The organism is Butyricimonas sp. BSD2780061689_150309_C8, from assembly GCF_015560935.1.
Classification (GTDB): Bacteria; Bacteroidota; Bacteroidia; order Bacteroidales; family Marinifilaceae; genus Butyricimonas; species Butyricimonas paravirosa.
In genome coordinates this window covers 1-55,253 of sequence record NZ_JADMSV010000031.1, presented here as the reverse complement: position 1 = coordinate 55,253, position 55,253 = coordinate 1, and the positions used below count along the sequence as shown (strand labels likewise).

Below are 55,253 nucleotides of genomic sequence, written 5' to 3'. Positions count from 1 at the left end.
AACCGGGTCAATTTCGAGTGGATTTCAAGGACCAAGTTCTATTGGAAAAGAAGGGCCAAATTAGTGCGGATTTTCCAATTAAGAATCAGCTAGAAATTTTATTTACGCTTCTATCAAGCAAGATTTAATATACTCCTCGATTTCTTGGGGAGAAATGGTATATAATGGTTGTAATTGTTCAAAATGGCTATCCCTGTTGAAACGTTTACTATTTGTTAGTATGGCTAAAAGATTTTTGGATTTCAGTTTATGTCCGGAGTATGTTAAAGCTAATGTGATTAAATCATGGATTGATGTTCCGCTTTTAAGGATGGAATAAATGTCATAGTAATCTCTGAAATTACTTCTACGTAACATGACCTCCATTTTCATGGCACCGATAGATTTTATATCAGCTATTTTCAAATTATTCAAAAATTCTAAAGGTTCACTAACAGGGGAGTATTTGTCACAAGCATAAAAAGAAAACTTTACTCCAGATACTAGAAATTCGACATGATCTATATCCAGTAAATCCCGGTGCTGTATTTCCCCGATAGTGGCAAGTTCTTTTTCTATTTGAAACCAGGCGACTTCCATCTTCTCACTCTTGCTTGTACGCCATTTCATAAAATCCAAATCCTCGCTCTGGCGAGTTCCTAATTGCAAGGACAAGGCTGTGCCACCCACGAGAGTATAGGACTTTATATGTTCTAGTTTTGAAACAGATTCAAAAATTTCTCTTGTATGAGGTGCTAGGCCTTTCATCGTAATAACTTGTTTGAATGACGAGTTTCCATGGCTTTTATGTATGCATCGGGCTTTTTTATTTTAAAAAAGTACCATGCAAGAAAACGGTTCAGGGTGTATAGATAATCTCCTTGTGGTATCAAATAATCCAACCAAACCTGTTTTATTTTTTTGAGTGGGTAAATTGAAAATAGTTGTTTAATCTCGTCCATGTCTAGATATAACAAGGTTTTTTCAATTAATATGTCATCTGAAACTTCTTTAATTGAGTCATCCTTGAAAGACCAAAAGCGATGTTCTTGTTTTAGTTTTTCTAACAAGTTAAGTTTTAGTGCATCTACTGACATGGTATTATTCGTTATTCTTTTGACAAAGATAACGATTGTTGGAGATAAAACAAAACAGTCAGAAGTGACAGGTTGTTAAATATTAAAAGGCAGAATTGCCGGAAAGTTCGAGTACTTTTCTTTGGATAGGAAGGGACAAATCTTTTTGTATATTTGAAAAGTAAAACAGGGAAAGTGTGGAAGGAGATAATGAATTGTAAACTAAGATTATATATGTATAGATGTTCGTTGATTATTCTATCCTTTCTAATGATGGCGGAACTTTCTGCTCAAAAGATAGAAAAAGTATTTCTTGATAAGAATGATACGACAAGGAATTGCTACACGATTATTTATCCGGACTCGCTACCATGGGTGGGATATTTGTTTTTGGTGCCGGGATTTGGTGAAACGGCAGAGGATGTTTTGCTACAAACAAAACTGCCTGTTGAAACGGCGAAAAAGGGGATTTTGACCATTATACCTACTTTTCAAGATGGCGTTTCTTCGTTTGGCTTTGATCGTTTGAGCCAGCAGGCATTTCATCGAATCGTTGATGATGTGACGAATAGGTATAAATTGCAGGATTCGGAATATTATCTTGGTGGCTTTTCGATGGGAGGAAGTACGGTGGTAAAATTTGCGGAAACGGTAGATAAAAAGCCCAAAGCTGTTTTTGCTATCGACTCCCCGCTGGATTTTGAACGGTTTTATAACTCTACAAAACGGGATGTCGTGTTGTTTGGAAAGGGTGGTTCTGACCAAGAGAACATATATCTTTATTTGCTTTCAAGGATCGAGCAAATCATGGGTGGAACGCCTCAGACGGCATTGAAGAATTATCACGAAATATCTCCTTATTCGCTTTCCGACACGACGCAAGCTGCTATAAAAAGGCTGTTGAATGTGCCGATCAGGATATATATAGAACCTGATATTCAATGGTGGCTTGATGAACGGGAAACGGATGTCTTTGGTTTGAATATCATTGATTGTTCCGCAATGGTTAATGAATTGAAAAGGTTGGGTAACGACAGGGCTGCTCTTATTGTAACTCAGAATAAAGGGTATCGGAAGCCGGATAATAACCGACATCCACATTCTTGGAGTATTGTTGACAATAGAGAATTGATAGAGTGGTTGTTGCAACAAAAATAGTATTTACGTTTTTCAGAGAGGGACGTGGCGTTTAACGGTATAAAAAAGGATCGGGGTCTAACGACCGGAAATATAACTCTTGGGTTGTTGTGGTTCGCTGTACCCATGATTTTAGGGAATCTGTTGCAACAATTCTATAATATTGCCGACACGCTGATCGTGGGGCAGTTTTTAGGGGCGAACGCGTTGGCGGCGGTCGGATCGGCTTACTCGTTGATGATATTTCTGACTTCGGTACTTTTGGGGTTGTGCATGGGGAGTGGGGCCATTTTTTCTCTGCAATATGGGGCAGGAGACCGGGAGGCATTGAAACGTAGTATTTTTGTTTCTTTGGTGTTAATAGGCTTGGTTACTTTGGTTTTGAATGTTGCTGTTTTCGTATGGATTGATCCCATACTGAGATTATTGCAAGTCCCGGAAGATGTTTACCCGTTGATGCGTGATTATCTTTGGGTGATCTTTTGGGGTATCGGGTTCACCTTTATCTATAATTATTATGCCTCGTTACTGCGTGCGATAGGTAATTCCGTCGTGCCATTGTGGTTTTTAGGAGTGGCGGTTGTTTTGAATATTGCGCTTGATTTGATTTTTATTTTGTGGTGTGATTGGGGAGTGAAAGGAGCGGCATGGGCAACTGTTATCGCGCAGGTCGTTTCGGGGGTAGGACTTTGTGTTTACACGATCCGGAAATTTCCGGAGTTCCGAATTCGGCGGGAGGATATGTGCATGAAGTGGCAAACGGTAAAGGAAATTGCGGTTTATTCATCCTTGACTTGCGCCCAGCAGTCCGTGATGAATTTCGGTATATTGATGGTACAGGGATTGATCAATAGTTTCGGGGTTGCCGTGATGGCAGCGTTTGCGGCCGCAGTTAAAATAGATTCGTTTGCTTATATGCCCGTGCAGGATTTCGGGAACGCCTTCTCGACGTTTATAGCCCAGAATTTTGGTGCCGGACAAATGAAGCGTATTCGAGATGGAATCCGGGTGGCGGTTGTTTCTGCAACTATTTTCTGCGTGTTTATTTCTCTTCTTGTATTCGCGTTTGCCCGTCCCTTGATGTTGATTTTTGTTCCGGTACGTGAAACGGAAATTATTTCTATCGGGGTTCAGTACCTACGAATCGAAGGGGCTTTTTATTGTGGAATCGGTTGCTTGTTCCTGTTGTATGGTTTCTATCGGGGGATTCGGAAACCGGGGATGTCGGTCGTGCTGACTGTTATTTCTTTGGGAACTCGTGTCGCTTTGGCTTATGCTTTATCCGCGATTCCGGCTATCGGGGTTGTGGGAATCTGGTGGTCAATCCCTATTGGTTGGTTCTTGGCTGATATTGTCGGGTTGTGGTATTATCGTAGATTGTTCTCGAGTGTTACGAGATCGGGTATTTTAAAGTCTGTTTAAATTTTGTTGAACAAAATCTTGTCGTTGCTTGATTACCCCTAGGGCGTGCCAATGTCCCTTCGATGTTCCTTTAATGTTCCAATATGATCCCGTCTTGATTTGTGCTGCGTTCAAATGTATTTCCTCCGGCGATCACTCGCAAGTGACACGGAGAAAGCACGGAGAAAGCACGGAGAAGACCTAGCCAAACAATAGTGTAACAGCATACCATGGAAGTGGTAAAAACTTGTTCGTGGATAACTATTTTGTATTGGATAGCCTGTCTTTTGAACAACTGACTCTCGATATTTTTATCTTATCCATGCGAAATTTAAACAGGTTCTTAATTTTTCCAGATTCTTTTCAGATTCGGGGGATATTTTTGTCATGTAAATAATAAAATAGTAACCCATTAAAAATAGAAGAATATGAAAAAGATTGTTTTTTTACTCGTATGTTTATTCTCGATGACGATAGTAAAGGCTGATAATGACAAGCCGATTGAGATGAATCAGTTACCGGCGAAGGCGCAGACGTTTATCACGACTTATTTTAAAGATCAGAAAGTGGCATTGATAACACAGGAGACGGGTTTGTTTTACAAGAGTTATGATGTGGTGTTTGCAAGCGGGGAAAAGTTGGAATTCGATAAATCGGGAGATTGGACAGAGGTGAAATGCAAGACGGGTGAGGTTCCTGCTGCCATTATCCCGGAGGCGATACTTAAATATGTGAAGGCCAATTATCCGGAGGCAAAAATTTTAGAGATCGAGCATGATTCGGAAGGATATGAGATCAAATTGTCAAATCGCTTGGAGATTAAATTCAATAATAAGTTTCAGGTAGTGGATATTGACGATTAAAGATAAAGTGAGCGTATGTGTAGAGGGGCTGCTTGAGTGGCCCCTCTATTTTATTATCCGATCCGGATCGGGATTATCGGTTGCTGGTTTACTTTGTCGAGAGGCTCTGTTTGATATTTTACCCGGGCAAAATTGATCTTACGGAGATCGATGCAACGGATGGCGCTATCGTACATGGTACGATAGTAGATCATGCGGTTCATCATGTCGGTTGCCGAGGTCCATTGCGTGGCACTTGGAATATCAACAGGAGTTTGATCGGGAGCGAACTCTATTCCGATGGGTATGTCAAAATTATTCAGTATTTGGAAACATTGAATAACGGATTGTTGCCCTGTCTCTTGCCGTGGTGCGGTTGCTTGATAGAAAGCAGCACGGACAAATCGGGAGGGAGGGGTGATATCGCCCGGTATACTAAGAAAACCACTTCCGTTTCCGAAAGAAGTAAGAGTCACTCCGTCTAGTTGTTGGGAGGGGGCCATACCGGGAATCAAGTTGACATAGTTATTCAGGTTTGTCATCTGCCAGTCTAAACTTGGGGAGTTGGTCAGTACACCTAGTTTGTTCTCGTAAAAGATCGGTTTTTCATTGATGATTTCGAGAACGATCTGGCGTCCGGTGGTGTCGGCAAAACGCCAGTGGGCGGTAGATGCCCTCGGATCGATACCGATGACATGAACTTTTTTGATGGATTCTTTTACTTCGTCCACGGTCTTGCAACTGCCCAATATCCATGAAACGAGTTGTAGGTCGGCAATGCTGGATGCTTTTTCTTTGGGATTATAAGTTTCATATTTTCCGTATTGCGGGAAGTAAAACAGTCCGGCAGAGAGTCCTGCCTCATTCAGTCCTTCTGCCACGAATTGTTCTTGCTCCACGGCTAGCCCGATATACCCGTAGCGAGCCGTGAAAATCATCCCTTCTGTTGTGCCGCCGGGAATGTAGGATTGTTGTTTATATTCTCTTGGTACGACAACATATTGGCTATTGAGATTGCTACCTCCCCATTCTATGGTGCGGGCCACGATGCAGGAACCATCCTTGGCTTTCAACGTGATTCCGGTGCAGGCTTTGAGTTCTCTGGGGAAGAAGGCGATAAGGGGCAATATCACCCATAGGGTTATTGATAATTTCTGTTTCATAAGAGCATTGTTTTTATTTTAAGATAACGGGGAAAACGGCTTTTTGTTTCATTCTTCGGAAGTTTCATGAACTTGCTTGTTGTTTCTGAATTGTAGGGGAGTCATGCCCGTGTGTTTTTTGAAAAAGCGGGCGAAAAAGGAAGAGTTCGGGTAGTTAAGTTCCTCGGAAATCTGGATGATACTCATGTCCGATGATCTCAATAATACTTTGGCTTCTTGCAGGCTGAAGTTCGTTATCCACTGGTAGAGGGAGCAATCGGTGGTTTGTTTCAGTATGCTCGATAGGTATTTCGATGTCATGCAAAGTTTGTCAGCATAGAATGACGGGGAGCGTTCTTGTTTGTGGTGCTGGTGCAATAGCCGGAAGAAATCGTCTACAATTTGTTTTTGGCGATTGGTTCCCACGAGTACGGTTTGGTGAGAGTAAATGAAACTGAGTTCTGCGATGAAGGAGAAAAGTAAGGCTTTGGTGATCTCCTTCCGGGAGGGATGATCGAGTCTGGCTGCCTGGTGGGAAATAAAAACGAAGAATTCGTCTAGGTGGTTGAATTCTTCGTTTGTTAAGGATAGGTAGGGTTTGTTACCTATTCTTTCTGAGATCCCCGATTTGAGAACGAACGGGAAATCAACCATGAAGTCAAAGCTGTAAGACAGGTATTTACAAGCGAAATCATCTGACAGGTAATGATTCTCGATCAGGTGGAAAGGTAAAAGAGAGATTAACGTGCCGGGGTGAACGAGGTGGTCTTTACTATTGATTTTCAAATGACCTTCTCCGGCGGTAATCATGATGACGGTCAGGCCGTTGATGTCGTTACGTCGTGGCTTGTGGAGAGGAAATAATTGGATGAAGGATTCCTTGCTTAACATGGAAATAAAGAAATTTCCAAGAGAGGGGATTGTCGTGCTGTTTGGTATGTCATTTCCTTTTTGCATGTACGCTGGTTTCATGTTCCGGAAACAAAGATAAGATATTTGCACGAAAAAGCATTATAGGGCAAATCTGTGGATGATTAGGACGAAAATGTTTGTAGAATGTTGGGGATATTCGCGATGTAAAAATGATAAAAACTAGAGATTATGGAACAGAGAAATTCGAAAATTTACATACTTATTGTCGTCGGAATGGTTTCGGCCCTAGGGCCTTTCGTGACGGACTTTTACTTGCCGGCATTTCCCAATTTGGTGACTTATTTTGATACGGCAGCCTCGCAGGTGCAGTTGAGTTTGACGTTTAGTATGATCGGGTTGGCTGTGGGACAGATATTTTTGGGTCCGGTGAGTGATAAATTTGGAAGAAAGCGACCGTTAGTGATCTCGATGTTCTTCTTTGTTTTGTCATCGATTGGCTGTGTCTTCTCGCCTAGTATAGAGATTTTTATTCTGGCTCGTTTTATCCAAGGATTTTCGGGTGCGGGGGGAATCGTGATTTCCAAGTCGATAGCGACTGATTTGTACGGGGGAAAGGATTTGGCGAAATTCTTTTCCATGCTGGCTTGCGTGCAGGGATTAGCTCCGATTTGTGCGCCTGTGTTGGGAGGGCTGTTGCTATTGGTGACGAATTGGCGGGGAATATTCGGGTTGCTGGTGTTAATCGGGATATTGTTGTTGCTGGTTTTGTTAAGGTTTCATGATTCTTTGTCTAAAGAAAACCGGTTACAAGGGGAGTTGAAAGAGCGGTTTGTTTATTATAAAGAGGTGTTGCGGCATCGGAAATTCATGTATTTCGTGTTGATTCAAGTCTTGGGAATGGGAGTGATGTTTTCATATATCGCATCTTCGCCGTTTGTTTTTCAGGAACATTACCATCTTTCTCCTGTTATGTATAGCGTTTGTTTTGCCTGCAATGCCGTGGCAATCATGTTGGGTAGTCTGAGTGTAGTTCGTTTTCGGTCGAATGAACATGCTTTGCGAGTGGGTGTATGGGGATTTATGTTCCTGTGCTGTTGCACCGGGGCGGCTCTCTGCATGGAATTATCCGTTATCATTATTGAGATTGTCTTTTTCCTGTTTCTTTTCTTCTTGGGAATTATACTGCCGACTTCCACGACGCTGGCTTTGAATCTGGAAAGGCAGAATTCGGGGACGGCCTCTGCAATACTCGGTTTCTTGACCTTCTTGGGAGGAGGGATTGTTTCTCCTTTAACGGGTATGGGAAATATTCTTTACTCGACGAGTGCTATTATGTTCGTGTGTTGCGTGTTGATTCTGGTTTGTACTTGGAAGGTGTTGAAAATGGCGAAGAGGTAGATTTAATATAGATGAGATTCCGGGGAAAATGTGTAATATTGCAGGGAATGAAAATCTTGAACCGGCAATATGAGTTATGAGTAATATATTTGATATAGTGACCGCACGTGCGGATTATGAGCAGGGAGCGTTGGTGATTATTGACCAGACGCAACTTCCGGAACGGGAAGTTTATTTGGCGTTGAAAACTCCGGAGGAAATTTGGGAGGCCATTTATTTGTTAAAGGTAAGGGGTGCGCCTGCCATCGGGGTGGCTGCCGCTTACGGGATTTCCGTGTGTATGCAAAAGGTGGACGAGGTTGATGATTTCTACCGGGAGTTTGCAAGGGTGAAGAATTATCTGGCATCTTCCCGGCCTACGGCGGTAAATTTATTTACGGCATTGGAGCGAATGGAAGTTGCGTTGTTGAAATGTCAAGGTGCGGGGGTGGAAGTTTTGAAACAAGTCTTGCGGGAAGAGGCCGAGGCGATTCGGAAAGAAGACGCGGCGGCGTGCCGGAAAATTGGAGAACATGGATTGTCGCTGTTGAAACCGGGAATGGGCTTGCTCACGCATTGTAACGCGGGGCATCTGGCGGTTTCTGAATACGGTACGGCTTTGGCCCCGATTTATTTGGGGCAGGAACAAGGATTCGGTTTTTCGGTTTTTGCCGATGAAACCCGCCCGTTATTGCAAGGGGCGAGGTTGACGGCCTTCGAATTGCAGAAAGCGGGAGTGGATGTAACCTTGATATGTGATAATATGGCCTCTTCGGTGATGAAACAGAGATGGGTGCAGGCCGTGCTGGTTGGGTGTGACCGGGTGGCTGCCAATGGAGACACGGCAAATAAAATCGGTACTTCGGGGGTAGCCGTGTTGGCTAAATATTATGGGATTCCGTTTTACGTGCTGGGGCCGACGTCTACCATTGATATGGATTGTCCCACGGGCAAAGAGATTAAAATTGAGGAACGTGATCCGGCAGAGGTGACCGAGAAATGGTATGCTCGAAGAATGGCTCCCGAGGGGATTCACGTGTATAATCCAGCCTTTGATGTGACTCCTGCCGAGTTGATCACGGCCATTATCACGGAGAAAGGGATCGCCTATCCCCCGTTTCGTGACACATTCCGGGGATGGAAAGAATGTAAATAATTAAGTCATTTTGTCATACATTCTATAAAACATAAAGACAAAATGACATATTTATAATACCTTTTGTTTTAGAAAACAAAAATCAATAGTTCGTTTTTTTATTGATTGTTAATGTTATAGGTTGAAATGTTTTTTCATTTTGTCCAGATGAAACTTTTGGATAAGAGTTTCGGTATATACTTTGTAAAATTGAAGGCAGAAAGGAGAAAATGAGACTATGAACATGAACAATTATACAATTAAGTCGCAAGAGGCCGTGCAGTCAGCCGTGCAACTTGCGCAGGAAAAAGGTCAGCAAGCCATCGAAACAGGTCATCTGTTGAGAGGCGTGATCGAGAAAGGTGAAAATATCACGAACTTTATTTTTAACAAGTTGGGTGTAAATAGCCGGAATGTCTTGGCTGCTTTGGATCGAATCGTGGACGGATACCCGAAAGTGTCGGGAGGTTCTCCCTATTTGTCCGACGAGGCTAATAAGGTGTTGGAGAAAGCCACGAAGTTGGCGGGAGAGATGGGTGACCAGTATGTTTCTTTGGAACATATTTTATTGGGATTATTATCAGTGAAGGATCCGGTTTCCGGTATGTTGAAGGATGCGGGAATGACCGAGAAGGAAACCCGTGCGGCGATTGACGAGTTGCGGAAGGGGTCGAAAGTAAATTCCCAGTCGGCAGAAGATAATTATGATGCGCTGGGGAGGTATGCCATCAATTTGAATGAAAGAGCCCGGAACGGTAAGCTGGATCCTGTAATCGGACGAGATGATGAAATCCGTCGGGTATTACAGATATTGTCCCGGAGAACAAAAAATAACCCGATTTTAATCGGAGAGCCGGGTGTTGGTAAAACGGCTATTGCCGAGGGATTGGCGCAGCGTATCGTGAACGGGGATGTGCCTTCAAATCTGGCATCCAAGAGTATTTACTCGCTGGATATGGGAGCCTTGATCGCGGGGGCAAAGTATAAAGGAGAATTCGAGGAACGTTTGAAATCGGTTGTGAACGAGGTGTTGTCTTCGGAAGGAGAAATTATCCTGTTTATCGATGAGATTCATACCTTGGTGGGGGCTGGAAAGTCTGACGGGGCAATGGATGCGGCGAATATATTGAAACCCGCTTTGGCTCGTGGTGATTTGAGGGCTATCGGTGCAACCACGTTGAACGAGTACCAGAAATATTTTGAACAGGATAAAGCCTTGGAGCGTCGTTTCCAGAAAGTGATGATTGACGAACCGGACGTGATGAGCGCGATCAGTATCATGCGGGGATTGAAGGAGCGTTACGAGAATCACCATAAGGTACGGATCACGGATGATGCCATCATTGCATCCGTGGAGTTATCTCACAGGTATATTTCGGATCGATTCTTGCCGGATAAAGCTATCGACTTGGTAGATGAGGCGGCTGCCCGTCTGCGTTTGGAGATGAATTCCGTGCCGGAGGAGATTGATGAACTGGACCGTAAGATCAAACAGTTGGAAATCGAGAAAGAGGCGATCAAGCGGGAAGGGAAAAGTAAGAAACTGGACGAGATCCAGAAAGATTTGGCCGATTTGAATCAAGAGCGTACGAAATTACGAGCCCAATGGGAGTCTGAGCGTTCTTTGATCGACGAGATCCAGAAGAATAAGGATGCGATTGAACAGTACCGTTTCGAGGCAGACCGGGCCGAGCGGGAAGGCGATTACGGAAAGGTTGCCGAGATTCGTTACGGTAAGATTAAGGAGGCTGAGCGTCGTATTGAAGAGGTGAAGGCCAAGCTGGCGGATATGAAACATGGAGAGTCGTTGATTCGGGAAGAGGTGACGGAAGATGATATAGCGGCTGTCGTGTCCAAGTGGACGGGTATTCCGGTGAGCCGGATGATGCAGAGCGAGCGTCAGAAATTATTACACTTGGAAGACGAGTTGCACAAACGGGTAGTCGGTCAGGAAATGGCCATTACGGCACTGGCAGATGCCGTTCGTCGTAACCGTGCGGGATTGCAGGATGCGAAACGTCCTATCGGTTCGTTTATCTTCCTCGGAACCACGGGAGTCGGTAAAACCGAGTTGGCGAAGGCATTGGCAGAGTTCTTGTTTGACGATGAATCCTTGATGACCCGTATTGATATGTCCGAGTACCAGGAGCGTCATTCTGTTTCCCGGTTGATCGGGGCGCCTCCGGGGTACGTGGGATATGATGAAGGTGGTCAGTTGACGGAAGCCGTTCGTCGGAAACCCTATTCCGTGGTATTGCTGGACGAGATTGAGAAGGCTCACCCCGACGTGTTCAACATCTTGTTGCAAGTGCTGGATGACGGGCGCTTAACTGATAATAAAGGTCGGGTAGTCGATTTCAAAAATACGATTATCATCATGACTTCGAATATCGGTGCGCATATCATTCAGGAACGTTTGAAAGGCATCGATGAGAATAACCGGGATGAGGTACTTGACAAGACGAATCACGAGGTGTACGAGATGTTGAAACAGACGATTCGCCCGGAGTTCTTGAACCGTATCGACGAGATCATCATGTTTGCCCCGTTGAAGAAGTCGGAAATCGTGGATATTGTACGTTTGCAATTCAATGGCGTAAAGAAGATGTTGGAAAACAATGGTATTGCCATCGAGATTACCGACAAGGCTGTTCAATGGCTGGCGGATGCCGGGTATGATCCGCAGTTTGGCGCTCGTCCCGTAAAACGGGTTATTCAACGTACATTGTTAAATGATTTGTCAAAACAGATTCTTGCAGAGGAAGTCTCCAAAGATAGCCGTATCGTGGTAGACGTGAAGGATGACAAGATCATTTTCGAAAATAAATAAGGATTCTTAAAATTATATGAGGTAGGTCGTTTTTCTTTTGAAACGGCCTACTTTTTTGTGGGTTAGTAATATGTCGATAATTTTGATTCTTGGCGAGAATGTCTATCTTTGCATGAATCATAATTGTCGATTTAGATTTTTGTATGGTATATAGCGAATCGGAAATTGTACACGAACTGGAGGCAGGAAATGAGGTCTGTCTGAATATGCTTTTTGATAATTATTATCGGGCATTGTGCGTGTATGCGTTGCGGTTTGTTTCGAATGCGGATGATGTAGAGGATATTGTGCAGGAGGTGTTTGTTTCTTTCTGGATGAACAAGAAACGAACTGTTTTTTCCGGTTCCGTTCGTTCTTATCTTTTCGGGGCAGTAGCCAAGGCTGCCTCAAAGTTTGCGACACGTCGGGGAAGGATCATGTTTGACGACGTGGAGAAGTATGTGGATCAGTTTTTGGAAGAGTTGGCAGAGTATGATGAGAGCGAGTTCTCTCGATTACGCGACAAAGTATATGCCCGGGTGGAGGCTTTACCGGGAAAGACAAAAGAAATATTTAAAGCCGTGGTGTTGGATAACCTGACCTACCAACAAGTGGGTGACCGTTTTGGGATAACCGTGAATACCGTGAAAACGATGTATTACAGGGCATTGAAACAGTTAAAAGAAGAGCTGGGTGGAAACGCTTTGGTGTTGTTTTTTATTATTTTGCGATAAGTTTTTACTCCTTCATTTTGTTAAAATTATTTTTCCTGCAATTTTTCCTAAAAAAGTTGTCATCTCTTTTTCAATCTTCCGGTATATAAGAGAAAATAGATTGAGATGAACGGTAAAATTTGGCAGTGGATTGGTGATTATTGTTCCGGACTTTTGGATAAGAGTGAGGAACGGGAGTTGCGAGCGTGGATGGACGAGGCGGAGAAAAACAAACAACTTTTTATGGAGGGGGTGAAAATGGTGCGGGAGTATCAAATGGTTGCTCGTTCGAGTAAAGATGTCTCGGATTCATTGGAACATATACGGGAAAAGATCAAGGCTCGTAAGAGAAGACAGTTATGGATTCAGATTACTGCCGTGGCTTCTGTTGTGATCTTGTTCGCGTTATCATTTGTATTCTTTTATACTCCGAAATCAGAAGAGATGTCTCCCGTGCTGGCGAAGGTGCATGCCGGAGGAACGAAAGCAACTCTGATTGTGGCAGATGGAATACAAGTCGATTTGACACAAGATAATTTACAAGAGGTAATAGGGCAGTACGGGGCTACTGTTTTGAAAGATAAAAAGAATGAATTGCGATATGATAACGTGGAGGTAAATGACGAGATAGAAGAGAAACCGATATATCATACCATTTCGGCTCCGGTTGGCGGGGAATACCATTTCACGTTGGCGGATGGAACGATGGTATGGTTGAATTCATCTTCACGATTAACATTCCCCACTCGTTTTACGGGAGATGCGCGAGAGGTCCTTGTTGAGGGTGAAGTGTATTTTGACGTGAAACATGACGAGAATAAACCTTTTATCGTGCGGATAAATGATGTGAGCGTGCGAGTGTTGGGAACGAAATTCTGTGTTTCGGCTTATCCAGAAAATGAAGGGATTATGACAACTTTGGTACAAGGGACTGTGCAAGTAATATCTGGAGGTAATCAGGTCGTATTAAAACCGGGATATCAGGCTGTGGTCGACCAACGTTCCGGAACTATCAGCCAACGTGCAGTGGAACTTTCTTTGTACACCTCGTGGGTGCGGGGTGTATTTGAATACGAGAATATGGAATTGGATGATATTGTGGTGCAATTGGCCCGATGGTATGATGTACAATTTACTTTTTCGGCATCAGAATATAAAAAGCGTCGTTTTACCGGAGTGGTGCGGAAATATGAAGATCTAAATGGCGTGCTAGATATGATAGAAAAAACAACTAACGTAAAATTTATTATTAATGGAAGAAATGTTACAATAACTTCAGTGATGAAATAGAAGAAACATAAAAACGGGAAATGTTCCCAGCACTCCCCGTTCTATGTTGAAAATTTAATGGCAGCCTTCGGCAAAAGGCTACGTTTATTAATCAAAGTATCCAAATGTATGAAAAAAAGACGAAATTCTACACAATCCTCGCCTGAAAATGCGAGGGGAAAAATTTATTTAGCAATGAGATTGACTTTGCTTTTGACCATGTTCTTCTCTTTCACGGCAATAGCCAGTGTATCGTCACAATCTGTGACGTTGAAATTAGAGAATGCAAGTCTCAGGGAGACTATTAAAGAGTTGAAGAATCAGACAGGAGTTTATTTCGTGTTCAATGAAGAGGAGATTGCAAGTTTGAACGTGAAACTTAACATGGTTCTGACAAATGAACCTTTCGAGAAAGCTTTGGAGCGTATTTTCGAGGGATTGCCTTTTAGTTACGAGTATTCAGAAGGTGTGGTAATTGTTAAACCGACACCACAGAAAAAGGATGAAGTTAAGTTAAAATTGATCAAGGGGAAAGTGGTTGATACAGATGGGGTGCCTCTTCCCGGGGTTTCTGTTGTTGTGGAAGGAACGACTCGTGGAGTGGCATCGGACGTGGACGGATTGTTCCAGATGATGATTGAGAATAAAATAGGTCAAAAATTACTTTTCTCTTTTGTGGGGATGGAGCAGAAAGTAATTACTTGGCAAGGACAGGATTCTTTACACGTGGTGATGAAGTACTCTACGGTAGACATGGACGAAGTTGTTGTGACGGGTTATCAGACAGTGAATCGTCGAGAGTCTGCAAGTGCGGTTTCCGTGGTGAAAACGGACGAGATTTATGTGGCGGGAGCTACAAGTATTGACCAGATGTTACAGGGACAAATACCGGGATTGATGGTGATAAATACTTCAGGAGAACCGAGTGCAACCCCGAAAATTCGAATTCGTGGAACTTCGACCATTAATGGGAATAAGGCTCCGGTTTGGGTGGTTGACGGTGTGATCTTGGAACAGGATGTACCTATTACTGCTTCAGATTTGAATAGCGAGGATGCCGAGTACTTGGTTGGTAATGCCATTGCCGGTATTAGTCCGCAGGATATTGAATCCATTACCGTATTGAAAGATGCATCTGCCACAGCAATTTATGGTGTGAAAGCTGCGAATGGTGTGATCGTCTTGACTACGAAAAAGGGGAAAATAGGAAAGCCTTCTGTGTCTTACCATGGTGAAGTGGTCGTAAATCAGCGTCCGTCTTATCGGAATTTTGATTTGATGAACTCGTCAGAGCGTATGACCTTGTCGAAGGAAGTTATCGAGGATGGATTGAAATACGGGAGTAATATTTCACTTGATCCCAATGATTCTTATGAGGGATTGGTGAATGAGCTGGTAAATAGAAGAATTACCCATGCAGAATTCTCAGAGTTAGCGATGGAAATGGCTAAACGTAATACCGATTGGTTTGATATCCTGTTCCGGAATGCGGTAACTCACAATCATACGTTAAGTGTACAAGGAGGAAATGAACAAACAAGATATTATTTTTCTGCTGGGTATAATAATAACCAAGGAGCAGCACAAAAATCTTTGAGTGAACGTTTCACGACTTTAGCCAAAGTGGACGTGAATTTGGGTGAGTATGTCAATTTTATGACTAAAATTGATTATAGTACAACTAAGAATGACGGGTATGCAGTAGGAGTAAATCCTTTTTCTTATGCTTACAAGACTTCCCGCACTTTAAGTCCTTATGAGGCTGACGGTAGCTATCATATGTACAAGCAAGGGTCTGCTTATGAATATAATATTTTGAAAGAGTTGGATGAGACTGGCCAGAGTGCTAAGACGAATGATTTTAATGCCTTGTTAAATTTGAATGTAAAATTAATCAAGAATATATCTTATCAGGGAACGTTCTCTTTCCACAATTCAACGACTGAACAAAGAGACTGGCAAACGGAAGAATCAAATGCAGTAGCAAAGATTCGAGGGTATAATTATAAGGAATATGACGAGACTGAAGATAAATACTGGGAGTCTTCGTTGCCTTATGGTGGTATCCTAACCAGCAAGAATACGACGAAAACCGGTTATACAGTGAGAAATGCTTTGAACTACGTGGCGATGTTTGGAGGTGTGCATGATATTAATATTTATGTAGGTTCGGAATTAAGAGGGAACAAGTATAGTGGTACTAGTGTAACGGGATATGGTTGGACGCCTGAATTTGGAGAACGTTTTATGCCGATTTATACGGATAGATTTACACAAAATTATGCAGCGAAAGGGAAATTACTTCCCACGAATACGAATACTATATCCCGAGTGGCCTCTTTCTTTGGAACAGCTAGCTATACTTATGACAACCGCTATGTTTTGAATTTTAATATCCGTTCCGATGGAGCGAATAAATTTGGTAGTAATCCCAAATATAGATGGTTACCTACATGGTCTGTTGCCGGTAAATGGACGTTGACCAATGAAAGCTTTTTATCTGCTTTTGCTGATAAAGGACATTTCGTTTCGATTCGCGGTAGTTATGGGGTCCAAGGAAACATTCACGATGATTCAACGCCTAATTTGATATTGGAAATCGGTGATCGTAACGAAACGAGTACTTTGGATCAATCGACTATTTATCGTTTGCCTAATCCTGATTTACGTTGGGAAAAGACCTCTTCTTGGAACGTTGCGGTAGATTTTTCTTTCTGGTCAGGAAGATTATCCGGAAGTGTGGATGTATACAAAAAACATACGGATGATTTGATTATTGATAAGACTGTAGCAGCATCCAATGGTAAACAGCACTTGTATATCAATGCTGGTCAGATGAACAACACTGGTGTGGAGGGTAATTTGAGCGTTGGTCTATTGAAAAGTAAATTATTTGACTGGAACTTTAATGTGAACTTTGGAAGAAATACGAACGAAGTGATATTGGCAAATGATAATTTGTACAATGATTTGGAGAAGATCACTGAAATGTTGAATGGAAATCTGGCCGTGGAAGGAGAGAAATTAGGCATGATGTATTCATTTGCTTATGCTGGGTTGTCTGCCGATAATGGTTATCCTCTATTTTATGGGAAAGATGGTAAAAAATATCATGGTGGAGATCCGACAATGATGAAATTAGTTAAGAGTGGTTCCATTAATCCGGATTTATCAGGTGGTTTTGATACTCAATTGACATTTAAAAAACGTTTGTCTCTGACGATCGGTTTCGCTTACAGTATTGGAGGGGTGAAACGTTTACCGGACGTGTATGATGATAATTCCAAAGTATTCGATCCGTTATCAAATGTTTCTACAGATTGGAAGAAACGTTGGAGAAAATCTGGGGATGAATTAAAGACTGACATTCCCGCTCTTTATAATTCTGAGTTCGCAAATAATTTCAGATATGAGGGATTAATGAATTATGTTGATGATGAGGATGGTCGAAAAGCAGTAGAACAGTGTACCTATTATTATGACAAATCTGATCATCGGGTTGCTAAAGCAGATTATTTACGTTTGCGTTTAATTGGTTTAAGCTATGCAATGCCGGAAGAATTGGTTAAAAAAATAGGTGTTTCTTCCATGATGCTACGTTTTCAGGCGACCAATTTGCATGTATGGGCCAGTAAGAAATGGCAAGGCTTAGATCCTGAAACTCCGGATGCTAATATTCCGGTATTACCTGCTTATAGTTTTGGAATAAATGTTTCATTCTAAGAAATTTGAATATATGAAGAATAATATTTTTAGATATAGCGGAAAGATATTGTTGGGAGCGTTAATTGCTACAGGATGTAGTGATTATTTGAAAGAAGATTCCGGAGATTTGCTGATTCCCAAGAAAGTTGAAGAATATTCTCCGATGTTGTATGCGGAAGGTTATCCGTCGGACTTTAATGATGATGCCTCATGGTTTAAATTAATGACGGATGATGTTGAGTTAGGACGTTTGGAAATAGATTCTCTTGGAGAAGCTTATTTAGACAAAGACGGAAATGCTTTTGATGTTCTTGAGGGGGGAGAAGGAAAACAGGCTTATACTTGGAATGTGGATATAGAAGAGAAATTGACAGATAATTTCTGGAATGCTCGTTATGAGAATATTTTGGCTTGTAACATCGTGATAGATGCTCTGCCGACGATGGAGGTGCAGGATTCCGGTAAATTTAATCATTTAGCCGGGCAGGCTTATGCTTTAAGAGCTTATAATTACTGGTGTTTGGTAAACACCTATGCTGCTCCTTATGCAGAGGAGAATTTGGAGAAAGCTGGTGTTATTCTTCGTACGACGCCGCAAGTGGATATACAGGCTCGTAAACGGTCAACTCTTCGTGAAACTTATAAATTGATAAACGAGGATATTGAAAAAGCGGAGAAATATATGGAAATAAGTACGGCTGCGGACAACATTCATTTATTAACACAGCCTGCCGTGTGGTTATTAGGGTCCAGAATTGCGCTTTTCCAAGAGAATTGGGATGAAGTGATTCGTTTAGGAGAATTGTTCATGGAGAATAATTCAGAGGTTTATGATTTGAATTCGGTTGATCCTGAGTTACTTACTAATACAAATGACAGTAAAGGCTTTTGCATGATGGATGGGTTGGTTAATCCGGAAATTGTATTTACATTCGGTAATTCATCATATTCTTATGATTTCTTGGCTATTACGATGTCTGGATATATGTATGGATTGGGATTCCGGCCATCACAGGAGGCTGAGAATTCATTGCTGAAATCATATGACGAGGGGGATTTACGTTTGCAGGCTTATTTTAAATCGGATAAACCGGGAGAGACAGATAAATGGGGTTTTTATACGGAAATTACCTATAACTATCAATATCCGATTAAATATCGAAGAAGATATAGTACCGGGGCCGAGAAACCGAATGAAAAGTTGTTTCATGAAAATTGGCGGAGCGTTGAAGTATTGTTAAATCTAGCGGAGGCTTATGTTCGGAAGAGTAATGCGATAGACCAGCAGGCTATTGATTTGCTAAATTCATTACGCCGTGGACGTATCAGTACGGATAAGTATGTTGACAAACAAATGGCTGATTTTAAAAATAGTGATGATTTGCTTAAATTCATATGGGCAGAACGCCGTCGGGAACTATGTTTTGAAGAGGCTATGCGTTTCTGGGATTTGCGTCGTCAGGGAATGCCGGAAATCGAACACCGATGGTATACTTCTTGGAATAATTACGAAACTTATACCTTGAGGCAAGGTAGTCCGAATTATGTGCTTGGTATTCCTTCTTCAGAATTGACATACAATACAGATTGTGTTGATAATGCCCGTGAAGTGATTAATGCGGAGTAACGATTTATCTTTTAAAATGATTGATTATGAAAAAAAGTTTAAATATATATCTGATATCTGTCATATTACTTATTTCAGCCTGTTCTGAAAAATTGACCCCGAATCCGGATTTAGGAGGACCATTATATGGATTAACTAAAGGCGAACCTGGTTCATTGGAAGAATTGATTTATAACACATGGGAATTTTGTGGAGTGTATTATCTATATGATTATAGTGAATATGCTTTTCAAACCGCTAACTGGACCGGGGGTGTTAATAGATGGTATACTCCTGTAAAGGAGGAAAACCGGGAACTGGTGAGAACGGTTGTAAATAAATTGCAAGATGAGGTGTTTGCCGGGATGGATGGGGATTACATTCGGAGAAATTGGTTTATACGGGTATTCTTATGTGATTCTTTGTGTGATAATTCTTCGTATGATCCGGATGACTTGGTTGAAACTTATTTGGAGCGTGAGGATATGTTGATTATCCCTAATTTGGGAGAAGTAATGAAAGCTTACACGGATGAGGATTGGACGTCATGGAAAAAGGAGTTTTCTGATCTGTTGATTTCACGCTTGTATTTAGGAGCAACAGAGGAACCGACGGATTTCTTCAACTCAAGATTGAAGAAAGCAAACGGGAAAGATGATGCGACAGCAATATATGCGACAGCTTGGTTAGAGGATCCTGATGGTAAATATACGGATTGTGTTTATACTTTCCGTACGAACGGGTATTGGAATAGTTCTCCTGCAGAAACAGTCTTAATTCCTAAGCGACAAGTTGATGTTGCTGACTATATCAGTAATTTGACTACAACACCTAAAGCAGAATTAGACTACACCTTTGAACATTTTCCTAAAATGCTGGAGCGTACAATTGACATCGTTCCATATTTGACGGATGTACTTGGATTGGATATCGTTGCCATGCAAAATGCTGCTTGCCCCGATGATCCGGTGGAGGCTGATTATTTTAAGAATCTACAAGAATGATTCGTCTGTATAATATAAGAGATATGTTGAGAAAGACAATCATGATATTGGTTTGTGTCGGATGCTGCTTAGCAGCATCTGCACAAACTGACCTAGAAAGTTTGAAAGAGAAATACACGGTAAACAAGCGTGACATTAAGGTCGTGAAGGAATACGTGGAGGCCTTGGAGGATGCGAGAAAGGGAAAAGAGACAGAACAGGTGATAAAGGAATATATGTCTCGGTGTCCGGTGTTGCAGGTGGAAGATAAGGATACTTACTTGCTATTAAATAAATATGTATTTGCAGACCCTTATTCCAATGTTTTTGAGTATGGCATTTATGCTGTGAAAAAAATGAAATGGGATCGGGAAGAAAGTTCCGCTCCGGAGGATAAGGCTGCACGTTTGAAGAGACTTTTCAAAGGATTGGGAAGTGGGGTTAGTGGGGATAATGAGATTGATAAGAGATATGAGGTATTGATGGTGTTGAGTCGAAATTTGAACAAAGAGATCGAGAAACAATGCGAGCCTCATTTCCAGGATGAACGGTATGTTTGGCCATTGTATGATTCATTAAAACTGGAACGATTGACGTATCTGGTAAATAAAGGGCAATTATTGGGACAGGATGGAATGCGTTTAAAACTCGCTATTATTAAAGCTTTGCATACAGGAGATAACGAACAGGTGTTTCGAGACTTGGAAGTAGCTGCGAACTTGCACATGACAGATGTTCGGGGTGAATATATTGTAGCAGTTTTGACCCTCCTTTCTGAAAGAAATTTGAATAAGAATTTAATTGACAGCGTCTTGTCATTCGTGTTGAGGATAAGTGAACAGGAGAAGGCGGAGGGTGGTTCGACCAATTATTATAACTTGTTAGGTCGTTTGTATGCTCTTGTGGGCGATAGGAGTAACGCTGATAAATATAAAAAGATGGGGGATGCCATAGAAGCGGAGCGGATGGAACGGTATAAGGATTTGTTTAAAGCAACTCAGTCTAATTAATCTGGAAATATGATGAAAAAACGGATAGTTGTAATGTTTGCCGTTTGGCTGTTTACGACTTGTAATTTATTGGAGGTAAAAGCTCAACAGGTTCGTGACTATGTGGTTGTTACCTCGAAAAAGGTTCAGGCTGACGGGGAATGGATGAAAGTGGTAAAGACTTTAGCTAAAAGACATAAAGCAACCGTGTTATATTACGACAAACAGCCGCGAGAACTGTTGGCGGAGTTACGGCGTTTAACTCCCCGTTACGTGGCAGTGGTGGAAAAACCGGAAAACCTCAATCGGGAGTTTGTCATGGAAGGGCATCGTTTGAGTCGGGAAATAGATGATGATATTTATGCGGATTACTTGTGGGGAATTATCACGGGGTATTCAGCTACAGATGCTATGCGAATGGTCGAGGGGAGCGCTAAACCTTTTGTGATTCATACAGCATTGAACACGACGGCAGAATTGAGCGATGGAAAATATTTTGATCGTTTTGCATTTATGAATGACGGGGGAACACCCGGCGGTTGGGGCGAGAAGACAACCCGCAACGGGGAAGTGAAGAATGAGCAGATCAATAAATGGGAAATACTGAATAAATGGGTGGAGAAATATAAAGAAATTGATCCCGATTTGCTGGTAACCTCTTCACACGCAACCGAGAAAAATCTTGAAATGCCATTTACGGTTGGTAATCTGAAACCACGGGGAGGGCGGTTGTATGCCGACTTCATGACTCCTGAGTTTTTGGAAGGGACGGCTCACCCGAGAGTTTATTTTGCGGCGGGTAACTGTCTGATCGGGAATATTGACAATGACCCGGAGAGTATGGCTGTGGCTTGGTTGAGCGGAATGGATGCAACTTCCATGGTGGGATATGTCGTTACAACTTGGTATGGCCGGAACGGTTGGGGAGGTTTGAAATACTGGGTTGCCAATGCCGGGCGGTTGACCTTGGCGCAGGCCGTTTATCTGAACCAGCAGGATATGTTGAGGACGGAAAACGAGTGGCATCCGAAAATGTTGACCGTAAATTATCCTTTTTCGGAAATAGATTTTGGGGAGAGGGAGATGTTTGAAAAACAATTCAAGGCGGTGACGGGTCAGCAGCCGACGAAAGACCAGATGGGATTTGTACATGACCGGGATGTAGTTGTTTTGTATGGCGATCCGGCTTGGGATGTAAAGATGCAAAATCCGAAACCATTAGGATACAGTGTAGATTTCAAGATAAAAGGGAAACAATGTTTCGTGACGATCACGACCAATGAATATTTTGACGGGGGATTGATGAGAGGAGGAAAATTGAAACAGGAACACGTGACGGATATTCCGTTTGCCTATTATTTCCCGAAACGTGTAAATAACCCGTGTTTGGCGGGGGGACAGAAATGGGAAGTTGCCGTGGCAGAGGATTTCTTGTTGCTTTATAATTGTGATTTTGAGAGAAATAAAAAATATACAATAGTATTGGACATAAACTAAAGGGATTGTAAGATGAAAAAATTAGTATTGTTAGTGACGATTTTAATCACTGGTTTAACCGTGTTTTCACAGGGGATCGACTTCCAAAAGGGGCGTTATGCAGAGGTGCTGGAAATGGCGAAAAAACAGAATAAACTGGTATTTATAGATATATATACCTCATGGTGTGGACCTTGTAAGCACATGGCGGATAATGTATTCCCGCAAGCTAAAGTCGGCGAATATTATAACGCTCATTTCTTGAATTTGCAATTAGATGCAGAAAAGAGTGAAGACGGGAAAATGGTTGCGAAAACATTTGGAGTATCTGCTTATCCCACGTTCCTTTTTGTTAATGGGGACGGGGAATTGGTTTATCGTTTCCTGGGCGGTAAAACCGTGGATATGTTTATCAAGGAAGGCGAGAAGGCCGTGGATGCGTTTGCCGCACAACCGGAATTGAAGAAATACATGAAAAAATACGAGGAAGGCAACCGGGATAAAGAATTTTTGAATCAGTATTTTATATTGAAAGACAAATCCGGATTGGATTGTAGCGATGTATTACTTGATTATTTTGCATTGGTGGACGATGCTCATTTATTGGATTCTGTCAATGTTCCTCGTATTGCCAAAATCACGGTTTTCGACAAGAAATTAGCAAACCGCTTGGTGGATGCGGCTTGTGCGGAGGCTGTCAATCCGGCGAAGGACAAAAAACATTCTACTGCCGTGAATAAAGCGATTTGTACTTTCTTGAGTGCTAGCGTTCAAAAGACGGCACAAGCCGATCAAGAGGAAAACTTTGAGGAAGTGCTGGCTTTGAAAGATCGTTTATTTAAGGCGACGGGAGGTAAGGATAGTGCCACGGCGGCTTCATTGGGGGGAGGAAATATCTATATCCCTTCTGAATTACTACGTTTAAATTATTATTCGGCTAAAAAGAAACTGGATAAGTTTAATCAGCTTTTTATCAGTTATATAGCGGAACTTCAGAAAAAATATGAGGAAACTCATAAGGAGAAAATTGCCATGCTAAAGGCCATGGAGGCTAAGTTGAAAGAGGCAAAAGAAAGTGGGAATGAAGAGGAATATCAGGCAGCAAGAAAATTGAACGCGATGATGTTCGCTTTTTCAAGTATCGATGATTACTATACTTCAACGAGTATGGTTGAGAACGTGGAACGTTACGAGGAGATATATACAGGAGAGAAAGATGCGGCATACAAGGATCGGGTTGCCGGTTGGTACGTGTTTTTACATCAGTTGAGCCCTTCCGCAAAGACGGCGGCATACGTGGCCGATAAGTTATTAGCCTTGGACAAAAAGGAACAAGCGAAAGAAGTTTTGACCTTGGGATTGAAAGATGGAAGTTCTGCGGCCGGGGTCGAAGAGAGTGACGTGAAAGCTTGTCAGGCAAAATTGGATGAATTAAAATAATAGCATATTTGTAAATAGGATTGATTATGAAAAAGATTGGATTTATAGTACAATTTTTATGTTTGGCCTTGTTTTCGTTCGGGCAGTCGGCCGGAGACGGGATTCGTTTTATCGAAGGCGAGAAATGGGAAAATGTCTTGAAAATGGCTCAAGAGCAGGACAAATATATCTTTATGGATTGCTATACCTCTTGGTGTGGCCCGTGCAAGGCTTTAGCCAAAGATATTTTTACTCGCAAAGACGTGGGCGACTTTTTTAACGCGAATTTCATCAACGTGAAATACGATATGGAAAAGGGTGTGGGGAAAGATCTGTATAAACAATATAAATCCAATATTATTGGTTTCCCGACACTCTTGTTAATTAATAAGGAAGGAAAAGTTATGCATCAAATGGCGGGATTCCAAGAGGCAGATGTATTGATTGCCGGGATGAAAGCGGGTAAGGAAGGTAAAAGTTTGTTTGCTTGTCGTGATAGGTACGAGGCAGGAGAACGGGACTTGGCGTTTCTGAAAGAATATGTTGCCGCGTTGGAAGGAGCCTTCTTGAAAGATGACATCGAGAAAATCGTACTTGATTACATGAATACGATACCTGTGGAAAAATTGCAGGAAAAAGAAATCTGGGATTTTGTGGGGGCTTTTATCAAAAACCCTTATTCTCCGCAATTTGACTACGTGATTTTCAATATAGACCGTTTGGCTCATAAAGTGAAATTTGATCGCTATAACGTGGAGAGACAATTAAGTTGGGCGCTGGAAAAAGCAGTAGATCGAGTGGTTGAAATTAAATTTGATGAGAATGGGGTTCCCTTGCGTTTGGTTGCCGAGCAAGGAAAAATAGATACTTTGTTACGTTTGATTGACCGCGGGAATTTGAAACGTGCAGAAACGTATCGTGCCAAAATAAAGATTTATGAATTGGAGTTGGCTCAAAAGTGGAATGAAGTATACGAAAGCCAGATGATGTATCGTGACATCAAGGCTTTGGGTTATTCTGATCGTGATTTGGATGAAACGGCTCGATACCTTGTGGCATATTGTCAAGATAAGGGCATAATAGAGAAGTACTTGGTTTTAATTGAAGGTTTGCAGAAAGAAGAAGATAAGGGAAGTGCTAAACTAAAATCTAATTATTACGGAACTCTTTCTGTTTTGCATGCTAAACTTGGCAATAATGCAAAGGCAAAAGAATTCAAAAAGATGGACGAGAAAATCAGAGCCGAGAAAGCGAAAGAGTTCGAGTCATTTTTGAAAAAATCAGAATAAATATAAACGATACTTGATTTAAAAATGTTAAAATAATTCCGGAAGTATGAGAAAAATTATCAGTGGATTATTGATAGGCTTGTTGTTCATGGGGTGTGCCAAACAAGAGACAACTTATACCATTCAAGGAGAGTGGGAAGGTGGAGATGGAAAAGTAGTCTATTTAAAAAAGGACTTGGGAGACAAAAAATATGAGATATTGGATTCCGCTATCGTGGCAAACGGTAGTTTTAAAATGCAAAAGCCGCTTGGAGACGTGGATGAGCGGATTTTGGAAATAAATGGTAGTACGAATATCGTTATTTTGGACTCTATTCCAATTCATGTAAAATGCATAACCGTGAAAAAAACGGTCAAGGGAAAAGAGATTGAGAATGTCAGAGCAGAAATATCGGGGAGCGTGGAGCAGGATATTTTTAAAACAATGCTGTTAGCACAGCGGGATGAGATGTTGATGATGCTGGGACTTTCCTTCATGGGTAGAGATGAGAATACGAGTGCTGCCATGCAGGACTCTTTAATACAGATGTATACGGCTATGAAGGAGAAAACCGTGCGGACGATTGACAGCTTGGTTACAAATTATCCCGATTGCCATGCAACTGCGTTGATTATTAATAATTTCGTGATCAAGGATAGAGATTTGGCGGAAGTTGAAAAAATGTATGAAGGTTTGACTCCCCGTATCAAAAATGCTTATTTAGGACGTAAATTGAAAACATCAATAGATAATATTAAAAAAACATCCATCGGTAGTGTTGCCCCGGATTTCACCTTACAAGCTCCGGACGGAAAGGATGTTTCTTTATCTGATTATCGTGGGAAGATCGTTTTGCTTGATTTCTGGGCATCCTGGTGCGGTCCTTGCTTGCGTGAAGTTCCCAATGTGAAGAAAGTATATGACAAGTTTCATGATAAAGGATTTGAAATACTGAGCGTGTCACTGGATGATAAAAAGGATAATTGGGTAAATGCGATTGAAAAGAACGATTTGAATTGGGGACATGTTTCTTCCTTGAAGGGATGGAGTTGTCCGGTGGCAAAATTGTATAACGTGAGCGGGGTTCCGGCTATGTTATTGATTGACAAGGAAGGGAAAATTGTCGCTACCAAATTGCGGGGAGATCTGTTGATGGAAAAAGTTGCAGAACAATTTGGAGAATAACGATTGATAGAAATAATGAGAAGAATATTTTTAACAATAGTCGTTTTGCTTTTCTCATGGAATGTTTTTTCACAGGGGATTCAGTTCGAAACCGGTAGCTGGAAAGAGGTTTTACAGAAAGCAAAACAGGAGAATAAACTGATCTTTGTAGACCTGTACACGACGTGGTGCGGTCCTTGTAAGAAAATGGCTGCGGAGACTTTTCCCCAGCAGGCTGTGGGGGATTACTTCAACAAAAATTTCGTCAATTACAAGATTGACGCAGAGAAAGGTGAAGGACCGGAACTAGCGGGTAAGTACGAGGTTTCGGCTTACCCGACGTTGGTTTTCGTGAATGCTGCAGGCGAGTTGGTGTATAAGTTTATGGGAGTCCGTACGGCCGATAAGCTTATCGCTGAAGGAGAGAAAGCTGTGCGTTTGTATGCGCTGGCTCCCCGTATCGCGGCAATGGAGAAAGGATACGAACAAGGAAAACGGGGAAAAGTTTTCCTTGGAGAGTATTATGCTTTATTGAAAGAGTCCGGGGCAGGCGGTGGCATTGTCCTGAACGAGTACTTGAAATGCCTCTCTGATGGGGAGTTGTTGTTGGAGGAGAACGTGAGTAATATAGGTAATATTTCTATTTTTGATCCGGTTCTTTTTGATCGTTTGGTGAAGGGCATCAAGAAGGTCGAGGGCGAAAACAAGAAGTTGGGTAATTGTTTGAATGCATCCGTGATGAAGAGCTTGAGCGCTTGTTTTGCCACTTGCGTGAAAGAGAAGGATGAAAAGGCGTTAGAAGGAATTCTTGGCGTGAAGGCCGGGTTGGGAAATCTGGAGAATGGAATGTCTGCCATGATGGGTGGCGGTAAATCTTATCTTCCGGCAGAGCAGTTGCGTTTGGATTTCTATTCGAACAACCGTCTGGACGATAAATTCAAGACGTTGATGAACGAGTATATGATTGCCCAGCAGCAAGAGAATAGCATTGATTCCCTGAGAAAAACGGAAGAGATAACAAACCAGCATTTTAAGATGCTGATTGATTCAGCTAAAATGAAGAATGATTCAACCGCGATTGTGAGTATAAAGAAGACGATGGGTATGGCGAGTTTGTTTGGCGGGGTGAAGTATAAACTATTGTCCTCTTTCGTGATCAGTGCTACCCGTCATTACTGGAAGATTACCGATCAGCAGAATGTAGGAGAGAAAAAGAAATGTATCGATTGGGTAAATTATGCTTATCAGTTGGATCGAACTCCGGCGACGGCTTGGGGATGTGCGGATCTCATGGAAGAGATCGGGGACAAACAGGGGGCGAAGAGGCTCTTGATTGATGTGTTGGAAGTTATTAAAAATAACTCGCTAAGTGATGCAGAACCGAAGGATATTCAATCTGTAAAGGAACGTGTGGAAAAAATGTAGCATGTGTTTTATTTGAAATAGGCTATTGTAGTATAGTACAGAACTGCCCCCAAAAAGTGAACAAAAAACTTTCAGGGGCAGTTTGTTTTTGAGCCAATTTTAGTGTCAGATGAGAATAACGAAATTGGCTTAATGCTGGCATAGATTTACTTGGGGTTACGGTAAACTTTTTCAGGACGAGACACGTTGCATATTCGATGTACTTAGGGGTTAAAGACGTATCAATTTCGAATCAAAGACGTATCAAAGACGTTCACGAACGTCTTTGATACGTCTTTGATAGATTTTTAATCTTTGATTATCTGGTAATTACCTTAAGTGTTCATCCTTTCTTTATTTGATAACGGGGGTAATACATATTGTCGTTATGATCGATTATTTTATTGGGTACGATTTATTTGTTGAGGGAAATATTTTTTTGGGTATTTTTGCCTGAAAATAGAAGAATGAGAGAAGTGTTATTAGAAACGGGACGGTTGGTTCTAAGAAAGTTAGAACAAGGTGATTTTGACGAGGTGTGTAAATTGTTGCAGGACCCCGTGGTGATGTATGCTTACGAGGGCGCTTTTAGCGATCAGGAAGTTCAGGCATGGTTGGATAAGATGTTTCGGCGGTACGAGGATGACGGTTTTGCCCTGTGGGCGGTCATCGAGAAAAGCAGTGGCGAGCTTATCGGGCAATGTGGTATCACGTACCAGGAATATAATGGGGGCAGGGTTCCGGAAGTCGGTTATTTATTCCGAAAAGAGTTTTGGCATAAAGGATTTGCCACAGAGGCGGCCATTGCTTGTAAGGAGTACGCTTTTCAAGAGTTGAATTTTGACGAGGTTTATTCCATTATTCGGGATTCGAACGTGGCATCCCAAAACGTGGCTCGGCGGAATGGAATGGTGGAGGTCGATACTCTTGTCAAACACTACCGGGGTGTCGAGATGCCACATATCGTTTTTAGGGTATCGAGAGGGAATAATTTTAAAAAGTGATTAGAGTTTTCTGGATAAAATAAAAGGAGTTAGTGATTACTAACTCCTTAATATTCCGTGTACTCGAGGCGGGACTTGAACCCGCACAGCCGCAATGGCCACGGGATTTTAAGTCCCGCGTGTCTACCGATTCCACCACTCGAGCAACTTGGAGCGAAAAACGGGACTCGAACCCGCGACCCTAACCTTGGCAAGGTTATGCTCTACCAACTGAGCTATTTTCGCATGATTGCTTGCAAAATTTTCAAGGAACGCTTTCCTTTTTTGCGATTGCAAATATAGAGCATTTTTTGTTTTCAGCAAAGGGTTTGATAAGAAAATGCAAAGGATTTTTTAAATTCATTTCTTGAAAACTGTTTTTCATGCAGTTACTAAAGGGGAAAAGAGGTGAATGTTGGAGAACGGGAGGGCGAATGGGGGCTAGTGGAGATGTGATTTTGCGATTTTTTTTTAGAAATGGGTTGTTCTCGGGTGTAGAATGATTATATTTGTCAAGTTTTTAAGACAGAAAAAATGTCGCGGACAGAAAGTAGAAAGGGAAAAAGTGCTTATTTTGTTCCCACAATCAGTATTTCTTTGGTATTGATTGTGGTCGGTATGCTTGTATTTATTTTATTAAATGCTCGGGCGGTTTCGGATCACGTGAAACGGAATATCGGTTTTGCCGTGATCGTGAAGGATAACACGAATGAGGTGGAGATCAAGCGGGTGCAAAAGATTTTGGATACCCAACCTTACGTTTACACTTCGAAGTATATTACCAAAGAACAGGCGGCGAAGTCTTTCAAGAAAGAGATGGGAGAGGATTTTGAACGGATATTGGGAGCTAATCCTTTGTTGCCTTCCATTGAGATCAAATTGAATCCGGCATATGCGAATAACGATTCGCTGGCGATGATAGAGAAAGGATTAGCAAGATTTGATATTATTCACGAGGTATATTACCAGAAATCCATGATCGAGAGTATTAACGAGAACATACGGCGGATCACAATTATATTTTTGATTGTCGGGGCGGTGTTGGTGTTGATTTCGTTCACGTTGATTCGTAACATGATTCATTTGGCGGTTTACTCGCAGCGACTGTTGATCAAGACGATGCAGTTGGTGGGGGCTACTCCGTTTTTTATATGCAAGCCTTTCGTGTACGGGAGTATGTGGAGAGGGTTCTTCGGGGCTCTGATCGCTAACTTGGTGTTGCTGGGTGCGATATTTTTCGTGCAGGAGAATGTGGGGAACGTGATTAATATCATGCGGCAGGACGTGATCCTGTTGATGGTGGGTTTCGTGATCCTTTCCGGGGTGGTGTTGTCATTTTTCTCGGCTTGGTTCTCGGTACGTCGTTATTTGCGGCGGGATTTGAATGATTTATACGTGTAAATAAAAATATATGGCAAGAATTTTAAACGAAAAAAAAGACGGTTTTCCTATACCGAAGGATAATTACAAGATGATCCTGATCGGTTTCGGGATCGTTATAGTGGGTTTCCTCTTGATGATGGGAGGGGGAGCGGATTCGCCCGATACATTTAATTATGACATTTTTAGTTTTCGCCGGATCACGTTAGCGCCCATCGTGGTGTTATTCGGTTTTGGTTTCGTTTTCTGGGGTATCATGCGGAAACCCAAAACGAAGGGAGAGGAGAAAAATTAAATATTAATGTAATTGAATATTGACGTGCGTGCATTCTCAATTTTCAATTCTCAATTTTCAATTCATAGATGGAGTGGTTTGAGGCATTGGTGCTTGGTATCATCCAAGGACTTACAGAATTTTTGCCGGTGAGTAGTTCCGGGCATTTACAGATTTTTAGTGCTCTTTTCGGGTTAGAAGGAGAGGAGAATCTAACGTTTGCCGTGGCAGTTCATGCTGCGACGGTTTGTAGTACGATCGTGATTTTGTGGAAGGAAGTGTCCGTGTTGTTCAAGGGCTTTTTCACATTCAAGTATAATGACGAGATGGCCTACGTGCTAAAGATATTTCTTTCCATGATACCGGTGGCTATCGTGGGATTTTGTTTCAAGGATTACGTGGAGGCGTTATTTGGTTCGGGATTGACGGTCGTGGGGTGTATGTTGCTGGTAACGGCGGTGTTGTTGTCGTTCGCTTATTACGCTAAACCTCGGCTGAAAGAGAAAATCTCGTATCGGGATGCGTTCGTGATCGGATTGGCGCAAGCATGTGCCGTGTTACCCGGTTTGTCTCGTTCCGGTTCGACTATTGCTACCGGGATTTTGTTGGGTAACAAGAAGGAGGCGGTGGCCAAGTTCTCTTTTTTGATGGTATTGATTCCTATTCTGGGGGAGGCTTTTCTGGATCTGATGAAAGGCGGGTTCTCGGCAGAGGCAAGCGGTATTTCGACTGTGTCGCTGTTGGTGGGATTCGCTGCAGCTTTTATCTCGGGATGTATTGCTTGTCGCTGGATGATTAATATCGTGAAAAAGGGTAAGTTGATTTGGTTCGCTCTTTATTGCGCTATTGCGGGTATATTGACGATTGTTTTAGGATAATGAGCAAGTGGGGTAATATTTTTTTTAGAGAAGGAGAGGATTTTCGGGCAGGGGCGGTGTTCGTGGTCGATAAGCCATTGCGCTGGACGTCGTTTGATGTGGTGAACAAAGTTCGTATTTGCTTGAGAAAAGGATACGGGAAGATAAAAGTGGGGCACGCAGGGACATTGGATCCTTTGGCATCAGGCGTGGTGATTATTTGTGTGGGGAAGGAGACAAAGAAGATCGAGGAGTATATGGGGCAGGAGAAAGAGTACGTGGCGGAAATTACTTTCGGACATACGACTCCTTCTTATGATTTGGAGACATCTTTTGACGAAGAGTTTTCGTATGAACAAGTGGATAGAGCCTGTTTGGAGCGGGCGGTCCAGCAGTTTATCGGGGAGATTGAACAGTTCCCGCCTTCTTATTCGGCCGTCCGTGTTGACGGGGTCCGGGCGTACGAGATGGCTCGCCGAGGGGACGAGGTGGAGATGAAGAGCCGGAAGGTGATGGTTCGGGAGATTGAAATATTGAAAGTGGAACTTCCAATAGTGGAACTCCGGATCGTGTGTAGCAAGGGGACGTACATCCGTTCGCTGGCTCATGATCTGGGAAAAGCCTGCGGGAGCGGTTCGCATCTGTCAGCTCTAAGAAGAACCCGTGTAGGAGACTTCCGGGTGGAAGATGGGTTTAAAATGGATGAAATTATTGGAGTTTTACAGGAAAATTTGTAATTTAGCAAGATTTGATTAATATATAAACATTATTCAACATGAAATTATCTAAGTTTAAATATAAGTTGCCGCCGGAGTTGATCGCGTTACATCCGACGCCTAACCGGGATGAAGCCCGGTTGATGGTTCTGGATCGGAAAACCGGGAAGATTGAACACAAGGTATTTAAAGATGTGATTGATTATTTTGATGAAAAGGATGTGTTCGTTTTTAACGATTCCAAGGTGTTCCCGGCGAGGTTATATGGAAACAAGGAAAAAACCGGGGCGGAGATCGAGGTGTTTTTGCTGAGAGAGTTGAACCCGGAATTGCGTATCTGGGATGTACTGGTTGATCCGGCTCGGAAAATACGTATCGGGAATAAGTTGTATTTCGGGGAAGATGATAGCATGGTGGCAGAGGTCATTGATAATACCACTTCTCGCGGGAGAACTTTACGTTTCTTGTTCGATGGTGAATATGACGAGTTCAAGAAGGAATTGTATGCGTTGGGCGAAACCCCACTTCCTCGTTTTATTAACCGGAAGGTGGAACCGGAGGATGCCGAGAATTACCAAACTATTTTTGCCCGGCATGAAGGTGCGGTGGCAGCCCCGACTGCGGGTATGCATTTTAGCCGCGAGTTGATGAAACGGATGGAGATTAAGGGGATTGATTTCGCTTATATCACGTTACACGTCGGTTTGGGGAACTTCCGGGAGGTGGATGTAGAGGATTTGACGAAACACAAGATGGATTCGGAACAAATCTTCGTGACACCGGAAACCGTGAAGATCGTGAATGACGCAAAAGATGAAAAGCATAAAATTTGTGCCGTGGGTACGACGGTGGTACGTACGTTGGAGAGCTGTGTGACCACGAAAGGACGGTTGACGGAGTTTGAAGGGTGGACGAACAAGTTTATCTTTCCCCCGTATGATTTCAGCGTGCCGGATGCTTTCATTTCCAATTTTCATTTGCCTTATTCAACGTTATTGATGATGGTGGCGGCCTTCGGTGGGTATGAACACGTCATGGAAGCGTATAATCAGGCGGTTAAGGAGAAATATCGTTTTGGTACTTATGGCGATGCCATGCTTATCATTTAAAATATAGAACCTGAGGGTTGAAGACGGTATGCTGAAAGGTATGCCGTTTTTTTGATAAAGGGACAAAGATTTGGAAGCAAAAGAGTTATTAGATTTATTTCAAGATCATCCTGTCGTTCAGAAAATTGCCAATCGGCTGCGTAAGCAGACGAGGACAAAGATAAAGTTGGAGAACGGGATCGGTTCGCTCGTGGCTTTTATTGCGGCCGCTGTGGGACGGGAAATGAAGGGATTACAGCTTTTCGTGTTGAACGACAAGGAGGAGGCTGCTTATTTCTACAATGATTTGTTGACGTTTTATGACGAGGAGAACGTGCGTTTTCTGCCTTCCTCGTTTCGGCGTTCCGGTAATTTTGAAGATAAAGATAACGATTCAATCCTGGTTCGAACAGAGGTGTTGAATGCCTTGACGGCAAAGGAGGTAGGGATGGTGGTCACTTACACGGAGGCGATGGCCGAGAAGGTGGTGAGCAAGAAGATGTTGGCCGATATGTCGATGCCCGTGATCAAGGGTAACAAGCTGTCGATAACGTTTTTGGAGTCGTTGTTGGGAGAGTACGGTTTCGAACGGAATGATTTCGTGTATGAACCCGGTCAGTTTTCTATCCGGGGGAGTATCGTGGATGTTTATTCTTTTGCGGAAGAGCGTCCGGTGCGAATAGATTTTTTCGGGGATGAGGTGGAAAGTATTCGTTATTTCGATGTAGAGACACAGCTTTCCGAACAATTGATTGACAAGGTGGTGATCGTGCCCGATTTGAGCGAGTCAACGGATAAGAATGATAACGTGGGGTTGACCGAGTTTCTAGGGAAAGAGGCCACGTGGTGGATGAAAAATTCCTTGTTGATTCATGACCGCATGAATTCGTTAAAAGAGCTGGATGCCGGGGAGTTCCTGATCACGTCGGATAGTTTGTTCCGGACGATCGAGGGGAACAGTGTGGTGGAGTGGGGACCGGAGTTGTTTTTCCGGGGTGAGGTGATTCGCTTGGAAGCGGAGGTGCAACCGGCCGTGAACAAGCAGTTCGATTTGCTGGCAGAGCATTTGCTGGACAAGCAGATGGATCGCTACACGGTTTATCTTTGTTCCACGAACGATATGCAGCTCCAGCGGTTGCGGGATATTTTCTCGGATAAGGGGCATGAGGTGAATTTTGTACCCGTGGAGGGAACGATCCATGAGGGGTTCAGTGATGCCCAGATCAAGGTGTGTATTTACACGGAGCATCAGATTTTCGATCGTTACCAGAAATACCGTTTGAAGACTTCGCAGATTCGGAAAGGGCGGGAGTCCATCACGATCAGCGAGTTGCAGAACCTGCATCCAGGTGATTACGTGGTGCATATAGATCACGGGATCGGGCGTTTCGGCGGGTTGACGAAGATTGATAATGACGGGAAGATTCAGGAGGCCATACGTTTGGTATATAAGAATAATTCCGAATTGTACGTGAGTCTCCATTCATTGCATAAAATTTCCAAGTACAAGGGGAAGGACGGTGAACCGCCAACCGTGAGTAAGTTGGGCGGGGAGGCTTGGAATAAATTAAAACAGCGAACCAAGTCGAGGGTAAAGGATATTGCCCGGGAGTTAATAGCCCTGTATGCCAAACGCAGGCGGGAGGAGGCTTATGCATTCTCGAAAGATAGTTTCTTGCAGGACGAGATGGAGGCATCCTTTATGTACGAGGAAACGCCGGATCAGATGAAGGCGATCGAGGCGGTGAAAGCGGACATGGAGAGTCCTCACGTGATGGATCGTCTGGTTTGCGGGGACGTGGGATTCGGAAAAACGGAAGTCGCTATTCGTGCGGCATTCAAGGCAGTGGCTGATAGTAAACAGGTGGCCGTGTTAGTGCCGACGACGGTTTTGGCTTATCAACATTATAATACTTTCAAGAAACGCCTGGAGGGGATGCCTTGCCGGATCGAATATATCAGTCGGATGAAAAAGAGTGCCGATATTAAGCGGATTTTGAAAGATTTGGAAGCGGGGAAGGTGGATATTATCATCGGGACGCATCGTTTGACAAGTAATGATATAAAATTTAAGGACCTCGGTTTGCTGGTGATTGATGAGGAGCAGAAGTTTGGGGTGGCGGTGAAGGAGAAGTTGAAACGTTTGAAATTGAACGTGGATACTATTACTATGACGGCGACACCGATCCCGCGGACTCTGCAATTTTCGTTGATGGGGGCGAGGGATATGTCGATTATCCGTACGGCCCCGCCTAATCGTTACCCGATCGTGACGGAGTTACATCGTTTTGACGAGAAAGTGATTAAGGATGCGATTTCTTACGAGGTGAGCCGTGGGGGACAGGTGTTTTTTATTCATAACCGGGTGGATAATATCCGGGATATTCAATATATGATTCATCGTCTGATTCCCGGCATCAAGAGTTGCGTGGGACACGGGCAGATGAGCGGGGAGGAGTTGGAGACGGTGATGCATGATTTCGTGCGGGGAGATTACGACGTGTTGATTGCCACGACGATCGTGGAGTCGGGGTTGGATATTCCTAATGCGAATACTATTATTATTAATCAGGCCCAGAATTACGGGTTGAGTGATTTACACCAGTTGCGGGGACGGGTGGGACGTTCCAACCGGAAGGCTTTTTGTTATTTGCTGGCCCCGCCTTTGGAATTAGTGAATGCGGATGCCCGGAGGCGGTTGAAGGCGATCGAGGATTTCAGCGGCTTGGGGAGTGGGTTCAATATTGCCATGCAGGATTTGGATATTCGTGGGGCCGGGAATATTTTAGGGGGAGAGCAATCCGGTTTTATTGCAGAAGTGGGGTACGAGACCTATCAAAGAATTCTGAACGAGGCGTTAGTGGAATTGAGGGACGAGGAATTCCCCGAATTACAGAAGGAGCATCCGGATGAGCCGATGGCGTTCGCCACGGATTGCGTGATCGACACGGATTTTGCTTTGTTGATTCCCGATACTTACGTGGAGAACGTGAGCGAACGAATCCGCTTGTACCGGGAGTTGGATAATATTGCGAACGAAGAGGCTTTGCAGCGTTTCGAGATAGAGATGAAAGACCGCTTTGGCGAGATTCCGGCTCCGGTTGTCGGGTTGATGGAAGTGGTCCGAATTCGTCAGAGATGTATAGACTTGGGAATCGAGCGGTTGATGGTGAAGAATAACAAGATGATTGTTTATTTTATCAGTGATCAGAATTCGCCATTCTATGCCTCTCCCGTGTTTAGCGAGTTATTGAAATTTATACAGAAACAGGTGATCCCTTGCAAGATCAGCGAAAAGAATGATAAGTTGAGTCTGGTTTTCACGAGTATTGTCGATATTAATCGGGTATCGGAAATTACGCGGGAGATGCGGGACTTTGCTTATGGTAATAATTAAGTTATGAATCTAATTGTTGATATTGGAAATACACGAACCAAGTACGCCGTTTTTGACGAGGGCGATTGGGTGGAGTGTGGATTGGGATTACCGGAAGTATATGATCTGGCGACGACTTACCGAAAAAGCGGGAAGGAAGTAAACTTGATTTTGTCAAGCACGGGAGCTATCTCGGCGGAAGTTCGGGAAAGATTGCGTGAGGTTTCCACTTTCTTTTGTGAAGTGTCGTCGGAAATCCCCTTGCCGATACGCTTGGGATATGATACCCCGAAGACCTTGGGCGTTGACCGGATTGCCGGTTGTGTGGGCGGGGCATTCCTTTTTCCGGGTCGGGAGTTGCTGGTGATTGATTCCGGTACGGCGATCACGTATGATTTTGTCAGTGCGGACGGGGAGTTCCGGGGAGGGAATATTTCTCCGGGGCTGGGTATTCGTTTCCGAGCGCTAAACGAGTTTACTGCGAGTCTTCCGTTGGTGAAGTGTTCTATGGAACACGGGTATATCGGGAAGAACACGCATGATGCAATTTTGAACGGGGTGATGAATGGTATACTTTTTGAAGTAAGAGGGTATATAGATGAGTTGCTCCGAAATAATCCCCATGCTGCGGTAATTATAACGGGTGGCGGAAGTGAATATCTGAGAAAAACGTTGAAACGGACGGTTTTTTTTGAAGACAAGTTAGTGATCACTGGTTTAAACAGAATTTTAGAATACCAAAAAACGGTTAATTATACATGAAAAATATGTGAAACATTTCCGTTTTAAAGAAATAGTGGTAATTTTGCGATAGTCCTCACGTGGGTGGACTGGCTATGATGAAAAAAAACTTATTCGAACTAACTTAAATAAAAGGGATGACCATGAAAAAGATTGCTGTTATAGCATTTGGGATGTTTCTATTCATTCTACCGACAAAAGCGCAAACGTTGGAGTCTCAGTACGGATTGGATAGTGCGAATACCATTCTGAATGCTTCTCTGTACACGGAATACTGGAAACAGAAAAATTACGAAGAAGCGTTACCCTCTTGGAGATACGTTTTCTTGAACGCACCTGCATTTCAATTAAATACCTATATCCGGGGGGAAGATATTATTGAGTTCATGATCCAGAAGACGAAAAAGAAGGAGTATGTGGATACTTTAATGATGGTTTTCGATCGTCGTCTTCAATATATGGGAAAAAGGAGCCGTGAAGGATATGTTCTTGGGAAAAAAGGTATGGCTCAAGTGAAATATTCCAATGGGGATATTAATATGTTGAAAGCCGGGTTTGATAATTTGATGAGATCGTATGAATTGGAAGGAGAAGGTACTCCGGCACAGTTGATCCATGCCACTTTTGAAGTGGGTTGTGGGTTGGTACAACAAAATCAGTTATCTCAGGAGGAATTTATTAATTTGTACATGAAATTCTCTGATTTTGCGGACAAACGTTTGGCATCGGGTGAAAAAGGATGTGATAATTTTGCCGTATGTAAATCTGCATTGGATGCCATTTTCTTCGAGTCCGGGTATGCTGATTGTAATACATTGGCCGGTTTGTTGAATCAGAAATACGAGGCGAATAAAGATAGCTTGCCTGTTTTGAAAGAAATTTCTTCTATCTTAAGAAGACGTGAATGTACGGATTTACCGTTGTACGCCACGGTTGCCGAGAAGATTTATCAGCAGGAACCGAGTGCCGATGCTGCTTACAGTTTGGCTATGATGTTCTTTTCAAAACAAGATATTGCGAAATTCGAGCAATATTTGAAGGAGGCTATTGATAAATCAGATGATCCGAAAGCTAAAGCAGATTATAATTACAAGCTGGCACAGGTGTATTTGTCAAAGAAGAATTATCCGTCTGCCAAAAAATATGCTTTGGATGCTTTGAAGACAAACCCGAATATGGGTGATGCTTACATCACGATAGGTTTGGCTTACGCGGTAAGTAGCAATGACTATGAAGGAGACGAGTTCGACAAACGTACCGTATTCTGGGCTGCCGTGGATAAGTTTGTGAAAGCGAAACAAGTTGATCCATCAGTAGCAGGAAAGGCTAACGAATATATTGAGCGGTATTCTCCTCACTTCCCGACGAAGGACGAGGCTTTCTTCCGTGATATTACGGCAGGGAAAAGCGTGAAAGTCGGTGGATGGATTAACGAGACAACGACTGCCAGATTTAGAGATTAGATACATGACATTTCTATATCGTGCATTAAAAATAAAAAGCATTACCGTCCTTGCTTTAGGGACGGTAATGCTCTTTTCGTGTAAAACGAATATGAAGGATGTGGATGCGATTGGGAACCGGAACGGTATGCCTGAAATGTCCGGGGAGAACATGGAGTTATTTTATTCCGATTCCGCATTGCTGAAGTATAAAGTAATAACGCCCCTTTATAATAAGTATAACCAGGACGATAAGAAATATGATGAATTTCCGAAAGGGATTCATGCGGAGTTGTACGAGAAGGACGGTAGCATGGTCGGTTCCATTACCTCGAAATATGCGAAAAAATTGGAAGACGAAATGCTGTGGGAGTTGCGTAACGAGGTCGTCGTGATCAATGCCGAGGGGAAGAAGTTGGAAACCGATCTGATGTTCTGGGATATGAAAAAAGAGATCGTTTATTCCGATCGTTATTCCCGGCTTACTTCCGGGGACCAGATTATAGAAGGGAATAAAGGTTTCAAGTCGGATCAATCCTTGAAAAACCCTGTCTTTAACAAGATTACGGGGGTGGTAGAAATTGAAAATAAACCTTAAATGTCAGGATTTGTTGCCATATTGATCTGTTTGGTCTTGTCTGCATTCTTTTCGGGGATGGAAATTGCTTTTATGGCTTCCAATAAACTCCGGATAGAGATAGATAAATCGAACAAGGGTATCACGCAGAAGTTAATCGATCTTTTTGTTTCCAATTCGGGAATGTATATCACCACGATTCTGGTAGGGAATAACGTGGTGATGGTTATTTATGGTATTTTTATGTCCGATTATCTCGATCCTAGGTTGGAGGGTGTCGGGATTTCGCTGGGATTGCGAATGATTCTCGTGACGTTGATCTCGACGTTGATCATGCTGGTGACGGGAGAGTTTTTCCCGAAAGCCGTGTTCCGTCTGCGGCCGAATGTGTTTTTACGGGTATTTGCTATTCCGGTATTTTTGTTTTATATCCTGTTTTTCCCGATCTCGTATTTCTCCGTGTGGTTCGGGGGATTGTTGCTGAGGATATTTACCGGACGCAAACTGACGCATAAAGAGGAAAACCGGGCTTTTGGCAAGATAGATTTAAATAATCTGATAGAAGAGGGTGAGACCGGGGGAGAAGAAAATGAAGACGAACACGATATTAAATTGTTCCGGAATGCGTTGGATTTTTCGGAAGTGAAATTGAGGGAATGTATTGTTCCCCGTCCGGATATTGTGGCCTTGTCGATAGATGGCAGTCTGGATGAGTTGAGGGAGCTATTTGTGAAAACGGGGTTGTCCCGGATATTGATTTACCGGGATTCGATTGATAACGTGATCGGTTATGTACATTCATCCGCCTTGTTTCATCATCCCGAAACCGTGAAGAAAGCGGTGAGCAAAATATTGATTGTTCCCGAAACCATGTCGGCCTTGAGGTTGTTGAATCTTTTCACGAAGGAACAGAAAAGCGTGGCGGTCGTGGTTGATGAATTTGGGATAACGGCCGGGATGGTTACGATTGAAGATATTATGGAGGAGATATTCGGGGAGATCGAGGATGAGCATGACCGTTTGAATCTGAAAGAAGAACAGGTCGCTCCCGATGAATATATTTTCTCCGGCCGTCTTGAAGTGGATTATCTGAATGAAAAATATGATTTGAATCTTCCGGAGAACGAGGAGTACGAGACTTTGGCCGGGTTGATTCTTTATTACAATGAGGATATCCCGGAAGAAGGGGAACGGATCTCTATTGAGGATATATCTTTTGAAATCGTAAGTGTCAAGAGTGCCCGGATAGAGGAGGTTCGGGTAAAGATATAAAAAGAAAAGGAGCTTTAATTAAGCTCCTTTGTTGTATGTTTTAGCATATCGTCGAAATGTCGGATATTATCCTCGTGATCCCGGTGGCAGATCATTAAAATATCATTGTTTTCCGCGATAATGCAATTCTCGATCCCTTCAATAATGACTTTCTTGTCTTGGGGAACGTTAATAATACATTCTTTTGTTTCGATTAAGCGGACTTGTTCGCTGTTGGATACATTGTTATTTTCGTCTTTCGGGCTGATTTCATGGAACGAGTGCCACGTGCCGACATCGGACCAACCGAACTCACCTTTCATGACATAGACTTTTGCGGACTTCTCCATGATACCGAAGTCGATGGAAATATTACGGCATTGTCCGTAGATATGAGCGATATTTTCGGGAGCATCCGGGTTCTCCACATTTTTATATTCCTGCTCGAACAGTAAATACATATCTTCGAGGTATGTTTTGAACTCTTCGATAATATCTTCTACTTTCCAGATAAATATCCCGGCGTTCCAAAGAAAATCACCCGATTCCAAAAAGACTTTTGCCAGTTCCTTGTCCGGTTTTTCGGTGAACGTTTTAACTTTGGATATGAATTCGGAGAACTTGTTTTTCTTGATCTGGATATACCCGTAGCCTGTTTCCGGTCGGGTTGGTTTGATACCGATGGTGAGTAATCCGCCGAACTGTTCAACGAAAGAAATCCCTTTCTGAATGTTATCGAGATAGACTGCGTCATTGGTGATAAAATGGTCGGAAGGGACAACTACCATACTCGCGTGCGGGTTAACCCGGGCAATCCGGTAGGCCGCATAAGCCACGCATGGGGCGGTGTTCTTGCCGAAAGGTTCTTTCAGAATATTCTCGGAAGGAATTTCCGGGATTTGCTGTTTCGTCAGCTCTTCGTAGGCGGTACCTGTAACAATGAATATATTTTGGGTATCAAAGATTTGATTTGCTCTTTCAAAGGTTTGACGGAGGAAGCTTTTCCCGACATTTAAGATGTCACAAAATTGTTTCGGACAGGCTTTCGTACTCACGGGCCAGAAACGTTTTCCGAGACCGCCGGCCATTATAACGCAATATGAGTTCTTATTCATCTTATTTAGTTATACATTTAAAATTAAATTCATCTTATTGTTGTCGAAATTAGTAATAAATCCGTGAATAATTTCTATTTTTACGATAAAATTTGAGACAGGGTTTACAGGAGGGTATTATTTAAGGAGTTAGTATAGATGAAAGTATTAGATAAGATAGGAGCTTACATATTATTCATGGGGCGTATCTTCACGAAACCTGAGAAGAAGAAAGTTTATTTAAAAGAATTGACTAACGAGTTGGAGAAGTTGGGGTTGAATTCCGTTATGTTGGTGATGATTATTTCTTTCTTTATCGGGGCGGTGTTGACGCTTCAAACGGCTTACAATATGTCGAGTCCCCTGCTACCTCGCTATCTGATTGGTTATTTGACCCGGGAGACGTTATTACTGGAGTTCTCGTCGACGATCGTGAGCTTGATTCTTGCCGGGAAGATTGGGAGTAATATTGCATCCGAGATCGGTAGCATGAAAATCACGGAACAGATCGAGGCGTTGGAGGTGATGGGAGTGAATTCCGTTTCCTATTTGGTGGGACCGAAGATTGCGGCAGCTTTGGTGGTAAATCCGGTTCTTTATATATTCAGCGTGTTTATCGGTATTATCGGGGGAATCCTTTCGGGATTGGCATCCGGGGTGGTAAACTATGATGATTATATACACGGGTTGCACTTTTCATTCAATCCTTACTACGTGACCTATTCTATTGTCAAAACTTTGTTTTTTGCCGTGATATTTACTTCTATTCCCGCCTTTTACGGGTATAACGTGCAGGGAGGGGCGCTGGAAGTCGGTAAGGCGAGTACGAAAGCCGTGGTGGATAGTAGTATTGCCATCCTGCTTGTGAACTTGATATTAACCAAAATATTATTGTAATGATACGGGCGGAAGGGGTATGTAAGTCATTTGATAAAAAAGAGGTGTTGACGGATATAGATGCCGTTTTCGAACCGGGAAAGGTAAACCTGATTATCGGGAAGAGTGGTTCCGGGAAGACCGTGTTATTGAAATCGTTGATTGGCTTGCACTCGATTGATAAAGGAAAGATATTCTACAATGACCGGGATATTACCGTGATGAATAACAAACAGATAAAGGAGATCCGGAAGGAGCTGGGAGTGGTTTTTCAAGGCGGGGCATTGTTTGATTCGCTTTCCGTGTTGGAGAACGTGAAGTTCCCGTTAAATCTGTTTTCCTCGATGACGGAAAAGGAGAAAACGGAGCGAGCTATTTTCTGCCTCAACCGGGTGAACCTGAATAACGTGGAAAATCTTTATCCCGCGGAGATCAGTGGAGGAATGAAAAAGCGTGTGGCTATTGCCCGGGCTATAGTTTTACAGCCTAAATACTTGTTTTGTGACGAGCCGAATTCCGGTTTGGACCCTTTGACCTCGATCGTGATTGATAATCTGCTGTCCGAGTTGACACATGAATATGATATGACCACGGTTATAAACACGCATGATATGAACTCGGTTTTCGAGATTGGGGAAAAGGTATTGTTTATCCATGAAGGACACAAAGAATGGGAGGGCAGTAACGAAGAGATCATGTACACGAACAACAAGGCGTTGAACGAATTCCTGTTCTCGTCGAAGTTGAACAGGATGGTGCGGGAGAAACTAGGAAAAAAGAGCGAGGAATAAATACTAAAAGTTTTAGCGATATGAAGCGTATTTTATGGGTGATATTGATTATTGCGGCGATAACGGCTTGTTCGAAGAAGGTCCCGTTGGACAAGGATCAATTCACATCTTTGTTGATTGATATGCACACGACGGATGGAATGTTGTCGGTCGCACGGGGTGATATACGAACCGAAAAAGACAATTATTTATATTATAATGACCTGTTTGAGAAATACGGGATTACACGGGAGGATTTTGATTCTTGCGTAACTTACTATTCCCTGCAATCAGCGTTATTCAATAAAATTTATGACGTGGTGATCGATACCTTGAGTCGTCGCCAGACGAAAATCATGCGGGAGTGGAAAGAGTTGACCGTGAATGATACGGTTAATCTGTTCCCGGGGTACACGATGATCGTGGCAGATACCATACGCCCGGATTCTACACAAGCTAAAGTCCGGAAGAAAGATTCTATCGTGTACGAAACACGTGTGGTGAAAGCCGATACGGTTTATTTTGACAAGCGAAATCAATTCGTGCTGGTGAAATTGGATAGCATTGTTCCCGGTATGTACAAATTTACCTCGACGATAAAATTGGAAAAATCCGACCGGGGAAAACGGAATTTCATACAGACTTATTTTCTGTCTGCCGATAATGACACGTTGAAAGTTCCGGATCAGTACGTGGGAGTCGACACGTTGCGCCCTTACAAGAAAGACTGGGAGTTCTACGTGGCGGATTCCAGCTACACGAAGTTATTCATGAAGATTCCCAAGAGTGACCGGGATACGAGGGTGAAAGTGAAGAAGTTGAATGATCGGGAAGGCTGCGTGTACAAAACCGAGATCTTTAAAACGTACGTGGCCCCGAACCGGGAGAAACAATTGAAAAAGGAATACGAACAGAGGAGACAGATGGAGCTTGAAAGGAAATCTGCAAAAAAGAAATAAGATCATATTCTGAATGAGAAAGATTGCGGCTAATTATATTTTGTTACCCGGATTTGAGTTCGTGAAGAATGGATATGTTGTTTTGAAGGACGGGAAGGTGGTGGACGTGGTGAATACCGGAGGCGAGATCCGGGAAATTCCTTGTCTCGAATTCTATGGGGGAATGATTGTTGATGATTGTGTCCGACAGCATATCCAGTGGGTTCCCGGTGATCCGATTCGAGAGAAAATACTTCAATTATACCGGGAAAATGGAGCGTGTGGGAATGGCCTTTCCCTTATTCAAGGGGTTGATTTTACTCGTTTTATCTGGATGCCGGAATCCCGGATCGTATATTTGCGCTAAGTTAAATACCAAAATAAATGAAGGATGAATAAAATCGTATTGACTGTTACTTTTTTACTGGTTGCTTTTTTCGTTCAGGCGGGACCGCTTTGGATGCGTTATCCGAAGATTTCACCTGATGGAAAGCAAATTGCATTTAGTTATAAGGGGGATATTTATGTTGTCTCCGCGGAAGGTGGCGAGGCTCGCCAGTTGACCACGCATCCGGCGTATGAATCGTATCCCGTGTGGTCTCCGGATGGGAAACAGATTGCGTTCACGAGTGATCGGAATGGTAATTTCGATATTTTCGTGATGTCGGCCCGGGGAGGTGATGCCCGGCAAGTGACGACGAATTCAGCTAGGGAGATACCCTACACGTTTACCCCGGATGGAAAAGAAATTGTCTATGGGGCGCAAATGAGTGATCCCGCTCAGAGTGCTTTATTTCCGGCAGGTTCCATGACCGAATTGTATGCCATTTCGGTAAATGGGGGACGTCCTCGGCAGGTATTGGCAACCCCGGCAGAAGAGATTTGTTTCTTCAAATCGGGTGATGCATTCTTGTACCAAGATAAAAAAGGCGGGGAGAATGAATGGCGTAAACATCATACCTCGTCCATCACACGTGATATTTATCGCTATGATATGAAAAGCGGGAAACATACCCGTCTGATTGATCGGGCGGGGGAAGATCGTTCTCCCGTGTTGTCTCCGGACGAACAAAGGGTATATTTTCTGAGTGAGCGAGAGGGTTCATTTAACGTGTACTCGTTCCCGGTGGCCGATCCTTCTGCCGTAAAGGCAGAGACCTCTTTCAAGACTCACCCGGTGCGTTTCTTGAGTATTGCGGGTAACGGGCGTTTGTGTTTTGGTTATGACGGTGAAATATATGTGAAAGATGCATCCGGAAGTCCCAAGAAAGTGAAAGTGGATATTATTGGTGACAATGCGAAAGATAATATTGCCTCGTTGCGTTTTACTTCCGGGGCAACTAGTGCGACTGTTTCGCCGGACGGGAAACAGGTGGCCATGATTATCCGGGGAGATGTATTCGTGACTTCTACCGATTACACGACGACAAAACAAGTTACCACGACTCCGGAGGGAGAGAAGTGGTTGAGCTTTGCTCCTGACAACCGGACGATCGCTTACGCCAGCGAGCGGGGAGGAAATTGGAATATCTACACGGCGAAGATTGCCCGTGAGGAAGAGGTGAATTTCCCGAATGCGACTTTAATCGAAGAGGAAGCTGTTCTTCCGGCTTCAACCAAAGAGCGGTTTGCCCCACAATTCTCTCCGGATGGAAAAGAGTTGGCTTTTATCGAGGACCGTACGAAATTGATGGTCGTTGATTTGAAGACGAAGAAAGTGCGGCAGGTGGCGGACGATAAATATCAATATCGCACGGGTGACGGTTTCTCGTATACATGGTCTCCGGACGGGAAATGGTTCGCGATGGAAATCATTGGGAATCGTCACGATCCGTATAGTGATATTGCCATCGTGAGTGCCGATGGGAAAGGGGAAGTTGTAAACCTGACCAATAGCGGCTATTTTGATAGTAATCCCCGGTGGGTGTTGGATGGAAATGCCATCTTGTTTTCCAGTGAGCGTTACGGGATGCGTAACCATGCATCGTGGGGTTCTTTGCAGGATGTGATGATCGTGTTCATGAATCAGGATGCTTACGATAAATTCCGGTTGAACAAGGAAGATTACGAGTTACTGAAAGAGGAGGAGAAACGTATTGCCTCTCTGAAGAATAAAGAACAGAAAGAGGATCAGAAAGATAAAAAAGGTGAGACGAAACCTGCCGTGAAAGAGAAAAAGAATATCGAGGTCGAACTGCAAGGTATCGAGGACCGGGTGATGCGGTTAACGCCGAATTCTTCACAATTGGGAGATGCGATATTAAGTAAGAATGGCGACAAGCTTTATTACATGGCCTCTTTCGAGGGAGGTATGGATTTGTGGGTGAGCGATCTGCGTTCACGGAGTACCAAGGTGATGCATAAGCTGAACAGCGGCTGGGCGTCTTTGGAGATGGATAAGGACGGGAAAGATTTGTTCCTGTTGGGAGGACGTTCTATGCAGAAGATTAGTCTGGGTTCGGAGAGAAGAAATCCGATTGCATATTCTGCCGAAATGAAACTGGATCAGGCTGCCGAGCGGGCGTATATGTTTGATCGGGTACGTCGTCAGGAGGCCAAACGTTTCTACGAGAAGAATATGCATGGTGTGGATTGGGCAAAAATGACTAAGGCTTACGAGAAGTTTTTACCTTATATCAATAATAACTATGATTTCTCCGAGTTGTTGAGTGAGTTGTTGGGTGAGTTGAACGTTTCACACACCGGATCGGGTTACCGCCCCGGGTCAAGAGGTGAGGCGACTGCCGAACTGGGCCTCTTGTTGAACGTGAACTATGCAAAGGATGGGTTGCTGGTTGACGAGGTGTTGGAGAAAGGACCTTTTGATCATGTCCGTTCGAAGTTGAAAGCCGGAATGGTCATTGAGAAAATTGACGGGCGGGCGGTGAAAGCCGGGGAAGATTACTATCCCCTGCTGAGAGGCAAGTCCGGTAAACGTGTATTGTTCTCTATTTATGACCCCTCTACCAAGGAACGTTGGGATGAGGTGATCGAGCCGATTTCAAAGGGTACGATGAATGGGTTACTTTACCGGCGGTGGGTAAAACAAAGAGCTGCCGATGTGGACCGTTTATCGGGAGGACGTTTGGGCTATGTGCATATTTCCAGCATGGATGATCCGAGTTTCCGTTCCGTGTATGCCGATATTCTAGGTAAATATAATGACCGGGAAGGAATTGTGATCGACACTCGTTTCAATGGTGGTGGCCGTTTGCACGAGGATATTGAGATTCTGTTCAGTGGTAAGAAATATTTCACGCAAGTCGTTCGGGGCCGGGAGGCTTGCGATATGCCAAGCCGTAGGTGGAATAAGCCTTCGATTATGGTGACCTGTGAGGCGAACTACTCGAACGCCCACGGAACGCCTTGGGTTTACCAACATCAAGGAATCGGTAAGGTTGTCGGAATGCCTGTGCCGGGAACCATGACGAGCGTGTCTTGGGAGACTTTGCAGGATCCGACGCTGTATTTCGGGATCCCGATCGTCGGTTATCGTTTACCGGACGGTAGCTATCTGGAGAATAAACAACTGGAACCGGACGTGAAGATTGCCAACTCTCCGGAGAAAATTATCAAGGGGGAAGACGAGCAATTGGAGACGGCGGTGAAGGAGTTGTTGAAAGAGATTGATTCGAAAAAATAGAAAGCTGAGAGCGACAATCCTACATCGACTACCCCCTCCAACTCCCCCTTACACAGGGGGAGAGCTGATTACCAATCGTTTTCCCCTTCTATGTAAGGAAGGGTTAGGGGAGGTAGTTGATGCAGGATTGTTTTTTTCATATTCTTCTTTTTCGGTTTACATGAGGGGGTGAAGTTTCCCGTCTTGCATGATTAATAATATCTTATCTTTATTTAGTCTGGAACGTACGCCCCTGTCAAAATCTCTCAAGTTTCTCAAGTATTGGCTTGTTTGGGATGGAAGGAGTACTTTCTTATTCTCAGGTAGGTATAGAGTCAGCGTCACTCTTTGAGCCCTCCATTGTCCCGCGAGCTTGATGTAATTATCAAATCGGAGCGTGTCGTTTTTGTAATTCCAGTTAAAATCCATGTTGTCATATACGGGTTTTTCTTCTTGGGTGTAAAATTGTACACGTAATGTCGGGGTCGATCCCTCGGCCGAATATATCCTGATGTCCGGAGTAATCATGTTGCTGGAGGCTAATTGGAACACGTTGTGGTCTATGTAAAGATTCTCAGGTATCTTGTAGCGTTCATTTACAAGCAGGACGAGCGTGTCCTGTTGACCCAGTTCGAGCGATTCTCCATAGCGGGTGCCATCAATCGACCAGCTTCGACCTTCGCTGATCCCCACGAATATGAGCATAACGAGTCCCAGCATCCAACATGAGAGGGCAGAAAGGGCGATCACCTTGTTATTACTCTTGAAGGAGAACAACAATTTGATCGCCATATAAATGATCATGATAATAGGAATTCCAATTAAGAATGATATAGCGATTTTACCCAAAGTGAAGTTTAAGGGAGTGAACGCGTAAGCGAGTTCCATAAAACCACTTTTCCAAGGATAAAGGTTAGGTAAGAATAATGCCGACAAGAAGGCGAACAGCATGAAGATTCCCCCGACGAAGAAGGCCACGCCAATAATAATGGCCAACACTTTTCCGATGATGGTGAATACTTCGTATAAGCCTTCGCCTACCCGGTTCACGAAAGCGGCACCCTTGCCGTTTTTAATCTCCTGGTACTCGTCTTTTATGGAGCGTTCGATGTTGGAGACATTTATATTTTCTCCTTTCATTTCGAGTTTCTGTTTGGTCGTCTTGGCCTTGGGGACGGAAATCCACAAAATGATATACACGATAATGAATATTCCATAGTAGAAAGACAGAAGTACGAAACCTATCCGGATGAGCAAGGGGGATATGCCCCAATACGCGGCTAGGCCCCCGGCCACTCCGCCAAGTACTTTGTTGTCCGGGTTCCGGTATAGTTTTTTTGCCTGTTTCGGGGCGGATTTCCGGGGTTGCTCGTCTTCATCGATGATGTCGTCAGGCGTACCCATCGTGGCGATCACTTGATCCACGTCGTCGAGAGTAATCACCTCGCGGAACTGTCCTTTCAAGTTTTCCGTGAAAAGCTCCCCGATCCGGTTCTCGATGTCATCCATGATCTCGTTGCCGTCTTCTTCTTGCGTGTAATATGTTTTGAGGGTATTGATGTATTCTTGTAGTTTTTCCAAAGCGTCTTCATCGATATGGAAAATCTTACCGCTTAAGTTTATAGTATATGTTTTTTTCATGATATGGGTGTTTAGTTGTTATGGTTTTCTTTAATGCTGTTCACGGCAGAGGTCAATTCATTCCAGGAGTTTTCGAGTTCCTTGAGAAAATCTCGCCCTTGTTCCGTGATGCTGTAATATTTGCGGGGAGGGCCTTGCTGTGACTCTTCCCAGCGGTATGACAATAATCCGGTATTTTTCAACCGGGTTAATAAAGGGTATATCGTCCCTTCGACCACGATCATCTTGGAGGCTTTCAGTTTACTGATAATGTCAGGCACGTAGGCGTCCTGTTGTGCGATGATCAGTAAAATACAGTATTCCAAGATACCCTTCCTCATTTGAGCTTGTGTGTTTTCAATGTTCATCTCTTGGTTCTTTTGTAATGCTAGGCAAAGATATGAATAAAAAATAGTATTATGCAATACATAGTACTATTAATTTTAATATTTTATTCTTTCCATCGGAATAAACGGTCGGGGAGCTTTAAAACGTTTTCGTTGATTTTCCTTGATTGTAAGGCACTAAACTGGATATTAAAGATTAACTTTGCTGTGAATTTAAAAAAGTAAATAACAAAAAATAAAATAGATATGAAGAGAGTTTTATTGATGATACTGGACGGTTGGGGTGTTGGAAAACACGATCATTCGGATGCGATCGGGAGTACTCCGACTCCTAACATCACGGAGTTGACGAGTAATAATCCCCGTGCCTTGTTGTACACGAGCGGGGAGAATGTAGGTTTGCCCGACGGTCAGATGGGAAATTCCGAAGTGGGACACTTGAATATTGGAGCTGGACGGGTGGTTTACCAAGATTTGGTGAAGATTAACCGGGCTTGTCGGGATCATTCCATTGCCCAAAACCCGGAGATCGTGAAGGCGTTTAATTATGCCAAGGAGAACGGGAAACAGGTGCATTTCATGGGACTGGTTTCTAACGGGGGAGTACATAGCTCGCTGGATCACGTGTTCGCCTTGTGCGATTTGTCGAAGGAGTTCGGGATCGAGAAGACTTTCGTTCATTGCTTTATGGACGGTCGGGACACGGACCCGAAGAGTGGAAAGGGTTTTATCGGTGAGTTGCAGAAACATATGAAACAATCCACGGGTAAGATTGCTTCCGTGATTGGGCGTTATTATGCCATGGACCGGGATTCCCGCTGGGAGCGTATCAAGGAAGCTTATGATTTGTTGGTGAATGGTGTGGGTACTCCGGTGACGGATGCCGAGGCGGGAGTGCAGGCCTCTTATGATGCGGGGGTGACTGACGAGTTCATCAAACCGATCGTTTGCGTGGACGAGGGTGGGAAACCCGTGGGAACGATACAACCGGGTGATATGGTGATCTTCTTTAATTTCCGTAATGACCGGGCCAAAGAGTTGACGATCGTGTTGACGCAAGAGGACAAGCCGGATTTCGGGATGAAGACCATGCCGTTGTATTATTGTACGATGACTCCTTATGATGCTAAATTCAAGGGATTACATATTTTGTTCGATAAAGAAAACGTGGTGAACACGATCGGGGAATATATTTCCAAGCAAGGATTGAAACAATTGCGTATTGCCGAGACGGAGAAATATGCTCACGTGACGTTCTTTCTGAACGGGGGACGGGAAGAGCCTTTCGAGGGAGAGAGCCGTATTCTGGTACCTTCGCCGAAAGTGGCTACCTACGATTTGCAGCCCGAAATGTCTGCCCCTATCGTGACCGAGAAGATCGTGGAGCAATTGAATGAAAAGAGTGTTGATTTTATTTGCTTGAATTATGCGAACGGGGATATGGTGGGACATACCGGGGTGTACGAGGCCATCCGGAAAGCCGTGGCTACCGTGGATGAGTGTGTTGGGAAGACCGTGGCTGCCGCACGTGCTAACGGTTACGACGTGTTGATTATTGCTGACCACGGGAATGCCGATAACGCGGTGAACGAGGACGGGACGCCGAACACGGCTCACTCGCTGAATCCCGTGCCTTGTATCTGGGTTACCGATTCTAAGTGCGATCACTTGCGGGACGGGGTGTTGGCCGATGTTGCTCCCACGGTTCTCGCGATTATGGGACTCCCACAGCCTAAGGAAATGACGGGAAAATCGTTATTAGTTTGATATAAAAATGGGGGAGGTCGTGTCAAAAGTCATTTTTCAAACTCCCTCCCCCCTTCGGGGTATTGAGCCTGCAAGCAGTCTCGAATCGGCTCTCGCTCGACAGACAACGAGTAAACTCTCTGTCTGTTCTCGCTTACTCGCCGATTTCCCTCTATAAACAGAGGGAGAGTTGAAATACTCCCTTTCTTCGGGAAGAGTCACCAGCTCCTCCTCAGTTTATAGAGGAGGTGGCACGAAGTGACGGAGGAGTTTTTCGAGGATAAAATACCTTTTGACACAACCTCTTTTTGTTTGTCGTGTATTTGAGATTTTTGTAATTGGCAGTGAGAAAAAGAAAAGTCTTGTTATTACTTCTTTTTCAATTGTTCTTCCAACAGGGCGACTTTTTCCTGTTCGGCTTTGACTAGCCGTTCATAAAGTTCTACAATTTTGTCTATTGGATTGAACGTGTATTGACAATTTTGAGAAAAGAAGTGTTCGTTTTCGCTATTCGTAAACGTGTTAAAATAGTTAATAGTTGCCTCTTCGCTCATCGTTTTCAAGGCCTCCGTGGAAACGTGCAATATTTTTGCAATCTTATCAAGCATTTCGTCTTCAATTTGTTCTTTTTGCTCTAATTTTGAAAATGCTTGTTGTGTCATGTTTAATTCGGCCGCAAGGGTTTCTTGTTTAATCCCTAGCATATCGCGAATGCGTTTTATACTGTGTCCATGGTGTGTTTTGCTCATAGGTATCGTCTCTGTACTCATAGTTGTTTTATATTCAGTTATACGGGCAAATATACGAAATAATTGTTTATTATGGGTTGTAAATTACACCATTTCGGGAGTTATTTACAAGGCTTGATTGTCGTTTACCTGTAAATTCTCGGCTTTATTTGCATAGGTGTTATAAATAATGGTATTGAGGAAATGAAAATCTATCAGCGTCAATTGGAAGAATGTTACCGGAAACTGGAACAAGCCGAGCAAGTCGGGAAAACGAGGGAATTGCGAGTGAGCTTGGGAAAAGTGATTGATAAGATACAATTAATTAATACAATAGATGATTTGATTCATAAGAAATCGGAAGAAATGAGGCGGTTAGTAGAGGAAGTCTCGGGGGACATTGATGATCTAGCCCGACGGCATCACATCTTTTGATTCTCCATGATATAAATCCCGCTTCATTTCCCGTTGACGAATTGAATGAAGTATTTGGTTAGATAAACTCTAGATAATTCTCCCGGTTTACGACATGAAACTCCGCGTGAGGGTAGGCTTCTTGGAATGCTTTCGGTATATTTGGCATCTTGTTGCCCCATTTGAATTCTAATGCTGTCAAGCTATTTGCGTGTTCCTCGATCAGGTCTATTTCCTGTTTATCATAGGTGCGCCAGAAATAGAACTCCTTATGCGCCCCTTCGTTAAAGTTTACTTTCCGTCTCTCTCCGATGATATAGTTTTCCCATAATGCTCCGACGTCCTGCCGGATGGCCAGAGGTGAGAACGCCCCGATAATGGCATTACGGATTCCGTTATCGTAGAAATACCATTTCCCGGCTTTTGTTACTTCCTTTCGCAAATTACGAGAATAAGCTCCCAGTCGATAAATGACAAAGACCTTCTCCAACAGATCGAGGTACTTCTCGACAGTCGTTTTGCTCATGCCTAACTGCTTGCCTAGTTCTTCGTAGGAAACCTCGCTGCCTAATTGAAAGGCAATCAGGCGTAATAGATCGCGCATTTTACTTGAATTCTTCAGTCCGTCGATAGTCAAAATGTCTTTCAATAGGTATGCCCCGACAATATCTCGCAGGTAATCAGTCTTGCGTTCGAAATTGTCCATTGTTACCACCTCCGGGTAGGAACCGTAAATTAAACGGGATTCAAGGTTTTGACGGGTTTGAAGTGCCGTTTCCGTTTGTGCGATTTCCTGTTGTGAAAAAGGGGTAAGTAGAAATTGTGTGCCACGTCCGACTAATGGTTCTCCTGTTTTGTTGAGTAAGTCGAATGAAGATGATCCGCTTGCCAAAACACTTATACCCGGAATCTCATCGACAATTAGTTTTAAAATATTGCCGATCTGCGGGATGTTTTGTGCCTCGTCAATAGCTAATAGATCGATGCCGGTTAACAAATGTCGATAGTTGGCCACGGTACGTTTTTCCAATAAAGCGAGTGTGTCATAATCTTCGCCGTTGAGCATCATAGTCCGGCCGGGATAAGTATCTACAATTTTTCGCATCATAACGGTTTTGCCCACTCGGCGGGCCCCGAAAATCAACACGGCTTTGCCGGGTGCGATTCTGTTGGTTATTTTGTCCTGAAGTATTCTCTTTATGGTTTCCATACTGCTTTATTTTACACACAAATATAGGAAATATTTCCCAACTGGCGATTTTTACATTAAAAACGTACTTTCAACTGGCGATTTTTACATTTTGCCATGATGGATTCTACCGGGAGCTACGAGGTTGTTCAACATCTCAAGATCAGTAAATATTGGATCGAGGTTCTTTAATCGGTCAGCTGATTTGCCATGATATAATCCCGGTAAGGGATCGCGGGTGTATTTCGAGTAGGTTGAAAAGGGTACTCTCGTTAAATTTTCATGCATGGATCAAGCCAAGATGAAAGACAATTGATCCTCTCCGTCCCGTTGACTTCCCGTTGATTTCCCGTTGACTTCCCATTGACTAATTAACGAGACATCGGCGCAAGTATGCCGGGAATCCCCGTTATCCTTAAGTCATTACACTGAAAACTGATTACTTCTGTCGTCTCCTAGCGCTTGTAATGGTGGCGGGAGATAAACGATTCTATCTTTTTTATTGTAACTTTGCGAGATCATTTTCAATTTTGCATTTTCAATTTTCAATTAAAACATGATACAGATAGGGGATACAATTATAAGCTTGGATATTTTCGAGAAGAAATTTTGTTGTGATTTGGCAGTTTGTAAAGGAATTTGCTGCGTGGACGGGGACTCGGGGGCACCATTGGAAGAAGGGGAAGCGGAACAGATCCGGGAAAATTACGAGAAGATTAAACCTTACATGAAACCCGAGGGAATTGCCGCCGTGGAGGAACAGGGCTTTTCCGTGGTTGACATAGAGGGTGACACGGTTACCCCGCTAATCGATGGGCGGGAGTGCGCGTATATTATCGAGGAGAACGGGTGTTCGTGGTGTGCCATTGAAAAAGCGTGGAGCCGGGAAGAGAGTTCTTTCCGTAAACCTATATCTTGCCACATGTACCCGATCCGGGTGAAACAATACCAGAATTACGAGGCGATGAATTATGACCAGTGGACGATTTGTGCTTGCGCCCGCTTAAAGGGTGAGCAAGAGGGGATTCCGGTGTACGTGTTTTTGAAAGATGCTCTCATTCGCAAATACGGGGAGGAGTGGTACGAGCAATTATGCTACGCCGCACGGGAGATCGAGACGGGAAAAATCAAGTTTGGACGCTAATTTTTTTGGAACTTTTCTTTGCGGAAAAAGAAAGTTATTCTATCTTTGCAGCGCAAAAGCAAAATGGTGGATGTAGCTCAGTCGGTTAGAGCGTCGGATTGTGGTTCCGAAGGTCGTCGGTTCGAGACCGATCTTCCACCCACGGAAACGGAGAATTGAAATTCAGTTCTCCGTTTTTTTATTTCTTCCCGGTTGGGAAGAATGGAAATTCGGATGAAAATCAAGTGGTCTCTTGGGCGCATAGTAAAAAAGCTGTGTTTAGGCATAAAGGTTGCATAGGCGGAAGATGAAGAATTTGGTATCGTTGACCCC

45 protein-coding genes and 3 tRNA genes are annotated in these 55,253 nt (G+C 43.3%); 37 read left to right on the top strand and 11 right to left on the bottom strand.

Features of this window, described 5'->3' with window-relative positions; genetic code table 11:
* Positions 1-102: 102 nt before the first annotated feature.
* Both I2I33_RS18060 and I2I33_RS18055 read right to left on the bottom strand, forming a co-directional pair.
* Positions 103-747 (bottom strand): nucleotidyl transferase AbiEii/AbiGii toxin family protein, encoded by a 645-nt coding sequence (locus tag I2I33_RS18060; RefSeq protein ID WP_087421440.1) that lies wholly within the window; start codon positions 745-747, stop codon positions 103-105.
* Positions 744-1,076, bottom strand: coding sequence for a hypothetical protein (locus I2I33_RS18055; RefSeq protein ID WP_087421441.1), 333 nt, complete (start codon positions 1,074-1,076; stop codon positions 744-746). The genes I2I33_RS18060 and I2I33_RS18055 overlap by 4 nt, the downstream gene beginning before the upstream one ends.
* Before the next feature lie 213 nt (positions 1,077-1,289).
* On the opposite strand from I2I33_RS18055, the gene I2I33_RS18050 reads away from it, so the two are divergent.
* From I2I33_RS18050 to I2I33_RS18040, 3 genes are all read left to right on the top strand, one after another.
* A complete protein-coding gene (locus tag I2I33_RS18050; RefSeq protein WP_087421874.1) occupies positions 1,290-2,213 on the top strand; it encodes an alpha/beta hydrolase in 924 nt (307 codons plus the stop codon).
* Positions 2,214-2,237: 24 nt separating this feature from the next.
* Positions 2,238-3,614, top strand: coding sequence for an MATE family efflux transporter (locus tag I2I33_RS18045; RefSeq protein WP_317193319.1), 1,377 nt, complete (start codon positions 2,238-2,240; stop codon positions 3,612-3,614).
* A 407-nt stretch (positions 3,615-4,021) separates the two neighbouring features.
* Complete coding sequence (locus I2I33_RS18040; protein ID WP_087421443.1) at positions 4,022-4,456, top strand: PepSY-like domain-containing protein; 435 nt, start codon at positions 4,022-4,024, stop codon at positions 4,454-4,456.
* A 53-nt stretch (positions 4,457-4,509) separates the two neighbouring features.
* On the opposite strand, the gene I2I33_RS18035 is transcribed toward I2I33_RS18040, so the two are convergent.
* Both I2I33_RS18035 and I2I33_RS18030 read right to left on the bottom strand, forming a co-directional pair.
* Positions 4,510-5,598 carry a linear amide C-N hydrolase gene (locus I2I33_RS18035; protein ID WP_087421444.1) on the bottom strand — a complete coding sequence of 363 codons (1,089 nt, stop codon included), beginning with the start codon at positions 5,596-5,598 and terminating at the stop codon, positions 4,510-4,512.
* A 48-nt stretch (positions 5,599-5,646) separates the two neighbouring features.
* Complete coding sequence (locus I2I33_RS18030) at positions 5,647-6,534, bottom strand: helix-turn-helix domain-containing protein (RefSeq protein ID WP_162613807.1); 888 nt, start codon at positions 6,532-6,534, stop codon at positions 5,647-5,649.
* A 144-nt stretch (positions 6,535-6,678) separates the two neighbouring features.
* On the opposite strand from I2I33_RS18030, the gene I2I33_RS18025 reads away from it, so the two are divergent.
* From I2I33_RS18025 to I2I33_RS17955, 15 genes are all read left to right on the top strand, one after another.
* The gene (locus I2I33_RS18025; RefSeq protein ID WP_087421446.1) at positions 6,679-7,848 is read left to right on the top strand and encodes a multidrug effflux MFS transporter; all 1,170 of its coding nucleotides are present in this window, start codon (positions 6,679-6,681) and stop codon (positions 7,846-7,848) included.
* A 76-nt stretch (positions 7,849-7,924) separates the two neighbouring features.
* On the top strand, positions 7,925-8,983 hold the full coding sequence (gene mtnA, locus I2I33_RS18020) for an S-methyl-5-thioribose-1-phosphate isomerase (protein WP_087421447.1): 1,059 nt from the start codon (positions 7,925-7,927) through the stop codon (positions 8,981-8,983).
* A gap of 217 nt (positions 8,984-9,200) precedes the next feature.
* Positions 9,201-11,792 (top strand): ATP-dependent chaperone ClpB, encoded by a 2,592-nt coding sequence (gene clpB / locus I2I33_RS18015; protein WP_087421448.1) that lies wholly within the window; start codon positions 9,201-9,203, stop codon positions 11,790-11,792.
* Between the two features lie 143 nt (positions 11,793-11,935).
* Positions 11,936-12,505 (top strand): RNA polymerase sigma factor, encoded by a 570-nt coding sequence (locus tag I2I33_RS18010; protein WP_087421449.1) that lies wholly within the window; start codon positions 11,936-11,938, stop codon positions 12,503-12,505.
* A gap of 105 nt (positions 12,506-12,610) precedes the next feature.
* On the top strand, positions 12,611-13,774 hold the full coding sequence (locus I2I33_RS18005) for a FecR family protein (protein ID WP_087421450.1): 1,164 nt from the start codon (positions 12,611-12,613) through the stop codon (positions 13,772-13,774).
* A gap of 108 nt (positions 13,775-13,882) precedes the next feature.
* Complete coding sequence (locus tag I2I33_RS18000; protein ID WP_162613808.1) at positions 13,883-17,476, top strand: SusC/RagA family TonB-linked outer membrane protein; 3,594 nt, start codon at positions 13,883-13,885, stop codon at positions 17,474-17,476.
* Between the two features lie 13 nt (positions 17,477-17,489).
* Entirely contained in the window at positions 17,490-19,085 is a 1,596-nt protein-coding gene (locus I2I33_RS17995; RefSeq protein ID WP_162613809.1) for a RagB/SusD family nutrient uptake outer membrane protein, read from the top strand.
* A gap of 26 nt (positions 19,086-19,111) precedes the next feature.
* Entirely contained in the window at positions 19,112-20,068 is a 957-nt protein-coding gene (locus tag I2I33_RS17990; RefSeq protein ID WP_087421453.1) for a hypothetical protein, read from the top strand.
* Positions 20,069-20,091: 23 nt separating this feature from the next.
* Positions 20,092-21,057, top strand: coding sequence for a glutaredoxin family protein (locus tag I2I33_RS17985; RefSeq protein ID WP_162613810.1), 966 nt, complete (start codon positions 20,092-20,094; stop codon positions 21,055-21,057).
* Positions 21,058-21,069: 12 nt separating this feature from the next.
* Positions 21,070-22,533 (top strand): hypothetical protein, encoded by a 1,464-nt coding sequence (locus tag I2I33_RS17980; protein WP_140402594.1) that lies wholly within the window; start codon positions 21,070-21,072, stop codon positions 22,531-22,533.
* A gap of 12 nt (positions 22,534-22,545) precedes the next feature.
* Positions 22,546-23,952, top strand: coding sequence for a thioredoxin family protein (locus tag I2I33_RS17975; protein ID WP_087421456.1), 1,407 nt, complete (start codon positions 22,546-22,548; stop codon positions 23,950-23,952).
* 26 nt (positions 23,953-23,978) lie between these two features.
* The gene (locus I2I33_RS17970; protein WP_087421457.1) at positions 23,979-25,220 is read left to right on the top strand and encodes a thioredoxin family protein; all 1,242 of its coding nucleotides are present in this window, start codon (positions 23,979-23,981) and stop codon (positions 25,218-25,220) included.
* Positions 25,221-25,266: 46 nt separating this feature from the next.
* On the top strand, positions 25,267-26,385 hold the full coding sequence (locus tag I2I33_RS20500; RefSeq protein WP_087421458.1) for a TlpA disulfide reductase family protein: 1,119 nt from the start codon (positions 25,267-25,269) through the stop codon (positions 26,383-26,385).
* 15 nt (positions 26,386-26,400) lie between these two features.
* Positions 26,401-27,789, top strand: coding sequence for a thioredoxin family protein (locus tag I2I33_RS17960; RefSeq protein WP_087421459.1), 1,389 nt, complete (start codon positions 26,401-26,403; stop codon positions 27,787-27,789).
* A gap of 446 nt (positions 27,790-28,235) precedes the next feature.
* Positions 28,236-28,772: a GNAT family N-acetyltransferase gene (locus I2I33_RS17955; protein ID WP_087421460.1), complete on the top strand. Its 537-nt coding sequence runs from the start codon at positions 28,236-28,238 to the stop codon at positions 28,770-28,772.
* Between the two features lie 60 nt (positions 28,773-28,832).
* Here the strand turns inward: I2I33_RS17955 and I2I33_RS17950 are convergent.
* A tRNA-Leu gene (locus I2I33_RS17950) sits at positions 28,833-28,917 on the bottom strand.
* Between the two features lie 4 nt (positions 28,918-28,921).
* Positions 28,922-28,997: transfer RNA gene (locus tag I2I33_RS17945), tRNA-Gly, on the bottom strand.
* 288 nt (positions 28,998-29,285) lie between these two features.
* Here I2I33_RS17945 and I2I33_RS17940 point away from each other — a divergent pair.
* From I2I33_RS17940 to I2I33_RS17895, 10 genes are all read left to right on the top strand, one after another.
* A complete protein-coding gene (locus I2I33_RS17940) occupies positions 29,286-30,152 on the top strand; it encodes a cell division protein FtsX (RefSeq protein ID WP_087421461.1) in 867 nt (288 codons plus the stop codon).
* A gap of 10 nt (positions 30,153-30,162) precedes the next feature.
* On the top strand, positions 30,163-30,426 hold the full coding sequence (locus I2I33_RS17935) for a DUF3098 domain-containing protein (protein ID WP_027200463.1): 264 nt from the start codon (positions 30,163-30,165) through the stop codon (positions 30,424-30,426).
* 68 nt (positions 30,427-30,494) lie between these two features.
* Entirely contained in the window at positions 30,495-31,283 is a 789-nt protein-coding gene (locus tag I2I33_RS17930) for an undecaprenyl-diphosphate phosphatase (protein ID WP_087421462.1), read from the top strand.
* Entirely contained in the window at positions 31,283-31,999 is a 717-nt protein-coding gene (gene truB, locus I2I33_RS17925) for a tRNA pseudouridine(55) synthase TruB (RefSeq protein WP_087421463.1), read from the top strand. The genes I2I33_RS17930 and truB overlap by 1 nt, the downstream gene beginning before the upstream one ends.
* Before the next feature lie 38 nt (positions 32,000-32,037).
* Positions 32,038-33,087 (top strand): tRNA preQ1(34) S-adenosylmethionine ribosyltransferase-isomerase QueA, encoded by a 1,050-nt coding sequence (gene queA / locus I2I33_RS17920; protein ID WP_027200460.1) that lies wholly within the window; start codon positions 32,038-32,040, stop codon positions 33,085-33,087.
* Positions 33,088-33,157: 70 nt separating this feature from the next.
* Positions 33,158-36,463 (top strand): transcription-repair coupling factor, encoded by a 3,306-nt coding sequence (mfd, locus tag I2I33_RS17915; protein WP_087421464.1) that lies wholly within the window; start codon positions 33,158-33,160, stop codon positions 36,461-36,463.
* Positions 36,464-36,466: 3 nt separating this feature from the next.
* Positions 36,467-37,204: a type III pantothenate kinase gene (locus I2I33_RS17910; protein WP_087421465.1), complete on the top strand. Its 738-nt coding sequence runs from the start codon at positions 36,467-36,469 to the stop codon at positions 37,202-37,204.
* A gap of 122 nt (positions 37,205-37,326) precedes the next feature.
* Complete coding sequence (locus I2I33_RS17905) at positions 37,327-38,646, top strand: tetratricopeptide repeat protein (RefSeq protein WP_229128370.1); 1,320 nt, start codon at positions 37,327-37,329, stop codon at positions 38,644-38,646.
* A gap of 4 nt (positions 38,647-38,650) precedes the next feature.
* Positions 38,651-39,223 (top strand): LPS export ABC transporter periplasmic protein LptC, encoded by a 573-nt coding sequence (lptC, locus tag I2I33_RS17900; protein ID WP_087421467.1) that lies wholly within the window; start codon positions 38,651-38,653, stop codon positions 39,221-39,223.
* Positions 39,224-40,474 carry a hemolysin family protein gene (locus I2I33_RS17895; RefSeq protein WP_087421468.1) on the top strand — a complete coding sequence of 417 codons (1,251 nt, stop codon included), beginning with the start codon at positions 39,224-39,226 and terminating at the stop codon, positions 40,472-40,474.
* A gap of 14 nt (positions 40,475-40,488) precedes the next feature.
* Here I2I33_RS17895 and I2I33_RS17890 read toward each other — a convergent pair whose 3' ends face one another.
* Entirely contained in the window at positions 40,489-41,568 is a 1,080-nt protein-coding gene (locus I2I33_RS17890; RefSeq protein ID WP_087421469.1) for a mannose-1-phosphate guanylyltransferase, read from the bottom strand.
* Between the two features lie 138 nt (positions 41,569-41,706).
* Between I2I33_RS17890 and I2I33_RS17885 the strand changes: the two genes are divergently transcribed.
* From I2I33_RS17885 to I2I33_RS17865, 5 genes are read left to right on the top strand one after another with little or no spacing between them, the layout of a single operon-like run.
* Positions 41,707-42,444 carry an MlaE family ABC transporter permease gene (locus tag I2I33_RS17885; RefSeq protein ID WP_087421470.1) on the top strand — a complete coding sequence of 246 codons (738 nt, stop codon included), beginning with the start codon at positions 41,707-41,709 and terminating at the stop codon, positions 42,442-42,444.
* Positions 42,444-43,214, top strand: coding sequence for an ABC transporter ATP-binding protein (locus I2I33_RS17880; RefSeq protein WP_087421471.1), 771 nt, complete (start codon positions 42,444-42,446; stop codon positions 43,212-43,214). The genes I2I33_RS17885 and I2I33_RS17880 overlap by 1 nt, the downstream gene beginning before the upstream one ends.
* A gap of 20 nt (positions 43,215-43,234) precedes the next feature.
* The gene (locus I2I33_RS17875) at positions 43,235-44,152 is read left to right on the top strand and encodes a DUF4296 domain-containing protein (protein ID WP_087421472.1); all 918 of its coding nucleotides are present in this window, start codon (positions 43,235-43,237) and stop codon (positions 44,150-44,152) included.
* Between the two features lie 13 nt (positions 44,153-44,165).
* Positions 44,166-44,498, top strand: coding sequence for a hypothetical protein (locus tag I2I33_RS17870; RefSeq protein ID WP_087421473.1), 333 nt, complete (start codon positions 44,166-44,168; stop codon positions 44,496-44,498).
* A 24-nt stretch (positions 44,499-44,522) separates the two neighbouring features.
* A complete protein-coding gene (locus tag I2I33_RS17865) occupies positions 44,523-47,774 on the top strand; it encodes a S41 family peptidase (RefSeq protein WP_087421474.1) in 3,252 nt (1,083 codons plus the stop codon).
* A gap of 156 nt (positions 47,775-47,930) precedes the next feature.
* On the opposite strand, the gene I2I33_RS17860 is transcribed toward I2I33_RS17865, so the two are convergent.
* Together I2I33_RS17860 and I2I33_RS17855 are read right to left on the bottom strand one after the other, a co-directional pair.
* Positions 47,931-49,394, bottom strand: a complete 1,464-nt coding sequence (locus I2I33_RS17860) for a PspC domain-containing protein (RefSeq protein ID WP_195666863.1) — start codon at positions 49,392-49,394, stop codon at positions 47,931-47,933.
* 11 nt (positions 49,395-49,405) lie between these two features.
* The gene (locus I2I33_RS17855; protein WP_118303890.1) at positions 49,406-49,741 is read right to left on the bottom strand and encodes a PadR family transcriptional regulator; all 336 of its coding nucleotides are present in this window, start codon (positions 49,739-49,741) and stop codon (positions 49,406-49,408) included.
* A 225-nt stretch (positions 49,742-49,966) separates the two neighbouring features.
* On the opposite strand from I2I33_RS17855, the gene gpmI reads away from it, so the two are divergent.
* Entirely contained in the window at positions 49,967-51,487 is a 1,521-nt protein-coding gene (gpmI, locus tag I2I33_RS17850) for a 2,3-bisphosphoglycerate-independent phosphoglycerate mutase (protein ID WP_195666862.1), read from the top strand.
* Positions 51,488-51,834: 347 nt separating this feature from the next.
* Here gpmI and I2I33_RS17845 read toward each other — a convergent pair whose 3' ends face one another.
* Positions 51,835-52,215, bottom strand: coding sequence for a helix-turn-helix domain-containing protein (locus I2I33_RS17845; RefSeq protein WP_255541932.1), 381 nt, complete (start codon positions 52,213-52,215; stop codon positions 51,835-51,837).
* Positions 52,216-52,398: 183 nt separating this feature from the next.
* Between I2I33_RS17845 and I2I33_RS17840 the strand changes: the two genes are divergently transcribed.
* A complete protein-coding gene (locus I2I33_RS17840) occupies positions 52,399-52,629 on the top strand; it encodes a hypothetical protein (protein WP_087421480.1) in 231 nt (76 codons plus the stop codon).
* A gap of 58 nt (positions 52,630-52,687) precedes the next feature.
* Here I2I33_RS17840 and I2I33_RS17835 read toward each other — a convergent pair whose 3' ends face one another.
* Positions 52,688-53,818, bottom strand: a complete 1,131-nt coding sequence (locus I2I33_RS17835; RefSeq protein ID WP_087421481.1) for an ATP-binding protein — start codon at positions 53,816-53,818, stop codon at positions 52,688-52,690.
* Between the two features lie 535 nt (positions 53,819-54,353).
* Between I2I33_RS17835 and I2I33_RS17830 the strand changes: the two genes are divergently transcribed.
* Together I2I33_RS17830 and I2I33_RS17825 are read left to right on the top strand one after the other, a co-directional pair.
* The gene (locus tag I2I33_RS17830) at positions 54,354-54,941 is read left to right on the top strand and encodes a DUF3109 family protein (RefSeq protein WP_087421482.1); all 588 of its coding nucleotides are present in this window, start codon (positions 54,354-54,356) and stop codon (positions 54,939-54,941) included.
* Between the two features lie 65 nt (positions 54,942-55,006).
* Positions 55,007-55,082, top strand: a tRNA-His gene (locus I2I33_RS17825).
* Positions 55,083-55,253: the final 171 nt, after the last annotated feature.

Excerpts from the sequence above, each read along its gene's own strand:
- I2I33_RS18000 (WP_162613808.1), top strand. The coding sequence starts at position 13,883 with ATGAAAAAAAGACGAAATTCTACACAATCCTCGCCTGAAAATGCGAGG.
- clpB (WP_087421448.1), top strand. The coding sequence starts at position 9,201 with ATGAACATGAACAATTATACAATTAAGTCGCAAGAGGCCGTGCAGTCA.
- I2I33_RS17985 (WP_162613810.1), top strand. The coding sequence starts at position 20,092 with ATGTTGAGAAAGACAATCATGATATTGGTTTGTGTCGGATGCTGCTTA.
- I2I33_RS17990 (WP_087421453.1), top strand. The coding sequence starts at position 19,112 with ATGAAAAAAAGTTTAAATATATATCTGATATCTGTCATATTACTTATT.
- gpmI (WP_195666862.1), top strand. The coding sequence starts at position 49,967 with ATGAAGAGAGTTTTATTGATGATACTGGACGGTTGGGGTGTTGGAAAA.
- I2I33_RS17960 (WP_087421459.1), top strand. The coding sequence starts at position 26,401 with ATGAGAAGAATATTTTTAACAATAGTCGTTTTGCTTTTCTCATGGAAT.
- queA (WP_027200460.1), top strand. The coding sequence starts at position 32,038 with ATGAAATTATCTAAGTTTAAATATAAGTTGCCGCCGGAGTTGATCGCG.
- I2I33_RS18025 (WP_087421446.1), top strand. The coding sequence starts at position 6,679 with ATGGAACAGAGAAATTCGAAAATTTACATACTTATTGTCGTCGGAATG.
- I2I33_RS17845 (WP_255541932.1), bottom strand. The coding sequence starts at position 52,215 with ATGAGCAAAACACACCATGGACACAGTATAAAACGCATTCGCGATATG.
- I2I33_RS18055 (WP_087421441.1), bottom strand. The coding sequence starts at position 1,076 with ATGTCAGTAGATGCACTAAAACTTAACTTGTTAGAAAAACTAAAACAA.
- I2I33_RS18030 (WP_162613807.1), bottom strand. The coding sequence starts at position 6,534 with ATGCAAAAAGGAAATGACATACCAAACAGCACGACAATCCCCTCTCTT.
- I2I33_RS17970 (WP_087421457.1), top strand. The coding sequence starts at position 23,979 with ATGAAAAAGATTGGATTTATAGTACAATTTTTATGTTTGGCCTTGTTT.
- I2I33_RS17890 (WP_087421469.1), bottom strand. The coding sequence starts at position 41,568 with ATGAATAAGAACTCATATTGCGTTATAATGGCCGGCGGTCTCGGAAAA.
- I2I33_RS17905 (WP_229128370.1), top strand. The coding sequence starts at position 37,327 with ATGAAAAAGATTGCTGTTATAGCATTTGGGATGTTTCTATTCATTCTA.
- I2I33_RS17875 (WP_087421472.1), top strand. The coding sequence starts at position 43,235 with ATGAAGCGTATTTTATGGGTGATATTGATTATTGCGGCGATAACGGCT.
- I2I33_RS18060 (WP_087421440.1), bottom strand. The coding sequence starts at position 747 with ATGAAAGGCCTAGCACCTCATACAAGAGAAATTTTTGAATCTGTTTCA.
- truB (WP_087421463.1), top strand. The coding sequence starts at position 31,283 with ATGAGCAAGTGGGGTAATATTTTTTTTAGAGAAGGAGAGGATTTTCGG.
- I2I33_RS18050 (WP_087421874.1), top strand. The coding sequence starts at position 1,290 with ATGTATAGATGTTCGTTGATTATTCTATCCTTTCTAATGATGGCGGAA.
- I2I33_RS17940 (WP_087421461.1), top strand. The coding sequence starts at position 29,286 with ATGTCGCGGACAGAAAGTAGAAAGGGAAAAAGTGCTTATTTTGTTCCC.
- I2I33_RS17975 (WP_087421456.1), top strand. The coding sequence starts at position 22,546 with ATGAAAAAATTAGTATTGTTAGTGACGATTTTAATCACTGGTTTAACC.
- I2I33_RS18035 (WP_087421444.1), bottom strand. The coding sequence starts at position 5,598 with ATGAAACAGAAATTATCAATAACCCTATGGGTGATATTGCCCCTTATC.
- I2I33_RS17855 (WP_118303890.1), bottom strand. The coding sequence starts at position 49,741 with ATGAACATTGAAAACACACAAGCTCAAATGAGGAAGGGTATCTTGGAA.
- I2I33_RS17835 (WP_087421481.1), bottom strand. The coding sequence starts at position 53,818 with ATGGAAACCATAAAGAGAATACTTCAGGACAAAATAACCAACAGAATC.
- I2I33_RS17980 (WP_140402594.1), top strand. The coding sequence starts at position 21,070 with ATGAAAAAACGGATAGTTGTAATGTTTGCCGTTTGGCTGTTTACGACT.
- mtnA (WP_087421447.1), top strand. The coding sequence starts at position 7,925 with ATGAGTAATATATTTGATATAGTGACCGCACGTGCGGATTATGAGCAG.
- I2I33_RS18010 (WP_087421449.1), top strand. The coding sequence starts at position 11,936 with ATGGTATATAGCGAATCGGAAATTGTACACGAACTGGAGGCAGGAAAT.
- I2I33_RS17935 (WP_027200463.1), top strand. The coding sequence starts at position 30,163 with ATGGCAAGAATTTTAAACGAAAAAAAAGACGGTTTTCCTATACCGAAG.
- I2I33_RS17870 (WP_087421473.1), top strand. The coding sequence starts at position 44,166 with ATGAGAAAGATTGCGGCTAATTATATTTTGTTACCCGGATTTGAGTTC.
- I2I33_RS17830 (WP_087421482.1), top strand. The coding sequence starts at position 54,354 with ATGATACAGATAGGGGATACAATTATAAGCTTGGATATTTTCGAGAAG.
- I2I33_RS17865 (WP_087421474.1), top strand. The coding sequence starts at position 44,523 with ATGAATAAAATCGTATTGACTGTTACTTTTTTACTGGTTGCTTTTTTC.
- I2I33_RS17840 (WP_087421480.1), top strand. The coding sequence starts at position 52,399 with ATGAAAATCTATCAGCGTCAATTGGAAGAATGTTACCGGAAACTGGAA.
- I2I33_RS18005 (WP_087421450.1), top strand. The coding sequence starts at position 12,611 with ATGAACGGTAAAATTTGGCAGTGGATTGGTGATTATTGTTCCGGACTT.
- lptC (WP_087421467.1), top strand. The coding sequence starts at position 38,651 with ATGACATTTCTATATCGTGCATTAAAAATAAAAAGCATTACCGTCCTT.
- I2I33_RS17910 (WP_087421465.1), top strand. The coding sequence starts at position 36,467 with ATGAATCTAATTGTTGATATTGGAAATACACGAACCAAGTACGCCGTT.
- I2I33_RS18040 (WP_087421443.1), top strand. The coding sequence starts at position 4,022 with ATGAAAAAGATTGTTTTTTTACTCGTATGTTTATTCTCGATGACGATA.
- I2I33_RS17885 (WP_087421470.1), top strand. The coding sequence starts at position 41,707 with ATGAAAGTATTAGATAAGATAGGAGCTTACATATTATTCATGGGGCGT.
- I2I33_RS17930 (WP_087421462.1), top strand. The coding sequence starts at position 30,495 with ATGGAGTGGTTTGAGGCATTGGTGCTTGGTATCATCCAAGGACTTACA.
- I2I33_RS17995 (WP_162613809.1), top strand. The coding sequence starts at position 17,490 with ATGAAGAATAATATTTTTAGATATAGCGGAAAGATATTGTTGGGAGCG.
- I2I33_RS17880 (WP_087421471.1), top strand. The coding sequence starts at position 42,444 with ATGATACGGGCGGAAGGGGTATGTAAGTCATTTGATAAAAAAGAGGTG.
- I2I33_RS17955 (WP_087421460.1), top strand. The coding sequence starts at position 28,236 with ATGAGAGAAGTGTTATTAGAAACGGGACGGTTGGTTCTAAGAAAGTTA.
- I2I33_RS17895 (WP_087421468.1), top strand. The coding sequence starts at position 39,224 with ATGTCAGGATTTGTTGCCATATTGATCTGTTTGGTCTTGTCTGCATTC.
- I2I33_RS20500 (WP_087421458.1), top strand. The coding sequence starts at position 25,267 with ATGAGAAAAATTATCAGTGGATTATTGATAGGCTTGTTGTTCATGGGG.
- I2I33_RS17860 (WP_195666863.1), bottom strand. The coding sequence starts at position 49,394 with ATGAAAAAAACATATACTATAAACTTAAGCGGTAAGATTTTCCATATC.